Source organism: Amycolatopsis sp. NPDC104775 (assembly GCF_055583325.1).
The window spans coordinates 119981-176622 of record NZ_JBVJOE010000009.1 but is presented as its reverse complement, the minus strand read 5'-3'; the positions used below and the strand labels follow the sequence as shown (position 1 = coordinate 176622).

General features: G+C 68.0%; 54 protein-coding genes and 4 tRNA genes (1 of these 58 cut by a window edge). 38 read left to right on the top strand and 20 right to left on the bottom strand.

Features of this window, described 5'->3' with window-relative positions; genetic code table 11:
* Positions 1 to 319, bottom strand: partial view of a VOC family protein gene (locus ACZ63D_RS33500; RefSeq protein WP_465358321.1) — the 5' portion only. The gene continues 170 nt to the left of window position 1, outside the view; the window shows 319 of its 489 coding nt (coding positions 1-319); its start codon is at positions 317 to 319; its stop codon lies off the left edge, out of view.
* A 120-nt stretch (positions 320 to 439) separates the two neighbouring features.
* Positions 440 to 521 (bottom strand) — tRNA-Tyr (locus ACZ63D_RS33495).
* A 118-nt stretch (positions 522 to 639) separates the two neighbouring features.
* Here ACZ63D_RS33495 and ACZ63D_RS33490 point away from each other — a divergent pair.
* On the top strand, positions 640 to 1131 hold the full coding sequence (locus ACZ63D_RS33490; protein WP_009072171.1) for a YajQ family cyclic di-GMP-binding protein: 492 nt from the start codon (positions 640 to 642) through the stop codon (positions 1129 to 1131).
* A 32-nt stretch (positions 1132 to 1163) separates the two neighbouring features.
* On the opposite strand, the gene ACZ63D_RS33485 is transcribed toward ACZ63D_RS33490, so the two are convergent.
* Both ACZ63D_RS33485 and ACZ63D_RS33480 read right to left on the bottom strand, forming a co-directional pair.
* Positions 1164 to 1400 carry a tyrosine-type recombinase/integrase gene (locus tag ACZ63D_RS33485; RefSeq protein ID WP_465358320.1) on the bottom strand — a complete coding sequence of 79 codons (237 nt, stop codon included), beginning with the start codon at positions 1398 to 1400 and terminating at the stop codon, positions 1164 to 1166.
* A gap of 25 nt (positions 1401 to 1425) precedes the next feature.
* Positions 1426 to 1677 carry a hypothetical protein gene (locus ACZ63D_RS33480; protein ID WP_465358319.1) on the bottom strand — a complete coding sequence of 84 codons (252 nt, stop codon included), beginning with the start codon at positions 1675 to 1677 and terminating at the stop codon, positions 1426 to 1428.
* 165 nt (positions 1678 to 1842) lie between these two features.
* On the opposite strand from ACZ63D_RS33480, the gene ACZ63D_RS33475 reads away from it, so the two are divergent.
* Complete coding sequence (locus ACZ63D_RS33475; RefSeq protein WP_465358318.1) at positions 1843 to 2310, top strand: GntR family transcriptional regulator; 468 nt, start codon at positions 1843 to 1845, stop codon at positions 2308 to 2310.
* A gap of 126 nt (positions 2311 to 2436) precedes the next feature.
* Here ACZ63D_RS33475 and ACZ63D_RS33470 read toward each other — a convergent pair whose 3' ends face one another.
* Together ACZ63D_RS33470 and ACZ63D_RS33465 are read right to left on the bottom strand one after the other, a co-directional pair.
* Positions 2437 to 3429 carry an SDH family Clp fold serine proteinase gene (locus tag ACZ63D_RS33470; protein WP_465358317.1) on the bottom strand — a complete coding sequence of 331 codons (993 nt, stop codon included), beginning with the start codon at positions 3427 to 3429 and terminating at the stop codon, positions 2437 to 2439.
* Between the two features lie 544 nt (positions 3430 to 3973).
* Entirely contained in the window at positions 3974 to 4672 is a 699-nt protein-coding gene (locus ACZ63D_RS33465; RefSeq protein ID WP_465358316.1) for a hypothetical protein, read from the bottom strand.
* A gap of 199 nt (positions 4673 to 4871) precedes the next feature.
* Between ACZ63D_RS33465 and ACZ63D_RS33460 the strand changes: the two genes are divergently transcribed.
* Positions 4872 to 6020, top strand: coding sequence for a sialidase family protein (locus ACZ63D_RS33460; protein ID WP_465358315.1), 1149 nt, complete (start codon positions 4872 to 4874; stop codon positions 6018 to 6020).
* A 75-nt stretch (positions 6021 to 6095) separates the two neighbouring features.
* Positions 6096 to 6977, top strand: a complete 882-nt coding sequence (gene rfbA / locus ACZ63D_RS33455) for a glucose-1-phosphate thymidylyltransferase RfbA (RefSeq protein WP_465358314.1) — start codon at positions 6096 to 6098, stop codon at positions 6975 to 6977.
* 65 nt (positions 6978 to 7042) lie between these two features.
* On the opposite strand, the gene lon is transcribed toward rfbA, so the two are convergent.
* The 4 genes from lon to ACZ63D_RS33435 all read right to left on the bottom strand — a co-directional run bounded on the left by lon (position 7043) and on the right by ACZ63D_RS33435 (position 12178).
* Entirely contained in the window at positions 7043 to 9445 is a 2403-nt protein-coding gene (gene lon, locus ACZ63D_RS33450) for an endopeptidase La (RefSeq protein ID WP_465358313.1), read from the bottom strand.
* An 86-nt stretch (positions 9446 to 9531) separates the two neighbouring features.
* On the bottom strand, positions 9532 to 10356 hold the full coding sequence (locus tag ACZ63D_RS33445) for an SAM-dependent methyltransferase (protein WP_465358312.1): 825 nt from the start codon (positions 10354 to 10356) through the stop codon (positions 9532 to 9534).
* On the bottom strand, positions 10353 to 11201 hold the full coding sequence (locus tag ACZ63D_RS33440; RefSeq protein WP_465358311.1) for an SAM-dependent methyltransferase: 849 nt from the start codon (positions 11199 to 11201) through the stop codon (positions 10353 to 10355). The genes ACZ63D_RS33445 and ACZ63D_RS33440 overlap by 4 nt, the downstream gene beginning before the upstream one ends.
* A gap of 35 nt (positions 11202 to 11236) precedes the next feature.
* Positions 11237 to 12178, bottom strand: coding sequence for a GNAT family N-acetyltransferase (locus ACZ63D_RS33435; protein ID WP_465358310.1), 942 nt, complete (start codon positions 12176 to 12178; stop codon positions 11237 to 11239).
* A gap of 249 nt (positions 12179 to 12427) precedes the next feature.
* Between ACZ63D_RS33435 and ACZ63D_RS33430 the strand changes: the two genes are divergently transcribed.
* From ACZ63D_RS33430 to ACZ63D_RS33405, 6 genes are all read left to right on the top strand, one after another.
* On the top strand, positions 12428 to 15049 hold the full coding sequence (locus ACZ63D_RS33430; protein ID WP_465358309.1) for a putative bifunctional diguanylate cyclase/phosphodiesterase: 2622 nt from the start codon (positions 12428 to 12430) through the stop codon (positions 15047 to 15049).
* Positions 15050 to 15129: 80 nt separating this feature from the next.
* Positions 15130 to 15202, top strand: a tRNA-Thr gene (locus ACZ63D_RS33425).
* Positions 15203 to 15352: 150 nt separating this feature from the next.
* A tRNA-Met gene (locus ACZ63D_RS33420) sits at positions 15353 to 15425 on the top strand.
* Between the two features lie 49 nt (positions 15426 to 15474).
* Positions 15475 to 15639 carry a 50S ribosomal protein L33 gene (gene rpmG, locus ACZ63D_RS33415; RefSeq protein WP_005152047.1) on the top strand — a complete coding sequence of 55 codons (165 nt, stop codon included), beginning with the start codon at positions 15475 to 15477 and terminating at the stop codon, positions 15637 to 15639.
* A 134-nt stretch (positions 15640 to 15773) separates the two neighbouring features.
* A complete protein-coding gene (locus ACZ63D_RS33410; RefSeq protein WP_409183520.1) occupies positions 15774 to 16223 on the top strand; it encodes a MaoC family dehydratase N-terminal domain-containing protein in 450 nt (149 codons plus the stop codon).
* Positions 16220 to 16618 (top strand): MaoC family dehydratase, encoded by a 399-nt coding sequence (locus ACZ63D_RS33405; RefSeq protein ID WP_465358308.1) that lies wholly within the window; start codon positions 16220 to 16222, stop codon positions 16616 to 16618. Before ACZ63D_RS33410 ends, ACZ63D_RS33405 begins: the two co-directional genes overlap by 4 nt.
* 112 nt (positions 16619 to 16730) lie before the next feature.
* On the opposite strand, the gene ACZ63D_RS33400 is transcribed toward ACZ63D_RS33405, so the two are convergent.
* Together ACZ63D_RS33400 and ACZ63D_RS33395 are read right to left on the bottom strand one after the other, a co-directional pair.
* On the bottom strand, positions 16731 to 17609 hold the full coding sequence (locus ACZ63D_RS33400) for an SGNH/GDSL hydrolase family protein (RefSeq protein WP_465358307.1): 879 nt from the start codon (positions 17607 to 17609) through the stop codon (positions 16731 to 16733).
* An 80-nt stretch (positions 17610 to 17689) separates the two neighbouring features.
* Complete coding sequence (locus ACZ63D_RS33395) at positions 17690 to 18592, bottom strand: TIGR03619 family F420-dependent LLM class oxidoreductase (RefSeq protein ID WP_465358306.1); 903 nt, start codon at positions 18590 to 18592, stop codon at positions 17690 to 17692.
* Between the two features lie 435 nt (positions 18593 to 19027).
* Between ACZ63D_RS33395 and ACZ63D_RS33390 the strand changes: the two genes are divergently transcribed.
* The 6 genes from ACZ63D_RS33390 to ACZ63D_RS33365 all read left to right on the top strand — a co-directional run bounded on the left by ACZ63D_RS33390 (position 19028) and on the right by ACZ63D_RS33365 (position 22685).
* Positions 19028 to 19100, top strand: a tRNA-Trp gene (locus ACZ63D_RS33390).
* A gap of 32 nt (positions 19101 to 19132) precedes the next feature.
* A complete protein-coding gene (secE, locus tag ACZ63D_RS33385; RefSeq protein ID WP_465358305.1) occupies positions 19133 to 19567 on the top strand; it encodes a preprotein translocase subunit SecE in 435 nt (144 codons plus the stop codon).
* A 74-nt stretch (positions 19568 to 19641) separates the two neighbouring features.
* Positions 19642 to 20472, top strand: a complete 831-nt coding sequence (gene nusG / locus ACZ63D_RS33380) for a transcription termination/antitermination protein NusG (protein ID WP_465358304.1) — start codon at positions 19642 to 19644, stop codon at positions 20470 to 20472.
* Between the two features lie 82 nt (positions 20473 to 20554).
* Entirely contained in the window at positions 20555 to 20986 is a 432-nt protein-coding gene (gene rplK, locus ACZ63D_RS33375; RefSeq protein ID WP_037360170.1) for a 50S ribosomal protein L11, read from the top strand.
* Between the two features lie 100 nt (positions 20987 to 21086).
* On the top strand, positions 21087 to 21806 hold the full coding sequence (rplA, locus tag ACZ63D_RS33370; protein ID WP_465358303.1) for a 50S ribosomal protein L1: 720 nt from the start codon (positions 21087 to 21089) through the stop codon (positions 21804 to 21806).
* A gap of 69 nt (positions 21807 to 21875) precedes the next feature.
* Positions 21876 to 22685, top strand: coding sequence for an alpha/beta fold hydrolase (locus ACZ63D_RS33365; protein WP_465358302.1), 810 nt, complete (start codon positions 21876 to 21878; stop codon positions 22683 to 22685).
* Positions 22686 to 22688: 3 nt separating this feature from the next.
* On the opposite strand, the gene ACZ63D_RS33360 is transcribed toward ACZ63D_RS33365, so the two are convergent.
* Entirely contained in the window at positions 22689 to 23687 is a 999-nt protein-coding gene (locus ACZ63D_RS33360; protein WP_465358301.1) for a hypothetical protein, read from the bottom strand.
* Between the two features lie 320 nt (positions 23688 to 24007).
* On the opposite strand from ACZ63D_RS33360, the gene rplJ reads away from it, so the two are divergent.
* The 13 genes from rplJ (at position 24008) to ACZ63D_RS33295 (ending at position 37013) form a co-directional block, all read left to right on the top strand.
* Complete coding sequence (gene rplJ, locus ACZ63D_RS33355; protein ID WP_465358300.1) at positions 24008 to 24562, top strand: 50S ribosomal protein L10; 555 nt, start codon at positions 24008 to 24010, stop codon at positions 24560 to 24562.
* Positions 24563 to 24610: 48 nt separating this feature from the next.
* On the top strand, positions 24611 to 24997 hold the full coding sequence (gene rplL, locus ACZ63D_RS33350; RefSeq protein ID WP_465358299.1) for a 50S ribosomal protein L7/L12: 387 nt from the start codon (positions 24611 to 24613) through the stop codon (positions 24995 to 24997).
* Between the two features lie 455 nt (positions 24998 to 25452).
* On the top strand, positions 25453 to 26631 hold the full coding sequence (locus ACZ63D_RS33345) for an ABC transporter ATP-binding protein (RefSeq protein WP_465358298.1): 1179 nt from the start codon (positions 25453 to 25455) through the stop codon (positions 26629 to 26631).
* A 32-nt stretch (positions 26632 to 26663) separates the two neighbouring features.
* Positions 26664 to 27416: an MlaE family ABC transporter permease gene (locus tag ACZ63D_RS33340; protein WP_051165981.1), complete on the top strand. Its 753-nt coding sequence runs from the start codon at positions 26664 to 26666 to the stop codon at positions 27414 to 27416.
* 2 nt (positions 27417 to 27418) lie between these two features.
* Positions 27419 to 28255 (top strand): MlaE family ABC transporter permease, encoded by an 837-nt coding sequence (locus ACZ63D_RS33335; protein WP_465358297.1) that lies wholly within the window; start codon positions 27419 to 27421, stop codon positions 28253 to 28255.
* Positions 28252 to 29583 (top strand): MCE family protein, encoded by a 1332-nt coding sequence (locus tag ACZ63D_RS33330; protein ID WP_465358296.1) that lies wholly within the window; start codon positions 28252 to 28254, stop codon positions 29581 to 29583. The genes ACZ63D_RS33335 and ACZ63D_RS33330 overlap by 4 nt, the downstream gene beginning before the upstream one ends.
* The gene (locus tag ACZ63D_RS33325) at positions 29580 to 30608 is read left to right on the top strand and encodes an MCE family protein (RefSeq protein ID WP_465358295.1); all 1029 of its coding nucleotides are present in this window, start codon (positions 29580 to 29582) and stop codon (positions 30606 to 30608) included. Before ACZ63D_RS33330 ends, ACZ63D_RS33325 begins: the two co-directional genes overlap by 4 nt.
* Positions 30605 to 31591, top strand: coding sequence for an MCE family protein (locus ACZ63D_RS33320; protein WP_465358294.1), 987 nt, complete (start codon positions 30605 to 30607; stop codon positions 31589 to 31591). The genes ACZ63D_RS33325 and ACZ63D_RS33320 overlap by 4 nt, the downstream gene beginning before the upstream one ends.
* On the top strand, positions 31588 to 32769 hold the full coding sequence (locus ACZ63D_RS33315) for an MCE family protein (RefSeq protein ID WP_465358293.1): 1182 nt from the start codon (positions 31588 to 31590) through the stop codon (positions 32767 to 32769). Before ACZ63D_RS33320 ends, ACZ63D_RS33315 begins: the two co-directional genes overlap by 4 nt.
* Before the next feature lie 10 nt (positions 32770 to 32779).
* Positions 32780 to 34006 (top strand): MCE family protein, encoded by a 1227-nt coding sequence (locus ACZ63D_RS33310; protein ID WP_465358476.1) that lies wholly within the window; start codon positions 32780 to 32782, stop codon positions 34004 to 34006.
* Positions 34006 to 35268 carry an MCE family protein gene (locus ACZ63D_RS33305; protein ID WP_465358292.1) on the top strand — a complete coding sequence of 421 codons (1263 nt, stop codon included), beginning with the start codon at positions 34006 to 34008 and terminating at the stop codon, positions 35266 to 35268. Before ACZ63D_RS33310 ends, ACZ63D_RS33305 begins: the two co-directional genes overlap by 1 nt.
* Before the next feature lie 36 nt (positions 35269 to 35304).
* The gene (locus tag ACZ63D_RS33300) at positions 35305 to 35913 is read left to right on the top strand and encodes a hypothetical protein (protein ID WP_465358291.1); all 609 of its coding nucleotides are present in this window, start codon (positions 35305 to 35307) and stop codon (positions 35911 to 35913) included.
* A gap of 26 nt (positions 35914 to 35939) precedes the next feature.
* Positions 35940 to 37013, top strand: coding sequence for a hypothetical protein (locus ACZ63D_RS33295; protein ID WP_465358290.1), 1074 nt, complete (start codon positions 35940 to 35942; stop codon positions 37011 to 37013).
* A gap of 19 nt (positions 37014 to 37032) precedes the next feature.
* On the opposite strand, the gene aroQ is transcribed toward ACZ63D_RS33295, so the two are convergent.
* Both aroQ and ACZ63D_RS33285 read right to left on the bottom strand, forming a co-directional pair.
* Positions 37033 to 37506: a gamma subclass chorismate mutase AroQ gene (aroQ, locus tag ACZ63D_RS33290; RefSeq protein ID WP_465358289.1), complete on the bottom strand. Its 474-nt coding sequence runs from the start codon at positions 37504 to 37506 to the stop codon at positions 37033 to 37035.
* Between the two features lie 111 nt (positions 37507 to 37617).
* Positions 37618 to 37857, bottom strand: a complete 240-nt coding sequence (locus tag ACZ63D_RS33285; protein WP_465358288.1) for a hypothetical protein — start codon at positions 37855 to 37857, stop codon at positions 37618 to 37620.
* Positions 37858 to 38204: 347 nt separating this feature from the next.
* On the opposite strand from ACZ63D_RS33285, the gene rpoB reads away from it, so the two are divergent.
* The 3 genes from rpoB to ACZ63D_RS33270 all read left to right on the top strand — a co-directional run bounded on the left by rpoB (position 38205) and on the right by ACZ63D_RS33270 (position 46477).
* The gene (gene rpoB, locus ACZ63D_RS33280; protein WP_465358287.1) at positions 38205 to 41708 is read left to right on the top strand and encodes a DNA-directed RNA polymerase subunit beta; all 3504 of its coding nucleotides are present in this window, start codon (positions 38205 to 38207) and stop codon (positions 41706 to 41708) included.
* A gap of 89 nt (positions 41709 to 41797) precedes the next feature.
* Positions 41798 to 45709, top strand: a complete 3912-nt coding sequence (locus ACZ63D_RS33275; RefSeq protein WP_465358286.1) for a DNA-directed RNA polymerase subunit beta' — start codon at positions 41798 to 41800, stop codon at positions 45707 to 45709.
* 129 nt (positions 45710 to 45838) lie between these two features.
* Complete coding sequence (locus ACZ63D_RS33270) at positions 45839 to 46477, top strand: zinc ribbon domain-containing protein (RefSeq protein ID WP_465358285.1); 639 nt, start codon at positions 45839 to 45841, stop codon at positions 46475 to 46477.
* A 180-nt stretch (positions 46478 to 46657) separates the two neighbouring features.
* On the opposite strand, the gene ACZ63D_RS33265 is transcribed toward ACZ63D_RS33270, so the two are convergent.
* From ACZ63D_RS33265 to ACZ63D_RS33250, 4 genes are read right to left on the bottom strand one after another with little or no spacing between them, the layout of a single operon-like run.
* Positions 46658 to 48163: a hypothetical protein gene (locus tag ACZ63D_RS33265; RefSeq protein WP_465358284.1), complete on the bottom strand. Its 1506-nt coding sequence runs from the start codon at positions 48161 to 48163 to the stop codon at positions 46658 to 46660.
* Between the two features lie 4 nt (positions 48164 to 48167).
* Complete coding sequence (locus ACZ63D_RS33260) at positions 48168 to 49325, bottom strand: hypothetical protein (protein ID WP_465358283.1); 1158 nt, start codon at positions 49323 to 49325, stop codon at positions 48168 to 48170.
* A 13-nt stretch (positions 49326 to 49338) separates the two neighbouring features.
* A complete protein-coding gene (locus ACZ63D_RS33255) occupies positions 49339 to 49674 on the bottom strand; it encodes a type VII secretion target (RefSeq protein WP_344270069.1) in 336 nt (111 codons plus the stop codon).
* On the bottom strand, positions 49671 to 50252 hold the full coding sequence (locus ACZ63D_RS33250; RefSeq protein WP_465358282.1) for a YbaB/EbfC family nucleoid-associated protein: 582 nt from the start codon (positions 50250 to 50252) through the stop codon (positions 49671 to 49673). Before ACZ63D_RS33250 ends, ACZ63D_RS33255 begins: the two co-directional genes overlap by 4 nt.
* Before the next feature lie 618 nt (positions 50253 to 50870).
* On the opposite strand from ACZ63D_RS33250, the gene ACZ63D_RS33245 reads away from it, so the two are divergent.
* The 5 genes from ACZ63D_RS33245 to ACZ63D_RS33225 all read left to right on the top strand — a co-directional run bounded on the left by ACZ63D_RS33245 (position 50871) and on the right by ACZ63D_RS33225 (position 55785).
* Positions 50871 to 52733, top strand: a complete 1863-nt coding sequence (locus ACZ63D_RS33245) for a hypothetical protein (RefSeq protein WP_465358281.1) — start codon at positions 50871 to 50873, stop codon at positions 52731 to 52733.
* Between the two features lie 60 nt (positions 52734 to 52793).
* The gene (locus ACZ63D_RS33240) at positions 52794 to 54554 is read left to right on the top strand and encodes a hypothetical protein (protein WP_465358280.1); all 1761 of its coding nucleotides are present in this window, start codon (positions 52794 to 52796) and stop codon (positions 54552 to 54554) included.
* A 42-nt stretch (positions 54555 to 54596) separates the two neighbouring features.
* Complete coding sequence (locus ACZ63D_RS33235) at positions 54597 to 54983, top strand: hypothetical protein (protein WP_465358279.1); 387 nt, start codon at positions 54597 to 54599, stop codon at positions 54981 to 54983.
* A gap of 18 nt (positions 54984 to 55001) precedes the next feature.
* A complete protein-coding gene (locus ACZ63D_RS33230) occupies positions 55002 to 55235 on the top strand; it encodes a hypothetical protein (RefSeq protein WP_182894656.1) in 234 nt (77 codons plus the stop codon).
* 64 nt (positions 55236 to 55299) lie between these two features.
* Complete coding sequence (locus ACZ63D_RS33225; RefSeq protein ID WP_465358278.1) at positions 55300 to 55785, top strand: MmpS family transport accessory protein; 486 nt, start codon at positions 55300 to 55302, stop codon at positions 55783 to 55785.
* Here the strand turns inward: ACZ63D_RS33225 and ACZ63D_RS33220 are convergent.
* On the bottom strand, positions 55778 to 56257 hold the full coding sequence (locus ACZ63D_RS33220) for a GNAT family N-acetyltransferase (protein WP_465358277.1): 480 nt from the start codon (positions 56255 to 56257) through the stop codon (positions 55778 to 55780). The two genes, ACZ63D_RS33225 and ACZ63D_RS33220, sit on opposite strands and share 8 nt — an antisense overlap.
* A gap of 83 nt (positions 56258 to 56340) precedes the next feature.
* Here ACZ63D_RS33220 and ACZ63D_RS33215 point away from each other — a divergent pair, with 83 nt between their 5' ends.
* Positions 56341 to 56493, top strand: a complete 153-nt coding sequence (locus tag ACZ63D_RS33215; RefSeq protein ID WP_100266685.1) for a hypothetical protein — start codon at positions 56341 to 56343, stop codon at positions 56491 to 56493.
* The last annotated feature ends 149 nt before the right edge of the window (positions 56494 to 56642 follow it).

Below are 56642 nucleotides of genomic sequence, written 5' to 3'. Positions count from 1 at the left end.
TGATCTCCTCGCACCGCTTGGCGATCTCGTCGAGTTCACTGAGCACACACGAGAAACTGATGCTGACCTCACTCGGCCCCGCTGGGGTGCCGGCCTTGAGCAGCACATCCTGAAACGCCCAGCGCCGCAGGTGCACGAGCTGGCCGGGGAGGGTGAACAGGTTGTCGAAGCCGAGCCCGCGAAGCCAGAAGTCAGTGGAAACGTCGAGGTCGGCGGTGGGCACGTTGGGAAACATCGGCATCCCGTAGAAGCCGAGGTAGTTGCCCGGAGAAACCGCGTCGTAGGCGGGCATCGGAACCGGGCTGCGGAATTCGTTCATGAGGGAGAGCGTGCAGCCTCCTGCCGCAGGAGGGTCAAGCCCGAACGGCGGTCGCCGCGCCGTGAGTCACAGGGGCACGAAAACGGCCCCGCGACTGAGTCACGGGGCCGTTCTGCGGGGTGGCAGGTGAGGGATTCGAACCCCCGAAGGCTGAGCCGTCTGATTTACAGTCAGATCCCTTTGGCCGCTTGGGTAACCTGCCATGGCCGGGCGAACCGGCCGGGAAGAAGGATACCCAACGGTCCGGACGGCCGGTCAACCGGGATCCCCCGGCGCTACGCTGGGGGTCCCTGACGAGCTGAGACAAGGTGTGAGGACACGTGGCGGATCCCTCTTTCGACGTGGTGAGCAAGGTCGACCGCCAGGAGGTGGACAACGCGCTCAACCAGGCCAGCAAGGAACTGGGCACGCGGTTCGACTTCCGCGGCACCGGAACCGGCATCAGCTGGTCCGGCGAGGAAGCCATCGCGATCGAGTCGGAGACCGAAGAGCGCGCCCTCGCGGCGGTGGAGGTCTTCAAGGAGAAGCTGATCAAGCGGAACATCTCGCTCAAGGCCTTCGAGGCAGGCGAGCCCGCGATCTCCGGCAAAATCTACAAGATCAGCGGCAAGATCCTGCAGGGCATCGCGTCGGACAAGGCCAAGCAGATCGCGAAGTTCATCCGCGACGAAGGCCCGAAGGGCGTCCAGGCCCAGATCCAGGGCGACCAGCTGCGGGTGTCGGGCAAGAAGAAGGACCAGCTGCAGGAGGTGATCTCGTTGCTGAAGGGCAAGGACTTCGAGATCGCTCTGCAGTTCACCAACTACCGGTGACTTAACCCTCGTTGACCTGCGGGTATCTGTTTTCAGGTGCCCGTGGGTACAACGTCGGTACAACAGAGCGCGGAGTCCACGAGCGTCCGCGTCTGGTCCACGGCGTCCGGCCAGTAGCCGACGTAGGTGTTGAGCGCCATCGTGGGCGTGGTGTGGCCCATGGCGAGCTGGACGGTCTTGACGTTCGCTCCGCCGAAGATCAGCACCGTGGCGAAGTAGTGCCGGAGGTCACGCAGGCCGAAGCCGTCCGGCAGGTCAGCGGCCTTCACGGCCGGACGCCAGATGTACGACCAGTCAGCCGGTGGATCGGGCGCCGTCGCCTCGGGTGAACACCAGGTTGGCGGGCCGCCGGATCGGCCGGCGGGGGTCGGTCTCGTCGTCGATCTCCTCCGGCAGTGTCCGGAAGGTCTCCAGGTGCCCACGCAGCGAGTTCGCGACCAGCGTCGGCAGCTCGTTGGTCCGGCGGCTGGTTTTAGTCTTCGGCGGCGCGAGGTAGGGCGTCCGGCCGGACACCACGGTGTGCTGGTGCCGGACCTCGACCTCCATCGTGTCGAATTCGATCGCGTCGCGCTCCAGGCCGAAGATCTCGCCGCCACGCCAGCCGCAGCCAGCCGCGAGGTAGACGATCGGCCGGTAGCACCCCGGCAGTGCGTCGTGAAGCGCGTGGACCTCTTCGGGCCGCGTGATCAGGGCTAACTCGCTCCGGGTGCTGTGCTCCCGTCCGAGCGGCAGCTCATCGCTCAGTACGGCACGACGAAGGCGACGGCCGGCAAGGCGATTGCCTTCCTGGTATCCGAGGGCCTGGTGACGACCGAGTTCGGACGCGGCACCTTCGTTCGACGCCGCCCGCCCCTCCGTCGCGTCTCGGCAGCACGACGCCACGCAGCTGAGCCACTGGCCGTGAGGCGGAGGCTTGGTGAGAACTTTCTCTACAGGATCAAGGCGGCCCCCCGGGGCCGCTCGGCCCCAGCTATTTGCCCCGGCCGACGACCACGGCAGGCCGGATCCGCAGAACCGGTGTCCTCGCCGGACAGGCAGGTCACCGACATGGCCGGCGGGAGAGCATCCATCGCGTCCACAGGCAACCGCGGTTCCGTCTGTACTCCCCCGTCCCGCTCATCGCAGGCTCAAATACGCATCCGGCCCCCGTCAAGGCTGAAATGTACCTGCGGGCCTTGACGGGGCCGGATACGAGCTCGGGCAGCTTAGGATCGGGAAGGGGTAGGTTTGGCAGGTGCTCGCTGCCCTGTGCTGCGAGGTGATCGGACTGCGCCAAGTCAACGAGATGCCGAGAGGCCACCCACTCTATTCACCAAGATTTGATTGAACGACGGGTTCGAGCACCCTTGCACCCTTTTCAATCAACATTCGATCTTCGGGTGACAGCCACGACTTTAGCCAGCTTTGCCCAGTGCTCGCCCACATTACCTTCGTGTGCGGCGTCGCATCGAACACAATAGTCATTATGTGATAAGCAGTCAAAACCGCTTCCTGAAGAGCCTGGTCGTCCTCCAGGAGCTCAATCTTCACTTCCCATTGTGCCGCTTCTGCCGCGTTTATACGTCGACCGTGACTCATATGAGTGCCAGCATCATTGAAGTGATGAGCGACCTTGATGCCAATTTCAGACGCGTCCGCCCGATCCTTGAACATATTATCGCGAAGCCATCCGGCAACCATGCGCTCGGAGTAAGCGAGCGCGTGATCCGCTTCCTGCAGAAGCGCGGGGCCTAGACTCTGGAGAATCGGTGCCCACAAGTGGGCCAGACGTACATCTCCCTCGATGTCCTCGCGAGCACGCGCAAACTGGGCGACGATGGCTTGCGCTGAGACCATTCGACCCATCACTGGCATCTGCGGATCGATTGGGCCCAACTGACTCTGACGACCCATCAGAATACGGTCAGCAGCAAGGCTAATCATTGTGCCAGCCGACATCGCGAGAGCAGGAACGATTACTTCGATATCTGAAAACTTCGAACGAAGGTAATCGACGATAGACTCAGCCGCATTCGTGACACCTCCAGGAGTATGAAGGACGAGGGTAAGTCCCTTACTCCAGTCCATCCCATAGATGACACTCATGAATCCATTCAGATCTTCATGCGTGATCTGACTGAACTCCCCAGGAACTTGCGGCTTCTGCAGAAAGCATGAGCTATACAGGACAACATTGCGACCAGAGCGAACTTCGGATAGCTCCTTTAACGCCTTTGCTGATCCCTGCGCGAACCAAGCACCTTTTTCCTGGTCATTGAGTTTTGAAAACTCAGAAACCAGGCTGCTCCATGAAGGCATTTACCTTACCCAGATTGAAAGGGCCGGTCCGGGCTCGTGTGTGTAGATAGCACTAACCCCGTCGGCACGCTGACCACCAGCGGCAACCTGCGCCGTTTCGACGACACGACTGAGATCGACATACGGCTCGTAGGACTTGCCCGCTTCCGTCAGGGCGTCGACGTAGGCGGGGTGCTCGGTCCTCGACTCCATCGTTGACCCTCCGTGGTCGCATAAGAACAAAAGGTAATCTCTGTTGAGACTACCAAGCTGCCTGTGCAGTGACCAGGCTCCCAACAGCGTCACATGTGCCCCTCAAGGGATGCATTAGCTAGTCGCAGTGTGGTCAGCACCTGTTACTGACCCCGTCCTAGCGAACAGGAGTTGGGTACAAATCCGGTACAGACGACACCAACCAGCGACGACCGACGACGACAACCGACGGGCACAAACCCGCAGCTCAGAGCCCCGCACCACGCCCTCACCCCAGGCCGGACGCAGTTCACCAACTACCGGTGACCGCCCGGCGCTGCGGGCAGCCGAACGCCCGCAGCGCCCAGCGGGGTCACGAGGCCGTGAAAGTCCAGTCCCCGTCGTAGGCCTCCACCGCCACGAACGCCTGTCCGTGCAGCGGGAACTCCCCTTCGTGCGGGATGACCTGGTTCACCACCAGGTCGCGCTTTCCGTCGCACAAAGTCCACACCCCCGTGTGGCCGCGCGAGTTCGTGGTGAACTTCCCGCGCGTCATGCCCGCCGGGATCGCCAGTACCGCGTCTCCGTGCGCGCTGTGCGGTTTGCCTGGTTCGACGCTCGGCAGGCCGCGGTAGTCGGTGATCGTCGCGGTCCAGGCGGCGTCCGCGGTGATGTCCAGTTTGTGCACCCACTGGCCGCCCAAGGACACGTTGAACCAGGCCGTTCCGTGGTACGGATCGCTGGCGTTGACCAGCAGGCTTTCCGTCCCGTCGGTCTTCACGGCGATGTGCCCGTCGCACTTCGGGCAGTCGAACTCGAGGAAGCCCGCGACCCCGGCTGGCCAGGTCAGCGGCACTGTCGCGTTGCCCTTGCCCTGGTGGGTTTCGGTGGGAGCCTCGACGAACCGGGGCTCTTCCAGCTCCGGCGGCGGACGCAGGGGCGCCGGCGCGTGGCTGGGTTCCTCCGGCAGCTGACGCACGATCGCCCCGACCCCGGTCGGCTGCAGCGAGCACGACGCGGTGAGCGCCACCGCCGCACAGGCAGCGGCTAGACGCCCGGCAGTGCGGCGCATGATCCCCCCTAGCGTGCCCCGGCGGGGCCTCCGGATGATCTTTCGTCACACTCCGCCCGGTCGTTACGAAACGGACCCCCTGAACAGCCCAGCGATCTCCTCGAAGGAGTGGACTCACGCGGGTGACCAGGCGAAATCGATGGTGACAGGGCGACCACGTGGTGTAATCGCGCGTCCGGTCGTGAGAGGAGTTTTCTGGATGCGCCGCTGGACTCCCGTGCTTGCCTTCCTCACCTCGCTGGCGGTCCTCGTGACCGCGCTCGCGCCCGTCGCGGAAGCCGCCGACAAGAAGCTGCTCGTGCCCGGCTTCGGCTCGTACCCTCGGCTGATCCGGCTGGAGCACTCGCTGTTCGGCCGGGGGAACATCATCGCGTCGCTGACCAGCGAGGACGGCAACGGTCGCTTCGCGCCGATCCTCGAGAGCACCGACGAGGGCGCGAGCTTCCACCAGATCGGCGAGATCCGCGACCCCGACGCGAAGTTCGGCCAATGCTGCGGAACCATTTACGAACTGCCGCAGCGGGTCGGCCGGATGCGCGCGGGCACGTTGCTGTGGGCGGCGACCTACCGGCAGGACTCGGGTCCGCAGCGGCGGATGGGAATCAAGGTGTGGGCCAGCCGCGACGGCGGCCGCACTTGGCGGTACCTGTCCGAGGCCGCGCTCTCGCACAACCACGACGGCATCTGGGAGCCGGAGTTCACTGTGGACGCCGGCGGCACGCTCTGGCTGCACTACGCCGACGAGACCCAGGCGCCGCAGTACGGGCAGGTGCTCAACCGCGTCGCCTCGACCGACGGGACCACCTGGGGCACCAAGCAGCTCACGATGGCCATCGGGCCGTCCCGGGTACGCCCTGGCATGCCGATCATCCGCAGGCTGCCCGACGGCCGGTACTGGTTCGGCTACGAAATCTGCAACTACCGCGAACGCTACTGCGATCCGTATTACAAAATCTCCGCCGACGGGGCGAACTGGGGCGATCCGGCCGACCCCGGCACCCGCGTGAACACCGCGAGCGGCAACTACTTCCAGCATGCTCAAACCACGACGCTGTTCCCCGGCGGGCCGAACGGCGTACGGCTGGTGATGGTCGGCCAGATCTACACGACCGCTGACGGCACCCCGGTGTCCGGAAACGGGCAGACGCTGCTGGCCAACGACAACTTCGGCGCGGGGAACTGGTACGAACTCCCCGCGCCCGTGCACATCACCGGCATCTACAACAACTACTGCCCCAACTATTCGTCCGCCATCCTGCCGGTCGACGGCGGGAAAAATGTGCTGGAGATCGCCACCGAGTACGCGAACGGCTGCCAGGCGTACTTCGGCAAAGGCCCGGCCTTCTGAATTGAGGGAAGCTCAAGCATGCCTCCGCACTCACTCGGTACGGTGAACGAACACCACCGCACGCGAGGAGGGGCTGTGAAGGGCATCGTGCTCGCCGGAGGCAGCGGAACCCGGCTGCATCCGATCACGCAGGCCGTGTCGAAGCAGCTGCTGCCGGTCTACGACAAACCGATGATCTACTACCCGATCTCGGTGCTCATGCTGGCCGGGATCCGGGAGATCCTGATCATTTCGACGCCGGCCGACCTGCCGAACTTCCGCCGCCTGCTCGGTGACGGCAGCCAGTTCGGGCTGTCCTTCTCGTTCGCGGAACAGCCGAGCCCGAACGGTCTCGCCGAGGCGTTCGTGATCGGCGCGGACTTCGTCGGCGACGATTCGGTCGCACTGGTCCTGGGCGACAACATCTTCTACGGCCAGGGCTTCTCCACGACGCTGCGCACCGCCGCGAGCGACCTCGACGGCTGCGTCCTGTTCGGCTACCAGGTGAAAGACCCCGAGCGCTACGGCGTCGGCGAGATCGACGAGAACGGCAATCTGCTGTCCATTGAGGAAAAGCCCGACAAACCGCGGTCGAACAACGCGATCACCGGGCTGTACTTCTACGACAACGAGGTCGTCGAGATCTCCCGCAACCTGAAACCCTCCGCGCGCGGCGAGCTGGAGATCACCGACGTCAACCTCTCCTATCTGCGCCGCGACCGCGCCAAGCTGATCGAGCTGAGCCGCGGTTTCGCCTGGCTCGACACCGGCACGCACGATTCGCTGCTGGAGGCCGGTCAGTTCGTGCAGGTGCTGGAACACCGGACCGGCGTGCGGATCGCGTGTCTGGAAGAGGTCGCGCTGAAAATGGGCTTCATCAGCGCGGACGAATGCTACGCATTGGGCAGGAAACTGGCCAAGTCCGGGTACGGCGAATACGTGATGAACGTGGCGTTGCTCGCGGGCGCGCAAGGCTGATTTTCCGCACCGCACAAGGGGTCCTCACCGAAAACCCGATGAGGACCCCTTTTCGCTGCGCGCGCTCAGGCCGCCTGCCGAACCTCCGAAGAAGCAGGCGTCAAAGCCAGTTCCAGCACTTCCCGCACATTCGCCACCGGGTGCACTTCCAGCTGCGACAGCACCTCCGCGGGCACATCGTCCAGATCCGGCTCGTTCCGCTGCGGGATGATCACCGTCTTCATCCCCGCCCGGTGCGCGGCCAGCAGCTTCTGCTTGACCCCGCCGATCGGCAGCACCCGTCCGGTCAGGGAAACCTCGCCGGTCATCGCCACATCGGCCCGGACCACCCGGCCGGACAGCAGCGAAGCCAGCGCGGTCGTCATCGTGATGCCCGCCGACGGACCGTCCTTCGGCACCGCGCCAGCCGGGACGTGCACGTGGATTCCCCGCTCTCGCAGGTCTCCCACCGGCAGTTCCAGCTCGGCGCCGTGCGAGCGCAGGTACGACAGCGCGATCTGCACCGACTCCTTCATCACGTCACCCAACTGCCCGGTCAGCTGCAGGCCCGAAGCCCCGCTTTCCGGATCCGCCAGCGACGCTTCGATGTACAGCACGTCGCCGCCAGCGCCGGTAACCGCCAAACCCGTTGCCACGCCTGGCAAAGACGTCCGCTGAGTCGCCGTCGGCAGCGAAGATTCCGGCACGTGCCGCGGCCGGCCCAGGTAGGTCTCCAAGTCCGAAGCGGACACCGAGAGCGGCAGTGAGACCGTGCCCAGAGCCACCTTCGTGGCGATCTTCCGCAGCACCTTCGCGATAGTCCGGTTCGCGTCGCGTACCCCGGCCTCGCGGGTGTACTCGGCGGCGATCCGGCTGAACGCGTCGTCGGTCAGCACCACGTCGCCGGACGCCAGACCGGCCCGCTCGAGTTCGCGGGGGAGCAGGTGATCCCGCGCGATGGTGACCTTTTCGTGCTCGGTGTAGCCGTCCAGCGTCACCAGTTCCATCCGGTCCAGCAGCGGGCCGGGAATGGTCTCCAGCGCGTTGGCCGTCGCGAGGAAGACCACATCGGACAGATCCAGTTCCACCTCGAGGTAGTGGTCGCGGAACGTGTGGTTCTGTTCCGGGTCCAGCACTTCGAGCAGCGCGGCCGTCGGGTCGCCGCGGTAGTCGGCCCCGACCTTGTCGATCTCGTCGAGCAGCACGACCGGGTTCATCGAACCGGCTTCCTTGATGGCCCGCACGATCCGGCCCGGCAGCGCGCCGACGTACGTGCGCCGGTGGCCGCGGATTTCCGCCTCGTCGCGGATGCCGCCCAGCGCGACGCGCACGAACTTGCGTCCCATCGCCTTCGCGACGGATTCGCCCAGCGACGTCTTGCCGACCCCGGGAGGACCGGCGAGCGCGAGCACCGCGCCGGAACGCCGTCCGCCGACCGGGCCGAGACCGGATTCCGCACGACGCTTGCGCACGGCCAAGTACTCGATGATCCGTTCCTTGACGTCGTCCAGGCCGGCGTGGTCCGCGTCGAGCACGGCCCGCGCGGCGGCGATGTCGTAGACGTCCTCGGTCCGCTCATTCCACGGCAGCTCCAGCACCGTGTCGAGCCAGGTCCGGATCCAGCCGCCTTCCGGCGACTGCTCGGACGTCCGCTCCAGCTTGTCGACCTCGGCCAGCGCGGCCTTGCGCACCTCGTCCGGCAGGTCGGCGGCTTCGACCCGGGCGCGGTAGTCGTCGTCGGCCGCGGTGCCGTCGAGTTCGCCCAGTTCCTTGCGGATCGCTTCGAGCTGGCGGCGCAGCAGGAATTCCTTCTGCTGCTTCTCCATCCCGTCCGCGACGTCCTTGCGGATGGTCTCGGTGACCTCCAGTTCGGCCAGGTACTCCCGGCTCCACTCGAGGGCCTTCTCCAGCCGGACGCTGACGTCGAGCGCGCTCAGCAGCTCCAGCTTCTGGTCCGTGGACAGGTACGGCGCGTTGCCGGCCAGATCGGCGATCGCGGACGGCTCCTCGACCTGCTGGACGGCGTCGATCATCTGCCAGCCGCCGCGTTGCTGCAGCACGGAGATGACCACGGCCTTGTACTCCGCGGCGAGCTGGGCGGTGCGGTCGTCGGAAGTCTCGTCCGCGGCGTCGGCGTGCACCCAGCGGGCCGCGCCGGGACCGTCGGCGATCCGGCCGACGACGGCGCGCGCGGTGCCGCGCAACAGCACGGCGGACTTGCCGCCGGGAACGCGGCCGATCCGTTCGACGGTCGCGACGGTGCCCAGTTCGGCGTACTCGCCGTGCACGCGCGGGACGATCAGGACCTCGGCCTTGCTCGCCGCACCGGAGCGGATCCCGGGAAACGACGCGGTCGCGGGGGTCTTGGCTTGGGCGGACTCCACTGCGGCCCTGGTCTCCGCGTCGCCGAGGTCGAGCGGGACCACCATGCCCGGCAGCACGACGTCGTCATCGAGCGGGAGGACGGGCAGGAGGCGGGGGTCAGTCATGTGCACTCCTCGAATAGTTGAGTCTGAGGTGCTCAACTCTCCGAAGGGCGGGTTTGTTTCCCAGGGAGTGTTCGCTGGGAGAGAAGTCAGGGTTTCACCGCGACGGCGCCCCAGCCGAACGGCCGGACCTCCGCGGCGAACTCCGACACCGGCCCGTCCGGCCGCCAGTCCGGCAGCGCGCTCATCCCCGGCTCCAGCAGCGGCCAGCCGCCGAAGAACGGCAGGATCTCCTCGGCCGAGCGCAGATACGCCGGGTTCGAGGTGTCCCGGTACGCGTCGACGAACCGGCGGACCTCGGCGGCCCGCTCCGGCGGCGCGTCGTCCCGGCAGGTGCCGTGCGTGACGGCCAGCCACGACCCGGGCGCGAGCTGGTCGCGATAGGCGGCGACCAGCTCTTCCGGCCGGTCGCCGGGGCCGAGGAAGTGCAGCACGGTGATCATCAGCAGGCACACCGGCCGCGACCAGTCGATCAGTTCCTGGGTGACCTCGTCGGCGAAGATCGCCGCCGGATCGCGGATGTCGCGTTCCACGATCCCGGCCCATTCGGTCGCGTCCTCGTTTTCGAGGATCACTCGCGAATGGGCCGCCGCCACCGGCTCGTAGTCGACGTACACGACCGTCGCGGGCAGCCGATCGCGGACGATCTCGTGCACGTTGCCCGCCGTCGGCACGCCCGAGCCGAGGTCGACGAACTGCCGGATCCCGGCGTCGAGCGCGGCCCGCACGACGCGGTTCATGAACGCGCGGTTCTCCCGCGACATCGGCCGGATCAGCGGCCACAGCTTCTCGACGCGACGGCCGAATTCCCGGTCCACCGCCCAGTTCTGGGTGCCGCCGAGGTACCAGTCGTAAACCCGGGCCGCGGACGGCTTGTCGACGTCCACGCCCTTCGGCGCGTCAGGTGCGGTCATGGCTTGCGCGCGACCCCGCACCAGGCGAACGGGCGGGCCTCCGCCTCGACGGCGTTCAGCTCGCGCTCCGGCCGCCAGTCCGGCAGATGCGTGATCCCCGGCTCCAGCAGCGGCCAGCCACCGAAGAACGGCTCGATCTCCTCGCGGTCGCGCAGCCACATCGGATTGCTCGTCTTGCGGTACTGCTCGACGAACCAGCGCAGACCCTCCAGCGCCGGACCGCTGCCGTCGCCCTCGCTCATCTGCGAGATCGCCAGCCAGCTGCCGGACACGAGCTTGTCGCGATAGGCACGCACGATGGCGTCCGGATCGTCGTCCGGGCCGACGAAGTGCAGCACCGCCATCAGCATCACGCACACCGGCTGGTCGAAATCGATCAGCTCGCGGGTGCGCGGGTCGTTCAGCACCGCACGGGGGTCGCGCATGTCCGCCTGGACGATCCCGGCCCAGTCCGTGGCCGCTTCGTCCTCGAGGATCAGCGTCGCGTGCGCCACGGCGACCGGCTCGTAGTCGACGTAAACCACGGTGGCCTGGTCGTCGTCGCCGAGCGCGGCCTCGACCACCTCGTGCACGTTGCCCGCGGTCGGCACGCCGGAACCCAGGTCGAGGAACTGGCGGATGCCCGCGTCGAGAGCCGCCCGCACCACGCGATTCATGAACTCGCGGTTCTGCTTCGCGCCCGGCCGGGCGAGCGACCACATCTTCTCGACCTTGCGGCCGAATTCCCGGTCCACCGCCCAGTTCTGCTTGCCGCCCAGGTACCAGTCGTAGACCCGCGCGGCCGAGGGTTTCTCGACGTCGACGCCTTCCGGCGCTTTCGGTGCTGCGTCGGGTTTTTCGGTCACTGGGACTCCCCTCGAATGGCCTGGCAGACGCCAGACTAGCGAGAGCGCACCGCGGGGCGGCGCTGCCAGCCGGTCCACAGCGGCCGATAGCCCTGCGCGTACCAGAACGGCGTCGACCGAGGGTTCGCTACGGCGTGGTGCAGCAGCACGACATCCGCGCCCGCTTCGTCGAAGACCTGGTGCGCGTGCGCGGCCAGCGCGGTACCGACGCCGGACGACCGGGCCGCCTCGGAAACCGCCAGCGACGACAGGTAACCGACCCGGGAAGCGGCCACCCGGTGCCGGATCCAGCCGGTCTCGTCGGGCATCTGCAGCACCACCATGCCGAGCGGCTGGCCGTACAGCTCCGCGATCCACACCTGCGGTTCGGGCCGTTCCAGGTGGTGCAGCAGCTCCTTGGTGATCAGTTCCTCGACACCGGGGCGGAGCGTGACCCGGCCGAACTGCGCGTCGTAACGCTGCAATTCGAGCTGCAGCGCGACCGCGGTGGAGAGGTCGTCCGGCGTCGCGTGCCGGATGCAGACGCCCGGCGTCGCGTCGGGTCCGGCCGCCATCCGCTGTGCCGGGCGGACCGCGAGCACGCCCACCGGAGCGAAGCCGTGCCGCAGGAGTTCGGTGGCCCCGACCGTGTCCCGGCTGGGGCGGGAGAGCACCGCGGCGCACTCCGTATCCCCCACTCGGGCGAGGGACCGCAGGTGTTCATCCCATCGAGTGAGCAACGCGTCGAGCGCGGCGGCCGGATCGGGTCCGGAGACCTGAACCTCCAGCCGGTGTTCGACGAGGGCCCGCCACATCGATCGCGGGCTGTCCGGGCCGAGTCCGGTGCAGGTGCTCAACCCGGCCGCGGCGGTGTCGCCGACCTCGGCGGAAAGCAGCGTGGAATCCCCTCCGACCTCGAAGGGGAGTGGCGCGGGAAGCAGCGCGTCCACCGTGGCGATGCGCGCCGCATGGCCGGTGGCTGTCACGTCGTTGTGCATGCCGCCATTGTCCGCCGAACCGGCCGGAAAAGAGCCCCAGAACACTCCCTAGGCCGGGGGTTCCGGGGGCAACCGGGAGTTTCACTCCTTGGTCCACGCAGGTCAGAGAAGAACGCCCATTGTTAACCCTGGGGTGATCTCCTACTGTCTCGAAAGGGACGTCGGTACGCCCTACGGGGTAAGGTGGCGCCCTCGCCCACACCTGACGTCACGGACGAGCGCGACCGGGCAGCCGGGAAGGAAGGTCGGATGCCGGACAGCAACGCCCATCCCGGTACCGCTCCGGAGGCGATGGGCCCGGGAGGTGCTGGCTCCGCACCGGCCGAAGGCCGCACGGACGAGAGCCGCTTCCGCGTCTACACCTTCTTCGTACTGGGTCTCGGCCTGCTCGCGGCCCTCGCGGTCGGCGCCTGGCTGCCGTTCCACGGCTCGGCGAAGCTCTGGTGGATCGGCCCGGTGCTCGCGGTCGCGTTCCTGCTCGCCGAACAGCTCGGCATCAACGTCGACGTCCGCAGCGGGATTTCGTGGACCATCTCATTCACCGAGATTCCGCTGGTAATCGGTTTCTTCGTCGCTCCGTTCGAAGTGGTGCTCGCCGCGCATCTCGTGGCGGGCATCGGCACGCTGCTGGCCCGCAAGGTCGCCGGCCGCGTCCTCTACAACGCGGGCGCGTTCCTGCTCGAAATCACCGGCGCGTTCGCCGTCGCCGGGCTCGTGCACCTGGCCATGGGCGGCGGGCCGACCATGCCGTGGGTCGCCGCGCTCGCCGGCACGCTCACCGCTCCGCTGGTCAGCACGCTGCTCGCACTGGCCGCCGTGCGCGTGCTGCGCCGCCGGATGCGCGTGAGCACCGCGATCCGGCTGACCGGCCGCATCCTCGTGGTCGGCTTCGTCAACGCCTCGGTCGGCCTCACCGGCTACCTCGTCATCGCGAGCACCCCGCAGGCCTGGCCGCTGGTGCTGGCGGTGTTCCTCGGCCTGACCGCGCTGTACTGGGCGTATTCCGACCTGCTTCGCGAACAGCGGGACATGGAAGCGCTGTCCGACGTCAGCCTGATGGTCGCCCGGTCCGGCCAGCAGGCCGCCGCTCGCCCAGCGAGCCGCGGCGAGGAACTGGTGGGCGGCGTCGACGTGCGCGAATGGGCCACGATCGCCGAGCGGATCAAGGACCAGCTGTCCGCCGGACGCGTCGTGCTCCGGCTGCGGCTAGAGGCCGACGACCCGATGCGCGTCGTGGTCGCGGGCAACGAACTGCCGCCCGCCGACCCGGCGCACGACGACCCGCTGCTGCGGCTGCCCGGCGCGCACGTCCGGCATTTCCGCATCACCGAGGCCAACCCGGACGTCCGCGCGGCGCTGCTGGAACGCAGCGCGCAGGAGGCGCTCGTCGTGCCGCTGCGCAGTGCGAACCAGCTGCTCGGCGTCGTCGAAGCGCACGACCGGCTGTCGCGCTGGCGAGGCTTCGGCAAGTACGACGTCCAGCTGCTCGGCACGATGGCCAGCCACCTCGCGACGTCCCTGGACAACCGGCGGCTGCTCGCCACGCTCCGCCACGACGCCTACCACGACCCGCTCACCGGGCACCTGAACCGGCCGGGATTCCAGCAGGTCTCGCGGGATCCGCTGCGCGAATCGGCGGAGGTCGTGGTGCTGCGGATCGACCTCGACGTCTTCTCGACGGTCAGCGACGCGCTCGGCTACTCGTGGGCGGACCGGATGGTCGTCGCCGCGGGCACCCGCATCCGCGGCGCACTCGGCCCGGACGTACCACTCGCCCGGCTCGAAGGCGCGTCCTTCGCCGCGCTGCTCGTGGACTGCACGGTCGAGGAGGCCCATCGCGCCGCCGAACGGCTTCGCGTGCAACTGTCCGAGCCGTACCCGGTGGACCGGCTTTCCGTCGAAGCCAACGCGATGATCGGCTACGCCAGCTCCGTGGACGACGCCGGCGAGGTCGATGTCGACGGCCTGCTGCAGCGTGCCGACGTCGCCGTCCGCGCCACCCGCGGCGGCGAGGAAGTGCGCGGCTACGTGCCGAGCATGGGACAGATCTTCCTGCGCCGGTTCCAGATGGTCACGCAGTTCCGGCAATCGCTGGAAGACGGTCACGTCTCCGTGCACTACCAGCCGAAGGTGACGCTGCCGAACCGGCAGGTGCAAGGCGTCGAGGCGCTCGTGCGCTGGGTGCACCCGGAGTTCGGCAGGCTCGGTCCGGACGAGTTCGTGCCCGCGATCGAAGCGGCCGGCCTGATCGGCGTCCTGACGTCGTTCGTGCTGGAGGAATCGCTCAAACGCGTGCGCAAGTGGCTCGACGAGGGCCTGCGGATCTCCGCGGCGGTGAACCTGTCGGTGCGGAACCTGTCCGATGACGACTTCCCGGCGAAGGTCCAGCGCGAACTGGAACGCTTCGACGTGCCGCCGGAACTGCTGACCTTCGAGCTGACCGAGTCCGGCGTGATGTCCGACCCGCAGAAGGCGCTGCCGATCCTGCGCGAGCTGCATTCGCTGGGCATCGTGCTCGCGGTCGACGACTTCGGCACCGGCTACTCGTCGCTCGCGTACCTGCGGCAGTTGCCGGTGGACCAGGTCAAGATCGACAAGAGCTTCGTGCTCGGCATGGGCACGGATCTCGGCGACCTCGCGGTGGTGCGGTCGATCGTCGAGCTCGGGCACTCGCTGGGCCTGACGGTCGTGGCGGAAGGCGTCGAGGAGGACGTGGCGCGCGATCAGCTCGAGGCGATGGGATGTGACGTCGCCCAGGGCTACCTGATCTCGCGGCCGCTGCCGGAGGACCGGCTGGAGGCGTGGCTGCAGGCCCGCACGGCGCGGTCGCCGGGGCGGCACTCGGAGACCGTGCTGACCCTGCTGACCTGAGGTTTTGCGGTTAACCGACCCCGGTTGCACGGGTACTCCGGACGGGTTGCTAATCTTTCCAAGTCCTCGCGAGAGGCAAGGCCCCTTTAGCTCAGTCGGCAGAGCGTCTCCATGGTAAGGAGAAGGTCTACGGTTCGATTCCGTAAAGGGGCTCGCGAGTAGGCGAGCTATGTCTGCGGAAAACGCAGACGTGGCTCGCTTCGCGGCGTCCATCTGGGGGTCGAACCCCCAGACCCCCGCCAGGGGGCTAGCCCCCTGGACCCCCGGAGCGTTTCGGCCGGGTTGGGGTTGGCCGTCACGTAGGGCGGTGTAGCTCAGTTGGCAGAGCAAGCGGCTCATAATCGCTGTGTCGCCGGTTCAAGTCCGGCCACCGCTACGCGGTAACGACGGGGCTGGCCCCCGGATCTGAGAGAGAAGGAAACGCTGTGGCTGCCACCGACGTGCGACCCAAGATCACGCTGGCGTGCGAGGAGTGCAAGCACCGCAACTACATCACCAAGAAGAACCGGCGCAACAACCCGGATCGCCTGGAGATGAAGAAGTTCTGCCCGAACTGCGGTACGCACCGGACTCACAAAGAGACCCGCTGACGCAGGCGGTCTTTTACCAGCTTCGCAAAAGCCGTCCCGGCACTCGCCGGGGCGGCTTTTTCGCTTCTCTTTCAGCTACTGGCCAGTTCTGGCACCCGCGCGGGACGGCGCCGGTGTTCAGTTAGCCTCTTCGCGTGCCTTTGGACCAGTCGTTCACCGGGCGGGAGTACCCGTCGGACAGCAAGTACTTCGTGAGCCGGGAGAAGATCCGCGAGTTCGCCGACGCGATCGAGGACCCGAACCCGGTGTACCGGGACCCGGAGGCGGCCCGCGCGGCCGGCCACCCGGACGTGCTCGCGCCGCCCACCTTCCTCACCATCCTGAACCTGCCGAAGATCAACGGCATCGTGTCCGACCCCGCGCTCGGGCTCGACTACTCCCGGATGGTCCACGGCGACCAGGGATTCCGCTACGAACGCCCGGTCCACGCCGGCGACGAGCTGGAAATCTCGGCCACCATCGAGTCGATCATGGCGAGGGCGGGCAACGACTTCATCAACCTCCGCGCGGAAATCACCGACGCGGACGGCAAACTCGTGTGCACGACGCGGGCGCAGCTCGTGGTTCGGGGGGCGGAAGCGTGAACGTCGGCGACGAACTGCCTCCGCTGGAGGTCCGCATCACCCGCGCGCAGCTGGTCCGCTACGCCGGGGCCTCGCTCGATTTCAACCCGATCCACTGGAACGAGCACTTCGCGACCAAGGTCGGACTCCCCGACGTGATCGCGCACGGCATGCTCACGATGGCCCTGTCCGGCCGCATCGTCACCGACTGGCTCGGCGACCCGGCCCGCCTCGTGGACTTCAGCACGCGCTTCACCCGCCCGGTCGTGGTCCCGGACAACGACGAGGGCGCGCTGGTCGAGGTGACCGGCAAGGTCGGGGCACTGACCGACGAGGGACTCGCCCGGATCGACCTGACGGTGAAGTTCGAAGGCAAAACCGTGCTGGGCAAACCGCAGGCTCTCGTCCGCCCGTGAGCGACCGGCCTCGCTGAGCCGCAGAGCGCCCCAATGTGGCGTTGGGTGCATGCGACGCACCGACCGCCACATTGGATGCGTGCGGCGTACCCAATGCCGCATGGAGGCCGTCTCAGTGCACCCCCAGCACCGACTCCACCACGCCAGCCATCCCGGCCTCGCCCCGAGCGTTCGGATGCAGGGCCGCGGCCGACGACGTCGGCACCACGCCCTCGACCCACTTGACGTCCGAATTCGCGCACACGTCGTGGCCTTTGCTCGGCTCAGCGGTATCCGCGAACCCGGCGTCGTGCGATTTGGCCTGATCGGACAGGGCGTCGTTGAGCTTGCCGAGCGAGTCCCGCAGATACGCCACGTCGCCAGCGCCCAGCGGCAGGACCGGCCAGCAGCCGTTGCCGTCCGGGAGGACCGTGGGATAGCCGACGACCACCACCCGCGCCTTCGGGGCCTTCTTGTGGATCTGGTCGAGCGCGGTGCCGACCTTCTTCGCGGTCTCGCTGATCCGGTCGGCCAGTTCGTCCTTGCCGCCCGCGGTGAGCCGGTCCTTGCACGGCGAGGCGCTCTCGTGGGCGGTCACGCAGGTCTGCGCCAGTGAGATGAAGCCCACATCGTTGCCGCCGATGCCCAGGGTGACGAGCGTCGTGTCCGCGGTGACCGAGTCGAACTGCGGCGGATTCTCGCCGTTGCGAGTCGACTGGGCGTCGGTCAAATCCTCCGTCGTCGCGCCGCTGCAGCTGACGTCGACGAACTTCGCGGGCTTCAGCTTCGCCGACACCAAGTGCGGATAGTTATTGGCCGAGCGCGCGCACCCAGCCGGTGTTCCCGCCTGTTTTCCCGTGCGCGGAGCCGACGTGTACGAGTCGCCGAGCGCGACGTACCGGCCGCTTCCGCCGCCGGTGTCCGCTCCGGACGGCGGCGCGGACGACGAGTCGTGCTTCGACTTGTAGTAACCCACGCCCAGCAGCGCCCCCACGACAACGAGGACGAGCAACCCGCATCCACCGCTTTTGTTTGCCCCCACGGGACCGTTCTACCGGTCCGGACCCTCGCGGACGACCCGCTTACGGGTGATCACGCGAAGACAGCGGCGTGCAGTTCGCCGGCCAGTTCCAGCGCGTGCGGGACGGTTTCGGCCACATAGTGCAAATCGACCAGCGCTTCGGTGATGCCGTCGGCCTCGGCGGCCGCCAGCAGAGCCGCGACGTCCCCGATGGTCGCCGTGCCCGACCCCGGCGTCGGATTGATCCGCAGCACCCGGCGCAGCGACTCCGGATCCCGGCCCGCCTTCTCCGCGGATTCGACGACCACCGCCCACTTCTGCCGCAGCATCGGGATCGGGAGACCGGCGGGCAGCCAGCCGTCGGCGATCCGGCCGACGCGCCGCAGCGCCGCGTCCGACGCCCCGCCCAGCAGCACCGGCGGGCCGGGCCGCTGCAGCGGACGCAGGCCGATCAGGGAGTCCGGGATGTCCCAGCGCTCGCTTCGGTGCCCGGCCGGGTCCGCGGTCCAGAGCGTCCGCAGCACCGTGACCAGTTCGGCCAGCCGCGCGCCGCGGTGCTCCCACGGCACGCCCGCGGCGGTGTACTCGTCGCGCAGCCAGCTGAGCCCGAGGCCGACGTCGAGCCGTCCGCCGGACAGCAGGTCCAGCGAGGTCAGGGAGCGAGCCAGCAGCACCGGGGAGTAGAGCGGGCCGCTGAGGGTGCTCGACCCCAGCCGCGCGGTCTCCGTCGAGTTCGCGGCGATGGTGAGCGCCAGCAGCGGATCGACGAAGCGGACGAACTCCGGCGGGTACGGCCGTTCGGGCGTACCCGCCGGGTAATAGGTTTTCGGGGCGACCGGGGTCAGCACCCGGTCGCCGACCCACAGCGAAGCGAAGCCCATCCGCTCGGCTTCGGTGGCGAACCCGGCGATGGCGGAGGGGTCGGCGAGCTTGCCGTACTGCGGCAGAGCGAGCCCTAGTTGTAACGCGGTCACCGAGTCTCCTTGAGCATAGTTTCGCTTGTGGATCAACGAAGATCATCTTCCGCCACGGCGGTCTTGGCTGCCTGGCGGGAAAATCCGCGCGAGCGAATGTGATTTCGCTTGCCGTGCCGGGAATTCGGAGCGGTCGCGAAGCCGGGCGAGGCGGCGGTCGCCGACGGCTTTGCGATTAATCGGATTTCGGAGCACGAGCCTATATTGGCACGATCGGGTGATCTTCGCCGCGTGTTCCGGGGGTGCGGTCCGAAGGGGCCGGAACGCTCCTCCGCGGGCTTCGCGGAGGCGTCCCGGAGCCGTCGAGGGGGCTGGGTTGCAAGGCAACATCCGGCTTGCCGTAGACTTCGGAACTCGGAACGCACTACGGTCATCCCCGCCGGATGGTGGGGATGATGGAATGCGTCCTCCGGAGCCAGGGTGACCCGGCTCCACAGGGGTGTAGCTCAATTGGCAGAGCAGCGGTCTCCAAAACCGCAGGTTGCAGGTTCAAGTCCTGTCACCCCTGCGTACGGGAACTGGTGGAGCGGAGGAGTGGTCGTGAGCGACAGCGACGCCAGCGGCGAGCACGAGCAGGACGATTCGGGCAAGCAGCCCGGAGTCGAATCCCGCCCGGTGTCCGCCGCGGCTCGGCGCGAACGCCGCGCTTCCGCTCGGCCGGCAGGCAAGTCCGAGGCACGGCCGGGCTCGACCCGTCCGTCCGGCAAGGCGGGCGACAAGGTCGCGAAGCCCGCCGACGCCAAGGGCGCGCCTACCCCCAAACGGGACCGGAAGCCCAAGAAGGCCTCGGTGTTCGCCCGGTTCACGCGGTTCATCCGCGAGGTCTGGGCCGAACTGCGCAAGGTCATCTGGCCCAACCGCAAGCAGATGGTCACCTACACCGCGGTCGTGCTGGTGTTCGTGGTGTTCATGGTGGCCCTCGTGAGCGGCCTCGATCTCGGCTTCAAGGAGCTGGTCGGGCTGGTCTTCGGCTGACGCCCGCAGGGCGCGCCACCGCGCTGGCCGGGCCCCGGTCCGGCCTGGCAAGCGATCAACTGAGAGGACGGAACGTGACCTCCGACAACGGCACCGAAGCCGGTCGCGACCTGACCGAGCTTTCCGACGAGCAGGCGCTGGCGGCGCCCGGCGACGAGGAATCCGCCGAGCCCGTCGAGGTGCCCGTCGCCGAGGACGAGGTCGCCGCCGAAGAAGCCTCCGCCGACGCTGACGCCGACGACGCTGGCGAAGACGCCGACGTGACCGAGCCCGCCCCCGAGGCGGACGACCCGGTCGCCGCGCTGCGCGCCGAGCTCAAGGCCGCGCCGGGCGAGTGGTACGTCGTGCACTCGTACGCCGGTTACGAGAACAAGGTCAAGACCAACCTCGAGACGCGTACCCAGACTCTGGACGTCGAGGACTACATCTTCCAGATCGAGGTCCCGACCGAAGAGGTCACCGAGATCAAGAACGGCCAGCGCAAGCAGGTGCAGCGCAAGGTGCTGCCCGGCTACATCCTGGTCCGGATGGACCTCAACGACCAGTCGTGGAGCGCGGTGCGCAACACCCCCGGCGTCACCGGGTTCGTGGGAGCCACCTCGCGGCCGTCGCCGCTGACCGTGGACGAGGTGCTGAAATTCCTCGCCCCGCAGGTCGAGAAGGAAGCCCCGGCCAAGGCAGCCAAGGGCGGCGAGTCCGCCGCGGCCGCCACGTCCGGCGCGCCCACCGTCGAGGTCGACTTCGAGGTCGGCGAGTCGGTCACCGTCATGGACGGCCCGTTCGCCACGCTGCCCGCCACGATCTCCGAGGTCAACGTCGACGGGCAGAAGCTCAAGGTCCTGGTGTCGATCTTCGGCCGGGAGACCCCGGTCGAGCTCTCGTTCAGCCAGGTCTCCAAGATCTGACGGCCGGGCCATCCCGGTCGGCAGTCCCCGCGTACTGGCAGGTGTGCGGGGGACTCACGTCAGTTAAGAAGGACACAAGGTAATGCCACCCAAGAAGAAGAAGCTTGCGGCGATCATCAAGCTGCAGATCAAGGCGGGTGCGGCCAACCCCGCGCCGCCGGTCGGCCCGGCGCTGGGTCAGCACGGCGTCAACATCATGGAGTTCTGCAAGGCCTACAACGCCGCGACCGAGTCGCAGCGCGGGGACGTCGTCCCGGTCGAGATCTCCGTGTACGAAGACCGGTCGTTCGACTTCAAGCTGAAGACGCCGCCGGCCGCCAAGCTGCTGCTCAAGGCCGCGGGCGTGGAGAAGGGCTCCGGCGAGCCGCACAAGACCAAGGTCGCCAAGGTCACCTGGGACCAGGTCCGCGAGATCGCGAAGACCAAGGAGACCGACCTCAACGCGCACGACATCGACCAGGCCGCGAAGATCATCGCCGGCACTGCCCGTTCGATGGGCATCACGGTCGAGTAATGCCGCCGCGACGCGGTCGCGGCAGTTGAGCACGAGTGGGAGAGCCAGGTGCTGGCTCTGCAACACCACACTGATCCATTGACTTACTAAGGACAGAAGCATGACCAAGCACAGCAAGGCCTACCGCCAGGCCGCGGAGCTGATCGACAAGGCGCGGCTGTACGCGCCGCTCGAGGCCGCGAAGCTGGCGAAGGAGACCTCCAAGACGAAGATGGACGCGACCGTCGAGGTCGCGATGCGTCTCGGGGTCGACCCGCGCAAGGCCGACCAGATGGTCCGCGGCACCGTGAACCTGCCGCACGGCACCGGTAAGACCGCCCGCGTCATCGTTTTCGCCGTCGGCGACAAGGCCGCTGAGGCCGAAGCCGCCGGCGCGGACGCGGTCGGCACCGACGAACTGATCGAGCGCATCCAGGGTGGCTGGCTCGACTTCGACGCCGCGATCGCGACGCCGGACCAGATGGCCAAGGTGGGCCGCATCGCCCGCATCCTCGGCCCGCGCGGCCTCATGCCGAACCCGAAGACCGGCACGGTGACCCCCGCGGTCGAGAAGGCCGTGAAGGACATCAAGGGCGGCAAGATCAACTTCCGCGTCGACAAGCAGGCGAACCTGCACTTGGTGATCGGCAAGGCGTCGTTCGACACCGAGAAGCTGGTGGAGAACTACGCGGCCGCGCTGGACGAGATCCTGCGCGCCAAGCCGTCGTCGGCGAAGGGCCGCTACGTCAAGAAGGTCACCTTCACCACGACGATGGGCCCGGGCATCCCGGTCGACCCGGCGCGGACCCGCAACCTCCTTTCCGAGGAAGCGGCGGTCTGAGTCGCACATCACGCGAAAGGGTGGTCACGCTTCGTGCGTGACCACCCTTTTTTCGTGTCTCATGGACGTATGCCAACGACGTTCCTCGCCCCCGATGGGCTCCAGCTGAGCTACACGGTCTGGGAGGGCGACGGACGGCACCGGCGGCCCGTCGTGCTGCACCACGGTTTCGCCGCCGATTCCCAGGTGAACTGGGTGAATCCCGGAGTGGTGGACGCGCTGGTCAAGGCCGGGTTCACGGTAATCGCGCTGGACGCGCGCGGACACGGCGCGTCAGAGAAACCGCACGACCCGGCGGCCTACGGCGAGGACATCATGGCCGCCGACCTGACCGCGCTGTTCGACGAACTCGGCCTGGACGAGGTCTGCCTGGCGGGCTACTCGATGGGCGCGATCGTGTCTCTGCTGGTGGCTACGCGTGACCGACGAGTCCGCTGCCTCGCGGTCGGTGGGGTCGGCGCCGGGATCGTGGACTTCGGCGGGGTGGACGCCCGGGTGATCAACCGGAGCCAGATCGCGGACGGCCTGCTGGCCGAAGACCGGTCGCAGGTGCCCCCGGCGGCCCGCCCGTTCCGCAGGCTGGCCCGCCGCGCGGGCGCGGACGTCGAAGCACTGGCCGCGGTCATGCACGCGACCCCGCACGGGCCGATGCGGCTGACGAACCTTTCGGCGGCGACGCTGATCCTGGCCGGGGAGTCGGACGAGCTGGCCACCCAGCCGGAACGTCTCGCCGCGGGGATCGCCGGCGCGCGGCTGGTGCGGGTGCCGGGGAACCACATGGAAGCGGTGGCACACCCGGCGTTCGCGGCGGCTTTGGTGGACTTCTTCGCGTATTCGGACACGGGGGAGACCCGGTTGCCGATCAGCTCGCCTGCGTGACGGTCAGCCCGGGGTGGAGGTCGCCGTCGGCGGCGGGCACTTCTCCGGACCGCGTTGGTGGCCGGAGATCAGCCACTGTCCTTTTTCGACCTGCTTGACGGTGAAGTCGCCGAGCGCGGGGCCTCCGGTGATGGCGAAGTCGCACGACTTGATCACCACGTCCTCGCCCGGCGGCCATCCGGAACGCTTCGAGATCGACTCGGCGTAGGCGTCGACCGAGCCGGGCGCGCGGTCGAGCCGGTCGTGCAGGCCTTGTACCGCGGCGGCGCAGTCGGTGAAGCCGAGGTCCGTCGCGAATTTCAGTTGCGTGGCCTGGTCGAAGAGCCCGCAGACGTGGTCGACCATGCTCTTCTGCCCGGGGCCGTGCTGCGCGATCCCGTCGTAGACGCGGCGGACCGATTCGTACGGCGAGGCCGTCGTGAGGATCTGGTTCGTGTGATAGGTCCCGCCGCCCTCGGCGGCGATCTCGGCTGAGGTTTTGCCGTCGTTGCTGGGGAAGATCTGGTGATAGCCCCAGTTGATCAGGATGCCGAGGATGACCAGGGCGATCACCCAGCCCAGGATTTTCCCGCCGAGGCGCTTCACCCAGCGCGGCACCGGGCGGCGGTCGCGCGGTGGTTCCTCGTACGCGGTCAGCGCGCCCGGCTGGTTCGGCGGGGCTGGCGGTTGCCCACCGGCGAGCGGTTGCGGCTGGCGGTTGCCCGCCGGGACCAAGCCCGCGTCCGGAGGGGGTGCCGGTTCGGCGCCCTGCTGGGACTGGGTGAACCGCAGGTACTCCTGGAACCGCTGGAATTCCTGGAACTGGCGCAGCTGCTCGGGATCCAGCTGCGGCTCCGCTGATGCGTTCGGCTGCGGGAGATTCGGAGGTGTGCGCGGAGCGACCTCGGCCCCGCCGGGCTGCGGCAGTGCGGGCGGCTGTTCCGAAGACCCACCCGGGCTCGGAGTGGTCGAGCCGGGAGAGGGGGTTTCTTCCGGCTTTCCGTGATCACGCTGTTCCGCCACGTCACCAATGATGCCCGCTCCACCGCGATTTCCCGAGACTGACCCGGTTCTCGCAGCTCAGCCAGGGGGCGCCCGCGAAGGCCGGGAAACCCTCCCGTATGCTGGTCGACGGTTCTACCAAAGACCGCTGGTTCTCTCCGGATCTCCGGGGAGCGAAGGTTCCGCAGTACGGCGGACGGCCTGCGCAGGAGGAACGAGGCCTTAGCCCCAGTCTTCACGGCTGGGCAACGCCCCGCGTCTGCCTGCGCGTGGGCGTTTTTGTCGTTCAGGGGCGCCTCCGCCGAAGCCAGTGGTGACACTAGCCAAGAGAGGAGGCGACCATGGCGAAGCCCGACAAGGTGGCGGCCGTCGCCGAGATCGCGGAGAGTTTCCGCAGCAGCTCGGCCACCGTCGTTACCGAGTACACCGGCCTCTCCGTGACTCAGCTGTCCCAGCTGCGCCGCGCTCTCGGCACCAGTGCCAAGTACCGGGTCGCGAAGAACACCCTCGTCAAGCGTGCCGCTGAGGACGCTGGCCTCCAGGGGATCGAGGACCTGTTCGTCGGTCCGACCGCGATCGCCTTCGTGCAGGGCGAGGCAGTCGACGCCGCGAAGGCGCTTCGCGACTTCGCGAAGGAAAACAACGCGCTTGTCATCAAGGGCGGCTACATGGACGGCAAAGCGCTGTCCGTGGACGAGATCACCAAGATCGCCGATCTCGACAGCCGCGAGGTGCTGCTCTCCAAGGCGGCGGGCGCGTTCAAGGCGAAGCTTTCCCAGGCCGCCGCGCTGTTCCAGGCGCCGGCGTCTCAGGTTGCCCGCCTGGCCGCCGCGCTGGAGGAGAAGCAGCGCAACGCCACCGGTACCGAAGCAGCCGAAGCACCCGCCGAGAGCTGAACCACCCCACCCCGAACGTCTCGTTCGTTTTTCTGAGAGGAAGCCATCATGGCGAAGCTGAGCACCGCCGAGCTGATCGACGCCTTCAAGGAGCTGACCCTTCTTGAGCTGTCCGAGTTCGTGAAGGAATTCGAAGAGGTCTTCGACGTCACCGCCGCCGCCCCGGCCGCCGTCGTCGCCGCTGCCCCGGGCGCCGCGCCCGCCGAGGCCGCCGCGGAGCAGGACGAGTTCGACGTCATCCTCGACTCGGCCGGCGACAAGAAGATCCAGGTCATCAAGGTCGTCCGCGAGGTCGTCTCCGGTCTGGGCCTGAAGGAGGCCAAGGAGCTGGTCGAGGCCGCTCCGAAGGCGCTGCTGGAGAAGGTCGACAAGGAGGCCGCCGAGGCCGCCAAGGAGAAGCTCGAGGCCGCTGGCGCCAAGATCACCATCAAGTGATCCCGGGCGCGTGAGCGCCTGCACCACCCTCGAAAGGGGCGGACACCCGGCACGGGTGCCCGCCCCTTTTGCTGTCCGGAACAAAAAACGCACAGTCGCCGGAGCGGCTCGTGAGAGCTCTCGTTCAGGCGGACAAACTGGTCGTCCACCGGGGCCGGGTCACCCCCTGTTTGCCGCGTTTCCGCCGGTTAACCCGTCAGGGTGAGCGGCGGTGGGCCATCTGGATCTGCGCCCGAACGTGACGTGCACTACCGTGCTGCCAGCGGTCGCCGTACTGGATGCCCGGTGCGTCAGGCGGGCACGGGGGCTGGCCAGAGAACAAAACTGGTGAGTAACCTGTTCGCGCTCAGCTCGTTGCACCTGGTTGAAGCGGAGTTCGCCGCGCGAGCTCCGCCGTCGCCGGCGGGTAACGGGGCGGCGGTGCGCGACGACGCGGAACAGCTCCTGGAGGTGCGATGGGTGCCGAGGTGGTCATCGAAGGTCTGACGAAGTCCTTCGGAAAGCAGACCATCTGGCGGGACGTGACGCTGACCCTGCCTCCCGGCGAGGTCTCGGCGATGCTCGGCCCGTCCGGAACCGGCAAGTCCGTGTTCCTGAAGTCGATGATCGGCCTGCTCAAGCCGGACCGCGGACGCTGCGTCATCAACGGCGTCGACATCGTCACCTGCTCCGAGCACAAGCTGTACGAGATCCGGAAGCTCTTCGGCGTCCTGTTCCAGGACGGCGCGCTGTTCGGCTCGATGAACCTCTTCGACAACGTGGCCTTCCCGCTGCGGGAGCACACGAAGAAGTCGGAGACCGAGATCCGCCGGATCGTGCTCGAGAAGCTCGAGATCACCGGTCTGGCCGGTGCGGACAAGAAGCTCCCCGGCGAGATCTCCGGCGGTATGCGCAAGCGCGCCGGTCTCGCCCGCGCCCTCGTGCTCGACCCGGAGATCATCCTGGTCGACGAGCCGGACTCCGGTCTCGACCCGGTCCGCACGACCTACATCTCGCAGCTCTTCCTGGACGTCAACGCCCAGATCGACGCGACGTTCCTGATCGTGTCGCACAACATCAACCTCGCCCGCACGGTGCCGGACAACCTCGGCATGCTGTTCCGCAAGGAACTCGTCATGTTCGGCCCGCGCGAGGTGCTGCTGACCAGCGACGAGCCGGTCGTCGAGCAGTTCCTCAACGGCCGCAAGCTCGGCCCGATCGGCATGTCCGAGGAAAAGGACAGCGCCCAGATGGCCCGCGAGCAGGCCGAGGCCGCCGCCGGGCACGGCGACGTGCTCAACGAGGACGTGCGCGGCGTCGTGCCGCAGATGCAGGTCAGCCCGGGCGTTCCGGAGCGGGCCGGGGCGAAGCGGCGGATGGACCGCGTCATGCGGATCCTGCACACGCTCCCGCCGAGCGCGCAGGAGGGGATCATCGAATCCCTGACGCCGGAGCAGCAGCGGTACTACAACGTGCGGCCCAACCCCGGCGCGTTCCACCACCAGCACGGCCCCGAGGCCACCCAGCAGCTGCCCCCGGTCAGCGGCCCGGGCCCGGTGCCCAGCCAGCACCAGGGACAGCTTCCCGCCGACCAGGTCGCGCGCATTCCGGGCGCGGACCGCCGGTCGCCCCGGCACGGGCAGGGTGGCGCGTGACCACCAGCACGGCCAAGATCCCCGGCTACGGAATGCTGCGGGAGACCGGGAACCTGTTCGCGCTCGGCCTCGACATCATCCGCGGCATCTTCCAGCGCCCGTTCCAGTTCCGCGAGTTCATCCAGCAGGCCTGGTTCGTCGCGAGCGTGACGATCCTGCCGACCGCGCTCGTCGCGATCCCGTTCGGCGCGGTCATCTCGCTGCAGTTCGGCGCGCTCGCCCGCCAGCTCGGCGCGCAGTCCTACACCGGTGCCGGTTCGGTGCTGGCGACCGTGCAGCAGGCCAGCCCCCTGGTCACCGCGCTGCTGGTGGCCGGTGCGGGCGGAAGCGCGGTCTGTGCCGATATCGGCGCGCGGACCATCCGCGAGGAGATCGACGCGATGGAGGTGCTGGGCGTCTCCGCGGTCCAGCGCCTGATCGTGCCCCGCACGCTCGCCATGATGCTCGTCGCGCTCCTGCTCAACGGCATGGTCAGCGTCATCGGCGTGCTCGGCGGCTACTTCTTCAACGTCGTGCTCCAGGGCGGCACCCCGGGTGCGTACCTGTCCAGCTTCTCCGCGCTCGCGCAGCTGCCCGACCTCTGGGTCGGCGAGATCAAGGCGCTGATCTTCGGCTTCATCGCCGCGGTCGTGGCGGCTTATCGCGGCCTGCACCCGAGCGGCGGCCCGAAGGGCGTCGGCGACGCGGTGAACCAGTCGGTGGTCATCACGTTCCTGCTGCTGTTCGTGGTGAACTTCGTGATCACGCTGATCTACCTGCAGCTCGTGCCCGGAAAGCTGGACTGACCATGACGTTCCTCTCGGGCGCGAAGCGGATCGCCCACCGGCCGCTGGACACCCTGGACACGCTCGGCGACCAGATGTCGTTCTACGGCCGGGCCCTGCTGTGGACGCCGCGCACGCTGCGCCGCTACACCAAGGAAGTGCTGCGGCTGCTGGCCGAGGTGAGCTTCGGCTCCGGCTCGCTCGCGGTCATCGGCGGCACGGTCGGCGTGATGGTCGGCCTGACGCTGTTCACCGGTGTCCTCGTCGGCCTCCAGGGCTACTCGGCGCTGAACTCGATCGGCACCTCGGCGTTCACCGGCTTCCTCACCGCGTTCTTCAACACCCGCGAGATCGCGCCGCTGGTGGCGGGGCTCGCGCTGTCGGCGACGGTCGGCGCGGGCTTCACCGCGCAGCTCGGCGCGATGCGGATCTCCGAGGAGATCGACGCGCTCGAAGTGATGGGCGTGCCGAGCCTTCCGTACCTGGTGACCACGCGGATCATCGCCGGATTCGTGGCCGTGATCCCGCTGTACGTGATCGGCCTGCTGAGCTCGTACCTCGCCTCGCGGCTGGTCGTTATCTATATCTACGGACAATCCGCGGGTACCTACGACCATTACTTCGACCTGTTCCTACCACCGCAAGACGTGCTCTATTCGTTCATCAAGGTGCTGATCTTCAGTGTTTTGATCATTCTTTCGCACTGCTACTTCGGGTACCGGGCCAGCGGCGGGCCCGCCGGGGTGGGCGTGGCCGTCGGCCGCGCGGTGCGGCTTTCCATCGTCACGGTTTCGGTCGTGAATTTCTTCATCGGTTTCGCGATTTGGGGAACCGACGTCACGGTGAGGATTGCGGGATGACCACACTACGGCGCAGGTTGCTCGGCCTGCTGCTGGTGGCGGTGCTCGTCGGCGGGATCGCGCTCAGCATCGCGATGTACGACAAGGCGTTCAGCAAGTTCGTCACGGTGAAGCTCGACGCGGGCCACATCGGCAACCAATTGCTCAAGCAGTCCGACGTGAAGGTCCGCGGCTTGATCGTCGGTTCGGTGGAGGACATCAAGGCCACCGAAAACGGCGCGGAACTGACGCTGGCGATGGACCCGGAGTCGGTGAAGCTGATTCCGCAGAACGTGTCCGCGCGATTCCTGCCCAAGACGTTGTTCGGCGAACGCTACGTGTCGCTGGAGATTCCGAAGGACCCGTCGGCCAAGACGCTTTCCCAGGGCGACGTGATCACGCAGGACCGCACGTCGAGCGCGATCGAGCTGGAGCAGGCGCTCGAGCACCTGATGCCGGTGCTGCAGGCGGTGCAGCCGCAGAAGCTGTCCAGCACGCTCAGCGCGATCTCGACCGCGCTGCAGGGCCGCGGCAAACCGCTCGGCGAAACGCTGTCGCAGCTCGGCCAGTACATCGGCGACCTGAACCCGCACGAGCCGGAACTGCAGCACAACCTGAAGGCGCTCGCGGAGTTCTCCGGGCATCTGAGCAACGCGACCCCGGATCTGGTGCAGAGCTTGGACAACCTGAGCACGACCACGCGCACCGTGGTGGCCGAGCAGGCGAACCTGTCGAGCCTCTACGGCAACCTCACCACGGCGTCGCAAGACCTGCAGTCGTTCCTGGAAGCGAACTCGCAGAACCTGATCAGCCTCGCCAACACCGCGCGCCCGACCGCTGAACTGCTCGCCAAATACGCGCCGGAATACCCGTGCGTGATGAAGCAGATGGCGAAGGTCGTCCCGGCCGCGGACGCGGCGCTGGGCAAGTTCAACGGCAAGCCCGGCCTCAACGCCACCATCGAGATCGTGGTGAACCGCGGGCCGTACAAGCCGGGCGAGGAACCGCGGTTCGAGGACAAACGCGGTCCGCGCTGCTACGACCTCAACCCCGCGCCGGACCCGTTCCCGCAGCAGCCGCCGGACGGCCCGTTCAAGGACGGCACCAAACAGGGCGCGGCCCCGAAGACCGTCGGCGAGGGCCTGAACCCGGCCAACTTCAAGGCGGACGCGGCCGGGCTGAACGGCGGCGGCGCTTCGGGTGGCAACCCGGTCAACACCGCGGCCGAGAACAACTTCCTCGCCGCGCTGGTCAGCCCGGAGATGGGGATTTCGCAGAGCCAGTTCCCGGGCTGGGGCTCGCTGCTCGTCGGCCCGCTCTACCGGGGCACGGAGGTGACGGTCAAGTGAGGGGACTCGCCGCACCGCTGATCAAGCTGTCGATCTTCGTGGTCGTCACGGTGCTGTTCACGACGGTGCTGGGCATCAGCATCGCGAACATCAACACCACCAGCACCAGCGCCTACTCCGCGCGGTTCACCGACGCCACGCTCCTGCTGCCGAACGACGACGTGCGCATCGCGGGCGTTCGCGTCGGCCAGGTCAAGGACGTCAAGATCGTCGACAAGCGCCAGGCGCAGGTGGACTTCGAGGTCGACTCCGGGCGCAAGCTGCCGGCCGGGGTCACCGCGCAGATCAAGTTCCGCAACCTGGTCGGCCAGCGCTACGTCTCGCTCGGCGAGGGCGACGACACCAGCGGCGCGACGCTCAAACCGGGCGACACCATCCCGCTCGAGCGCACCACGCCCGCACTGGACCTGACCGAGCTGTTCAACGGCTTCAAGCCGCTGTTCACCGCGCTGAACCCGGCCGACGTGAACAAGCTGTCGTACGAGGTCATCCAGGTGCTGCAGGGCGAGGGCGGCACGGTGGAAAGCCTGCTGTCGCACACCGCCTCGCTGGCGACCACGATCGCCAACAAGGACCAGGTGATCGGCCAGGTCATCGACAACCTCAACTCGGTCCTCGACACGGTCAACCAGCACACCCCGCAGCTCAACGACCTGATCGTGAAGCTGCAGCAGCTGGTCTCCGGCCTCGCCGCGGACCGCAAGCCGATCGGCGACGCGATCGAGGGGCTGGGCAACCTGGCCAACACGACCGCGGGCCTGCTGACCGACGCGCGGCAGCCGTTGAAGGACGACATCGCCGCTCTTGGCAAGCTCACCACGAACCTGAACCAGAACGAACCGCTCGTCGAGCACTTCATCCAGTTCATGCCGAAGAAGGTCAGCGCGCTCACCCGCACCGCCGACTACGGCTCGTGGTTCAACTTCTACGCGTGCGAGATGACGGGGACGGTCGGCGCGCCGCCGCTGCTGCCGAACACGAACTTCACGCTCTTGCCGACGAACCGGGACAGGTGCAAGGGATGAAGTCCTTCCAGAAACGCAACCCGATCCCGATCGCGCTGGTCGGCATCGCGGTCATGGCGCTCGGCCTCGTCGCCGCGATGAACTCCGAGGACCTGCCGGTGATCGGCGGCGGCACCACCTACAGCGCGGACTTCTCCGAAGCGGCCGGGCTGCAGAAGGACAACGACGTGCGGATCGCCGGCGTGAAGGTCGGCAAGGTGTCCGACATCAAGCTGGACGGCGCGAGCGTCAAGGTGTCGTTCAAGGTCAAGGACGCCTGGATGGGCGACAAGACCACGGCGGCGATCAAGATCAAGACGCTGCTGGGCCAGAAGTACCTCGCGCTCGACCCGCAGGGCAACGGCACGCTCGACCCCGGTTCGCCGATTCCGCGCGACCGCACGATGTCGCCGTACGACGTGCTCGACGCGTTCCGCGGCCTCTCGCAGACGGTCGACGCGATCGACACGAACCAGCTGTCGAAGAGCTTCGAGGCGATCACCCAGACGTTCTCGAACACCCCGCAGGACGTGAAGGGCGCGCTGTCCGGGCTTTCGAAGCTGTCGGACACGATCGCCAAGCGCGATTCGCAGCTGGCGAACCTGCTGGCCAACACGCGCCAGGTGTCGCAGACCCTCGTCGACCGCGACGCCGAGGTGCAGAAATTGATCACCGACGGCAACCAGCTGCTGGACGAGATCGGCAAGCGCGAGCAGGCGATCAAGACACTGCTCGACGGTTCGAAGCAGCTTTCGGCACAGCTGCAGGGCTTGGTCGACGACAACGACGGCCAGCTGAACCCGGTGCTCACCCAGCTCGACCAGCTCACCTCGATGCTGCAGCGCAACCAGGACTCGCTGGCACAGGGGATCCAGAAGTTCGCGCCGTTCATCCGGGTCTTCAACAACACGATCGGCACCGGGCACTGGTTCGACAACTACATCTGCGGCCTGGTGCTTCCCTCGGTCGGCCCGCTCAATCCGGAGGGGTGCAACTCCAAATGACCGACACCCGCTTCGGCCAGTCGCTCATGCGCGGCATGACGGTCGCGATCGTGCTCGCGCTCGTGGTCGCGGGCGCGCTCTGGTGGACCCTCAAGGACGCCGGCCGCAACCATCTGACCGCGTACTTCTCCGGCGCCGTCGGCCTTTACGAGGGCAACAGCGTCCGGATGCTCGGCGTGGACATGGGCACGGTGACCAAGATCCAGCCGATGGGCAACCAGGTCCGGGTCGACCTCGAATACGACCGCTCGGTCGCGGTGCCCGCCGACGCGAAGGCGCTGATCGTGGCCCCGTCGCTGGTCAGCGACCGCTACATCCAGCTCGCCCCGGCATACACCGGCGGCCCGCGGATCTCCGACGGCGCGACGATCGGTCTCGACCGCACCGAGGTGCCGCTGGAGGTCGACCAGCTCGCGGCCAGCCTGGCGAAGGTCAGCGAGACGCTGGGGCCGAACGGGGCCAACAAGAACGGCTCGCTGTCGGACCTGCTGAACACCGCCGCGAACAACCTCGACGGCAACGGCAAGGCGCTGCACGACACGATCACCAAGCTCGGGCAGGCGTCCGGAACGCTGGCGGGCAACAAGGACGACCTCTTCCAGACGGTGCAGAACCTCGGCAAGTTCTCCCAGTCGCTCGCCAACAGCGACGGCCAGGTGCGCCAGTTCGAGAGCCAGCTCGCCGACGTGAGCGGATTCCTGGCCGGGGAGAAGGACAATCTCGCCCAGACCGTGCAGCAGCTCGGCACCACGCTGCAGTCGGTGCAGGGCTTCATCGAACGCAACCGCGGCCGGTTGAAGTCCAATGTGGACAAACTGGCCAGCGTGACCAAGGTGCTGGTGGACCAGCGCAGCTCGCTCGCCGAGATCCTCGACGTCGCGCCGGTCGCGCTGTCCAACATCGTCGGCGTCTACAACGGCTCGTCCGGCACGCTCGACGCGCGGCCGAACCTCAACGAGCTGACCGCCCCGCCGCTGGTGATGGTCTGCAGCCTGCTCAAGCAGACCTCGGTGACCAAACAGCTGCTCGGCAACGCCTGCGACGGCATCGCCAAGGTGGTCGACGGCGTGGTTCCGCTGCCGTCCACCGCGCAGGTCCTCCAGGCGATGCAGAACGGCCAGCTGCCGCCGCTGCCGCTCCCGCTGCAGGGCCAGGTCTACGGGACGCAGGGGAGCTGACGTGAAGCGACTGACGAAGTTCGCCGCGGGCGGGGCGCTCGCCACGGTGACCGCGCTCGTGCTGAGCGGCTGCGCGTTCAACGGCGTCTACGACGTCCCGCTGCCCGGCGGGGCCGACCTCGGCAGCCACCCGTACACGCTCAAGATCCAGTTCAAGGACGTGCTCGACCTCGTCCCGCAGTCCGGGGTGAAGGTCAACGAGGTGCCGGTCGGGCAGGTCAAGTCGATCGGGCTGACGCCGGACGGCTGGCACGCCGAGGTGACCGTCGAGGTCAACGGCGACGTCAAGCTTCCGGCCAACGCGATGGCCAACGTGAAGCAGTCGAGCCTGCTCGGCGAGAAGTACGTCGAACTGGCTTCGCCGGGCGGAACCGAGGCGACCGGGCAGCTGGCGAACGGGGCGACCATCCCGCTCGCGCGCACCGGCCGCGACGTCCAGGTCGAGGAGGTGCTCGGCGCGCTGTCCCTGCTGCTCAACGGCGGCGGCGTCGACCAGCTCAACACGATCACCAAGGAGCTCAACAACGCCACCGCCGGCCGCGAGCCGGACATCAAGGCGCTGCTGAACAACGCGAACGAGCTGGTCACCAACCTCGACAACCAGTCGGCCAACATCACCCGTGCGCTCGACGGCCTCAACCGGCTGTCGATGACCCTGCGGGACCAGAAGGACAAGCTGGTCGGCGCGGTCGACAACCTCGGGCCCGGGCTCGGGGTGCTGGAGCAGCAGCGCGGCCAGCTGGTGACCATGCTGAACGCGCTCAACAACCTTTCCGGCGTCGCGACCGACACGGTGAACAAGAGCAAGGCGGACCTGGTGGCCGACCTCAAGGCGCTCACGCCGACGCTGCAGAAGCTCGGCGAGGCGGGCAGCGACCTGCCGAAGGCGCTGGAGATCCTGCTGACCTATCCGTTCACCGACCAGGCCTACAACGACGTCAAGGGCGATTACTTCAACCTGTTCGCCAAGGTCGACCTGAACCTCAAGGACGTCATCGACAACCTCGGCCGCAGCAGGCAGAACGGGCTCAACGGACTCATTCCCGCGCCAGGGCTGACCGGCGGCGTCGAGGGCACGCCGGCGAACCAGCCGCCGCCGTTGTCGTTCCCGGGCAGCCAGCCGGCGCAGCAGCAACAGCAGCAGGCTCCGTCCTCGACCGGCGGCCAGGGCGGCGGACAGCCGTCGCAGAGCGGGTTGTCCGGCCTGTTCGGAGTGCTTTCCGGAGGTGCTGGCTGATGTTGCTGCGCAGGACGAAAATCCAGCTGGTGGTCTTCGCGATCATCTCGGTCGTGGCCATCGTGTACGCGCTGATCCGGTTCGCCGGCCTCGGCACGGTGTTCGGCAGCAGCGGCTACACGGTCAAGCTGCAGCTCAACGAATCCGGCGGGATCTTCACCAACGCCGAGGTGACCTACCGCGGCTTCAACGTCGGCCGGGTCGGGCAGCTGCGGCTGACCCAGACCGGGCTCGAAGCGGACCTGAACATCGACCCGTCGGCCCCGCGCGTGCCCGCCGACCTCGACGCGGTCGTCGCCAACCGGTCCGCGGTCGGCGAGCAGTACGTCGACCTGCGGCCGAAAAACGACCAGGGCCCGTACCTGGCGAGCGGTTCGGTGATCCCGGCCGCGCGCACGACCACCCCGGTCAGCACCGATCGGCTCCTCGGCGACCTCGACTCGCTGTCGGCCTCGGTGCCGACCGACGCGCTGCGGAAGGTCGTCGACGAGTCCTACGACGCGTTCCGCGGCACCGGCGGCGACCTGCAACAGCTGATGGACACCGCGCGCAGCTTCACCACCACCGCACAGCAATACCTGCCACAGACCGTGCAGCTGTTGCAGGCCGGCGGCAAGGTGCTGGACACGCAGAACGACGAGGCGTCGAACTTCGCGTCCTTCTCCAAGAGCCTCAACCAGCTCAGCGGGACGCTCAAGAACTCCGACGGCGACCTGCGCAAGCTGATCGGCGTCACCCCGCAGGTGGCGACCCAGATCAGCCAGGTCGTCCGGGAGACCGGGCCCGGACTCGGCGCGCTGACCGCGAACCTGCTGACCACGGCCAACCTGACCGTGACCCGGCTGGACGGCATTGAACAGGGCTTGGTGACCTATCCGGCGCTGGCGGCCGCCGCGCCGTCGGTGGCTCCCGGCGACGGCACCGCGCACCTCGGCCTCGTGCTCAACCTGTTCAACCCGCCGTCGTGCACGAAGGGCTACCTGCCCTACAGCCAGTACCGGCCGGGTTCGGACACCTCGGTCCGGCCCGCGGACGACAAGGCCTACTGCGCCGAGCCGAAGGGCAGCCCGATCAACGTCCGGGGTTCCCAGAACGCGCCCTACAACGGCGTGCCGGTGCAGCCGTCGCAGCAGGACATCGCGGCCAACCAGAACCGGCCCGCGCAGGAGTTGCAGGAGATGCGCGACGCGCAGGTGCCCGGCGTCGTCGGCAGCCCCGGGGTCTCGCTGAACAGCCTCGGCGCGCTGCTCGGGGTCGGCTGACCGGGATTTGATGACTGTTACCTACTCTGGAGTGTTATGAGTGCCGAGCACGCGGTCGCCGAGGAAGAGGCGACCGCTGATACGCCCGAACCGGCGACGGCGGGGGTGGCGAAGGAAAAGTGGACGCTTCCCGGATCGCCGCGCGCCTGGCTGTTCGGGTCCGGGGCGTTCGCTCTCGCCGCGCTGGTGGTGGCGATCGTGTTCGGGATCATGTGGCTGGTCGCGGAGCTGGACGGCGACCGGGACCTGGCCTCGGCGCGCGACGACGTGCTCAAGGACGGCACCGCCGCGGTGCTGGCCTACACCCAGGTCGACTACCAGAACCTCGACGCGTACTTCCAGAAGCAGAAGGAAGTCTCCAGCGACGACATGGCCAAGCAGATCGCGCAGGCCCAGCCGAACTACTCGAAGGCGCTGACCGACCAGAAGGTCAAGGTCACCACCACGATCCAGGACATCGCGGTCGAGGAGCTCAACGACCACGACGGCAAGGCCAGCTTCCTGGCCGCGATCAGCACGGACACCTCGGCCGGCGGCAAGCAGGCCACCAAGGCGCTGCGGCTCGAAGTCCAGATGACGCGGGTCGACGGCTCGTGGAAGCTGTCTGGGATCGACCAAGTGCCGCTCGTCGCCGCCGGCCAGTAGCTTCACCCGCAGATCGGAGTTCCGCAGTGCCCCCCTCCCGTCGCCAGCCACCGCGCAGCAGCACGCCACCGGCCCGCCGGCCGAAGGTCGCCGGGCTGCGCAAGCCGTCGGACCCGGCGGCGCCGGCGGCCTCGCCCAAGCCGCGCCCCCGGCCGCGGCCGCTCCCCGACGCGGATCCGGCCGAGGTGACCCAGGAGCTGCGGATTCCCCGCGGCGGGCTGGCGCGCCCGGCCGAACCCGAGCCATCCGAGCCTGAGCCCGTCGAGGTCGCGGAGACCGCGGCCGAAGTGGACACCGTCGAGGCCGCGGAGCCGGAAGCCGAGGTTTCCGAGGCCGCCAAGGAAGCTCCGGCCGACGAGGTCGACGCGCTCACCGGCGAGACGGTCGAGGAGGCACCGGCCAAGCCGAGCCCGCGGCGAAAGAAGCGCGACACCGGCGCGGAGAAGCCCTCGGACGTCGAGGAAGCCGAGACCAAGGCGCGGACGCAAGACGACGAGGTCGCCGCGGTTCCGGCGCAGCGATCCGTGGTCAGCCGCAACACTGTGCGGGTCGCACTGCTGCTGGTGGTCGGACTGGCGCTGGTGGCCGCGGCGGTCATCTTCCAGGTGAAGGGCTCGGACGCGGCCGATTCGACGAGCAACCGCGCGGTGCTCGACGTGGCGAAGACCGCGCAGGTCAAGGACCAGGTCTCGAAGGCCGTCGAGACGCTGTTCTCCTACGACTTCAACAACATCAAGAAGACCGAGGACGCGGCCAATCAGCTGCTCGCGACCGACCAGGTCAAGACGAGCTACAACGCGCTGATGGGCCAGGTCAAGAAGCTCGCGCCGCAGCAGAAGGTGGTCGTGACCTGCAAGGTCACCCGCAGCGCGGTGATCCGGCTGAACGGCGATCTGGCCCGGGTGATGCTGTTCATCGACCAGACGTCGACGCGCGCGGACACCAAGCAGACCGCCGCCGGCACGGCGCAGATGCACGTGGACGCTCAGCTGCAGGGCAACACCTGGAAGATCATCGACATGGACACCTACAAGGCCGCCGCACCGGCCGCGGGCGCGCCCGCGCCGTCCGCGCCCGCCTCGGCTACGCCGTCGAAGTAAGCGCTGTCCGCAGCGGACGTCACGGCCCGTTCCCGGAAGCTCCGGGGGCGGGCCGTCGCCGTATCAGCGTCCGAAAGGCGATGCGGAGCGGCTCCTGCTTCCGCTCGTCCGCGATTTCCGGCGGCTGGAGGGGTCCGGACCCGGCCGCGGCCAGCCGATCCAGCAGAGCGACCGTGAGACCGTCCAATTCCGCGCGCAGCACCGACAGATCGGGGCCGCCGACGGGCCGGTCGCCAGGACGCGCGGTCCACTGGGCGAAGAGCCGGTGCTGCACCTGCTTGCCCGCCGCGATCTGGTCGTTGAGAAACCCGGCGGCGAGATCCGGGTCGAGGCCGATCTCCCGGGCCAGAACCCGGACCCGGGCCAGCTCCCGCTGCTCGCGGACGGGATCGTCGACCGGCCGTCCGGCCCCGAACTTCGCGGCGGCGACCTGTTCGCTGATCGCCAGCCTGCGCAGGACCAGTTCCGGAAGCGACGCGTCGGGTTCCGGCATCGTGCGCACCTCCGGGAGTTCGGCCCCGCCCAGTTGATCACCGGGACCCGGCCGCTGCCAACCGCCGCCCCCGAGCGTCCGGAATCGGGGGCCGAACTGCCCGAAGTCCCCCTAAATCCAGCCTGACGCTCGGCGCGCGACCGCTCGCGGAATGTGATCCATCCCGCGCCCGCCGCGCCGGGCCGGAACCGCCGCCGAAACCGCGTCCGGGCCGCCCACCTGCACCGCCGCCCGGCCGACCTGCGCGGTGTTCCCCTGGTACCCGGGGGTAACCGGGATGCGCGCCGGATCGGTCACCCTGCGCTGTTCGGCTTCGACGCTGCGCCAACCGGCGGGACCGCCGCGCGGCATCTTGACTCCAAAGCCGCGTGGGTTCACGCTTACTGCCAACGGTCACGGCCGGGGAACGCGAACCTTGCGGGAGGGGCGCGAAAACCCGGGCGAACCGGGGAGCCGAAGGACGCAGTGAGGCTCAGGGAGACGCACTGCCCGAAGGTGACGCGATGCAGGCTGGGCCCCGTCTGGAGTGCCCCCTGGACAGACCGCGCCATCCGGGCTAGACTGCCTCTTTGCGCTGCCCTCTTTCAGGCTGCCCGGAGCCGGTAGTTAGGATAGTGGGCACACGGCACCCCTGACAGTCCGCGACAGCTGTTGCCATCGCGGCTGCTCACCGCTCATTGTCCCCGGAAGGACGCATCTTGGCAGTCTCTCCCGCGAACCAGGCCACTGCTGCGACCACCTCGGCTGAATCCCGCGCGCAGGCCACGGGAATCCCCGGAGCGCCCAAGCGGGTCTCCTTCGCGAAGATCCGCGAGCCACTCTCCACCCCGAACCTGCTTGACGTCCAGATCCAGTCGTTCCAGTGGTTCACCGGCCACGAGGCGTGGTTCGAGCGCCGCGTCAACGAAGGCGAAGAAAACCCGGTCGGCGGTCTGGAAGAGGTCCTCAACGAGATCTCTCCGATCGAGGACTTCTCGGGCTCGATGTCCCTGTCCTTCTCCGCTCCGCGCTTCGACGAGGTCAAGGCCTCGATCGAGGAGTGCAAGGACAAGGACATGACGTACGCGGCCCCGCTGTTCGTCACCGCCGAGTTCGTCAACAACAACACCGGCGAGATCAAGAGCCAGACGGTCTTCCTGGGCGACTTCCCGGTGATGACCGACAAGGGCACCTTCATCATCAACGGCACCGAGCGGGTCGTCGTGTCCCAGCTGGTGCGTTCTCCGGGCGTGTACTTCGACAGCAGTGTCGACAAGACGACCGACAAGGACGTCTTCAGCGTGCGCGTGATCCCGAGCCGCGGCGCGTGGCTCGAGTTCGACGTGGACAAGCGCGACACCGTCGGCGTCCGCATCGACCGCAAGCGCCGCCAGCCGGTCACCGTGCTGCTGAAGGCGCTGGGCTGGTCCACCGAGGCGATCCGCGAGCGCTTCTCGTTCTCCGAGACGCTGCTGGCCACCCTCGAGAAGGACCACACCGCGGGCACCGACGAGGCGCTGCTCGACATCTACCGCAAGCTGCGCCCGGGCGAACCGCCCACGAAGGAGAGCGCGCAGACGCTGCTGGAGAACCTGTTCTTCAAGCCGAAGCGCTACGACCTGGCCAAGGTCGGCCGCTACAAGGTCAACAAGAAGCTCGGCCTCGACACCCCGTACGAGACCGGCACGCTGACCGAAGAGGACATCGTCTCGGCCATCGAGTACCTGGTCCGGCTGCACGCCGGCGAGGACAAGATGACGAGCTCCGCCGGCGTCGAGGTGCCGGTCGAGACCGACGACATCGACCACTTCGGCAACCGCCGCCTGCGCACCGTCGGCGAGCTGATCCAGAACCAGATCCGGGTCGGCCTCTCCCGCACCGAGCGCGTCGTGCGCGAGCGCATGACCACCCAAGACGTCGAGGCGATCACGCCGCAGACCCTGATCAACATCCGCCCGATCGGCGCGGCGATCAAGGAGTTCTTCGGCACCTCGCAGCTGTCGCAGTTCATGGACCAGAACAACCCGCTGTCGGGTCTGACCCACAAGCGCCGCCTGTCGGCGCTGGGCCCGGGCGGTCTGTCCCGTGAGCGCGCCGGCATGGAGGTCCGGGACGTCCACCCGTCGCACTACGGCCGGATGTGCCCGATCGAGACGCCGGAAGGCCCGAACATCGGCCTGATCGGCTCGCTGTGCTCCTACGCGCGGGTCAACCCGTTCGGCTTCATCGAGACGCCGTACCGCAAGGTCGTCGAGGGCCAGGTCACCGACCAGGTCGACTACCTGACCGCGGACGAGGAAGACCGTTACGTCAAGGCGCAGGCCAACGCGCCGCTGACCGACGACGGGCACTTCGTCGAGTCCAAGGTCCTCGGCCGCCGCAAGGGCGGCGAGGTCGAGCTGATCGACCCGCTCGAGATCGACTACATGGACGTGTCGCCGCGGCAGATGGTCTCCGTCGCCACCGCGATGATCCCGTTCCTGGAGCACGACGACGCGAACCGCGCGCTGATGGGCGCGAACATGCAGCGGCAGGCTGTTCCGCTGCTGCGCAACCAGGCTCCGTACGTGGGCACCGGCGTGGAGCTGCGCGCCGCGGTCGACGCCGGGGACGTGCTGGTCGCCGAGCAGGCCGGCGTGGTCGAGGAGCTGTCCGCGGACATCATCACGATCATGCACGACGACGGCACGCGGAAGAGCTACGGACTGTACAAGTTCCGCCGCTCCAACCACGGCACGTGCTTCAACCACCGGCCGATCGTCAACGAGGGCGACCGGGTCGAGCAGGGCCAGGTCATCGCCGACGGCCCGTCCACCGAGAACGGTGAGATGGCGCTCGGCAAGAACCTCCTCGTCGCGGTCATGCCGTGGGAGGGCCACAACTACGAGGACGCGATCATCCTCTCCGAGCGCCTGGTGCAGGACGACGTGCTGACGTCGATCCACATCGAGGAGCACGAGATCGACGCCCGCGACACCAAGCTGGGCGCCGAGGAGATCACCCGGGACATCCCGAACGTCTCCGAAGAGGTGCTGGCCGACCTCGACGAGCGCGGCATCATCCGCATCGGCGCCGAGGTCCGCGACGGCGACATCCTGGTCGGCAAGGTCACGCCGAAGGGCGAGACCGAGCTGACCCCGGAGGAGCGCCTGCTCCGCGCGATCTTCGGCGAGAAGGCGCGCGAGGTCCGCGACACCTCGCTCAAGGTGCCGCACGGCGAGACCGGCAAGGTCATCGGCATCCGGGTGTTCTCCCGCGAGGACGACGACGAGCTGCCCCCGGGCGTCAACGAGCTGGTCCGCGTCTACGTGGCCCAGAAGCGCAAGATCCAGCCGGGCGACAAGCTCGCCGGACGGCACGGCAACAAGGGTGTCATCGGCAAGATCCTGCCGGTCGAGGACATGCCGTTCATGGAGGACGGCACCCCGGTCGACATCATCCTGAACACCCACGGTGTGCCGCGACGGATGAACATCGGCCAGATCCTCGAACTGCACCTCGGCTGGCTGGCCTCGCAGGGCTGGACGATCGAGGGCAACCCGGACTGGGCGAAGAACCTTTCGCCGGAGCTCTACGACGTCGCGCCCGGCACGAACACCGCCACCCCGGTGTTCGACGGCGCGAAGGAAGAGGAGCTCACTGGTCTGCTCGGGGCGACCAAGCCGAACCGCGACGGCGAGCGCATGGTCAAGGAGAACGGCAAGGCCACGCTGTTCGACGGCCGCTCCGGCGAGCCGTACCCGTACCCGGTGTCGGTCGGCTACATGTACATCCTGAAACTGCACCACCTGGTCGACGACAAGATCCACGCCCGCTCCACCGGCCCGTACTCGATGATCACCCAGCAGCCGCTGGGCGGTAAGGCGCAGTTCGGCGGCCAGCGCTTCGGCGAGATGGAGTGCTGGGCGATGCAGGCCTACGGCGCGGCTTACACGCTGCAGGAACTGCTCACGATCAAGTCGGACGACGTGGTCGGCCGCGTCAAGGTGTACGAGGCGATCGTGAAGGGGGAGAACATCCCCGAGCCGGGCATCCCGGAGTCGTTCAAGGTGCTCCTCAAGGAGCTCCAGTCGCTGTGCCTCAACGTCGAGGTGCTCTCCAGCGACGGCGCGGCGATCGAGATGCGCGACTCCGACGACGAGGACCTCGAGCGCGCGGCGGCGAACCTCGGCATCAACCTGTCCCGCAACGAGTCGCCCTCGGTGGACGACGTCGTGCACTGATTCGGTGTCGAGCCGGGATCTGCCTCCCGCGGATCCCGGCTCCACCGCCGACCCCTCTCTAGCCGAAACAACCCCAAGGGGACTTAGACGTGCTGGACGTCAACTTCTTCGATGAGCTCCGCATTGGCCTGGCCACTGCTGACGACATCCGTCAGTGGTCCTTCGGCGAGGTCAAGAAGCCGGAGACCATCAACTACCGGACCCTCAAGCCGGAGAAGGACGGGCTCTTCTGCGAGAAGATCTTCGGCCCGACCCGGGACTGGGAGTGCTACTGCGGCAAGTACAAGCGCGTCCGGTTCAAGGGCATCATCTGCGAGCGCTGCGGCGTCGAGGTCACTCGCGCCAAGGTGCGCCGTGAGCGGATGGGCCACATCGAGCTGGCCGCGCCGGTCACCCACATCTGGTACTTCAAGGGCGTTCCGTCGCGCCTGGGCTACCTGCTGGACCTGGCGCCCAAGGACCTCGAGAAGATCATCTACTTCGCGGCCTACGTGATCACCGGCGTGAACACCGAGCTGCGGCACAACGACCTGCCGACCCTCGAGAACGAGATCGGCGTCGAGCGCAAGAACCTCGAGACCAAGCGCGACGCGGACATCGAGGCCCGTGCGCAGAAGCTGGAAGCCGACCTGGCCGAGCTGGAGGCGGAGGGCGCGAAGTCCGACGTGCGCCGCAAGGTCAAGGAGGGCGGCGAGCGCGAGATGCGCCAGATCCGCGACCGCGCCGGTCGCGAGCTGGACCGTCTCGAGGAGGTCTGGACGACCTTCACCAAGCTCGAGCCGCGTCAGCTGATCGCCGACGAGCTGCTCTACCGCGAGCTGATCGACCGGTACGGCGAGTACTTCACCGGCGGCATGGGCGCGGAGGCGATCCAGAAGCTGGCGACCGAGTTCGACGTCGCCGCGGAGGCCGAGAACCTGCGCGACACCATCCGCAACGGCAAGGGGCAGAAGAAGCTCCGCGCGCTCAAGCGGCTCAAGGTCGTCGCCGCGTTCCAGGCGACCGGCAACGACCCGCGCGGCATGGTGCTCGACGCCGTCCCGGTCATCCCGCCGGACCTGCGCCCGATGGTGCAGCTCGACGGTGGCCGCTTCGCCACGTCGGACCTGAACGACCTGTACCGCCGCGTGATCAACCGGAACAACCGGCTCAAGCGGCTGATCGACCTCGGCGCGCCCGAGATCATCGTCAACAACGAGAAGCGGATGCTGCAGGAGGCCGTCGACGCGCTGTTCGACAACGGCCGCCGCGGTCGTCCGGTCACCGGCCCGGGCAACCGGCCGTTGAAGTCGCTGTCCGACCTGTTGAAGGGCAAGCAGGGCCGGTTCCGCCAGAACCTGCTCGGCAAGCGCGTCGACTACTCGGGCCGTTCGGTCATCATCGTCGGCCCGCAGCTCAAGCTGCACCAGTGCGGTCTGCCGAAGGACATGGCGCTCGAGCTGTTCAAGCCGTTCGTCATGAAGCGGCTGGTCGACCTGAACCACGCGCAGAACATCAAGTCCGCCAAGCGGATGGTGGAGCGGTCGCGGCCGCAGGTGTGGGACGTGCTCGAAGAGGTCATCACCGGCCACCCGGTGATGCTGAACCGTGCGCCGACCCTGCACCGGCTGGGCATCCAGGCCTTCGAACCGCAGCTGGTCGAGGGCAAGGCGATCCAGCTGCACCCGCTGGTCTGTGAAGCGTTCAACGCGGACTTCGACGGCGACCAGATGGCGGTGCACCTGCCGCTGTCGGCCGAGGCGCAGGCCGAGGCCCGGATCCTGATGCTGTCGGCGAACAACATCCTGTCGCCGGCGTCGGGCCGTCCGCTCGCCATGCCGCGTCTGGACATGGTCACCGGTCTGTTCCACCTGACCCGGCTGAACGAGAACGCCGAGGGCGCGGGCAACGCGTACTCCTCGCCCGCCGAGGCGATCATGGCGTTCGACCGCAAGGCGCTGAGCCTGCACGCGCCGGTCAAGATCCGCGTCACCGACCGCCAGCCGGCGAAGGCCGACGAGGCGGCGCTCGCGGAAAAGGGCTGGGAGCCGGGCAAGCCGTGGCTGGCCGAGACGACGCTGGGCCGCGTGCTGTTCAACGACCTGCTGCCGGCGGACTACCCGTTCATCAACGAGCCGATGCCGAAGAAGCGGCAGGCGGCCATCGTGAACGACCTCGCCGAGCGGTACTCGATGACGCAGGTCGCGCAGACGCTGGACAAGCTCAAGGACGCCGGTTTCTACTGGGCGACCCGCTCGGGCGTCACGGTCGCGATCTCGGACGTGCTGACCCCGGTCGGCAAGAAGGCCATTCTCGACGAGTACGAGGGCAAGGCCGACCAGGTCGAGAAGCGCTACCAGCGCGGTCAGCTGTCCCACGCCGAGCGCAACAACGAGCTCGTCAAGGTGTGGACGCAGGCGACCGAAGAGGTCCACAAGATCATGGAGACGGCGCTGCCGGACGACAACCCGATCGCCATGATCGTGAAGTCGGGCGCCGCCGGCAACATGACGCAGGTCCGTTCGCTGGCCGGTATGCGTGGTCTGGTGTCGAACCCGAAGGGCGAGTACATCCCGCGTCCGATCAAGGCGAACTTCCGTGAAGGCCTGTCGGTGGCGGAGTACTTCATCGCCACGCACGGCGCCCGGAAGGGTCTGGCGGACACGGCGCTGCGTACCGCCGACTCGGGTTACCTGACCCGTCGTCTGGTGGACGTCTCGCAGGACGTCATCGTCCGCGAGATCGACTGCGGCACCACGCGCGGCATCATGATGCCGATCGGCGAGGACCTCGGCGACGGCAAGATCGTGCGCGACCAGCACGTCGAGACCTCGGTGTACGCGCGGAACCTCGCGACGGACGCGGTGGACCCCAAGGGCAACGTCGTGCTGAACGCGGGCGACGACATCGGCGACCCGGCCATCGAGAAGCTGCTCTCCAGCGGCATCTCGAAGGTCAAGGTCCGCTCGGTGCTGACCTGCGAGTCGGCGGTCGGGGTCTGCGCGACCTGCTACGGCCGTTCGATGGCGACGGGCCAGCTCGTCGACGTCGGCGAAGCGGTCGGCATCGTCGCCGCCCAGTCGATCGGTGAGCCGGGCACGCAGCTGACGATGCGTACGTTCCACCAGGGTGGTGTCGCCGGTGACGACATCACGACCGGTCTGCCCCGTGTCACCGAGCTTTTCGAGGCTCGGGTGCCGAAGGGCAAGGCTCCGATCGCGGACGTCGACGGCCGCGTGCGGATCGAGGAGAGCGAGCGGTTCTGGAAGATCACCCTGATCCCGGACGACGGGTCGGAGGAGATCGTCTTCGACAAGCTGTCCAAGCGGCAGCGGCTCGCGAACACCCCGAACGGTCCGCTGGGCGACGGCGACCACGTGCACGTCGGACAGCAGCTGCTCGAGGGCACGCCGGACCCGCACGAGGTCCTGCGCGTCATGGGCCCGCGCGAAGCGCAGATGCACCTCACGGACGAGGTCCAGAAGGTGTACCGGGCGCAGGGTGTGTCGATCCACGACAAGCACATCGAGGTCATCGTGCGGCAGATGCTGCGCCGCGTGACGATCATCGACTCCGGTGCCACGGACTTCCTGCCGGGCGAGCTGCCCGAGCGGACGAAGTTCGAGGCGACGAACCGGGCCGCGGTCGCCGAGGGCGGCGAGCCGGCTTCGGGACGTCCGGTGCTGATGGGCATCACGAAGGCGTCGCTGACCACGGACTCGTGGCTGTCGGCGGCCTCGTTCCAGGAGACCACGCGAGTCCTGACCGACGCGGCCATCAACGGCCGCAGCGACAAGCTCGTGGGCCTCAAGGAGAACGTCATCATCGGTAAGCTCATCCCGGCCGGTACGGGCATCAACAAGTACCGGAACATCCAGGTGCAGCCGACCGAGGAGGCGCGGGTCGCGGCGTACGCGATCCCGTCCTACGACGACGGTTACTACACCCCGGACGTGTTCGGTTCGGGCACCGGCGCCGCGGTTCCGCTGGACGACTACGACTTCGGTCGCGACTTCCGCTGAACCTCGCGCAGCTGAACGAAAAGCCCCCGGTCCTCGTGACCGGGGGCTTTTTCGTCGCGGTGCGTAGCGGGTCCGGAGACGGTACTTGTATCGTCCTGGCCGTCGCCGCGATGGCTTAAATTCGCGCGCGTGGCTGATGTCGTGCCGTTCACGGACAACTTCTCGGATCTCTCCAACGCCCAGGGCTACCAGTTCGAGTTCCGCTGCGAGCGCTGCGGGAACGGGTACCGCTCGGCGTTCCAGCGGGACGCGATGGAGACGGGGCGCAGCATGCTGCGCGCGGTGGGCTCGTTCTTCGGCGGGACGCTGCAGCAGTTGAGCAGCTCCGCGGACCAGTGGAAGTACGACCGAGCGACGAACTCGTCGGCGAAGGACCGCGCACTGACCGCGGCCGTCGAGGAGATCACCCCGCGCTTCCGGCAGTGCCGGGACTGCGGCGACTGGATGTGCGCGGACCAGTGCTGGAACGAGGAAATCGGCCAGTGCCTGCGGTGTTCGCCAAGCGTGGCGGAGGAAATCTCGCGAGCACAGGCGGCGGCGCAGAAGGACCAGATCTGGGACAAGGCGCGCGAGAAGAACTGGACCAAGGACTTGGATCTGGGCACTCGCGCGAAACTCACCTGCCCGGACTGCGGGTTGAAGGTGGACGGCGGGAAATTCTGCACCGGCTGCGGGAGTTCACTGGCCCCGACTGTCCATTGTGGAGAATGCGGCAAGGAGTCGAAGGCGGGCGCGGTGTTCTGCGCGGAGTGCGGGCACCGGCTCTGAGGCCAGATCCTGACGAGGGTTCCGCACCGGCTGCCGGTCGCGGCGTCGCGCCCGCGGTTCAATGGCGTGCGAAGGCGTTGCCGACCATGGACTCGTGGTTGTCGGCGGCCTCGTTCCAGGAGACGTAGCTGAGCGAAAAGCCCCTGCCGGAACTCCCGACGGGGGCTTTCGCCTTGGTGGCTAAACAGTCGCGAGAGTCTCGCGCATCTTGCGGATCCGCCGGGGCGGGCGGGGCAGGTACGTGCGCTTTGCGAGGTACAAACCCGGAATGAGCCAGACCAAGGCCATCAGCAAATCGGTCGAGGCGGACGACGGCCGGTCAGCCTGGTAGGCGATGTCTCCCCACAATGGTCCCAGCGAGACCTCGACTGTGTCGCCCCTCCGGGGCAGATCGCCGACCCAGCCGACGGTGATCTGACGAGTGGTGCCGTCCTGGTTGACCGTTCCCCGCACGCTGGGCTGGTCGGTGATGCAGCGGTAATCGCCGGCGGTGCTGAAGCAACGCTGGGTGCCGCCCTCGCTTATCGTGGTGACCGTGAGCTGGACGTGGGAAGCCAGCCCGGTCATCGCCGCTGATGCGTTGACCGCGGGGCCGATCCCGATGGCCAGCAGACCGAGCGCGAGCAACGATCGCATGGTCAGCGAAATCGACGTCACCGGCTGCCGGTCGGCGGCTTCGCGGCGGCGGTTCACCGGCGTGCGGATCAAGCCGCGGCGCTTGCCGAACCAGGCGTCGTAACTCGTGTCGGACCGGGTGACGACGTCGTGGAAATCCCGGTCCCCACCCCATACTTCCCATACTGGCGCCGGAACGGCGGCCGCCAGCATCGCGAGGCGGCGGGAGTTGCCGAACATCCGGTCCTCGGTGAGGCCGCCGGTGTCCGTGGTCCACAAAGCGTTTCCGCGGAACGCCACTTGATGGACGCGGAACCACAGGTCGTTCATGATCAGTTCGCGGCATTCGCCGGTGAGCACCGCCGCGGCGAACTCCGGGTCCGACGTAGAGACGGAGAACCGGCGGTCGAATTCGGGGTCGACGGTGAAACTGTGCAGCGTCGTATCCGGCCTCAGCCAGCCGAACTGGTTGCGGACGATCCGGGCGTCCTCCAGGGGGGTGAAGAAGTCTGGCTCGAACGCCCGCGTGTTCGGCGAGATCATGAGAGCGGGCACCTGAGGGACGCGCAGTTCGACAACCGCGTTGATCGAATCGAGCTCTTCGGACACTTTTCCGAGGTGTTCGAAGGTCTCGTTCCGGATGGGCGATTGGGTCGAGTACTCCATGCCGAGCAGCCGGTGGCCTTGGTGCGTGAACTCGACAGTGATTCGCCGAGGCCAGGGATCGGGATGGTCGAGCGCCACCGCGCGGCCGTTGTGCGGCAGGAAACCGAAGGTCGGTTCTCCGGCCGAATCGAGACGTTTGATCCAGCTTCGTTGATGCCAGCCCCGCCACGAGATCAACGCGGTGACGACGAGCGGGAAGGCGATCCACGCGAACAGCGGGACCGAACTGGCCGTGCCGGCTGACAGCCAGTAAAGGCTCGTGAGCGAAAACGCGATCCCGGAGAGCGCGTAGCAGACTGCGGCCCTGGTCGAACGGCGCACCTCGAGCCAGTTCGCGAGCCACAGCAGGCCGAAGGAGAGCGCGTAACCGCCGACGACGAGCCAGGGACCGAGCAGATCCGCCATCCGCTTACTGGCCCATGTCGAGATCTTCGCGGGTTTCCTCGGAGCTTTGGCCGTTCCCGGGATGCTCGCGCTTGAGATAGTCGATTGTTTTGTTCGTCCCCTTGTAGGCGGCCTTGCCGGTGTACGCCGAGCCCTTCGACAGGTCGCCAGGGGTGATCCCGGTCGTTTCTTTGACGGTTTCGTCGAAGACCTTGCGCGGCACGCTCGTGAACACGTCTTTCGCCGCCTGCCCGTACGCGGCGCCCTGTGCGTTCAGGTCCTTGGCCAGAGCGCCGGTGATCGCCTTCTCCTGGCCGGGAGTCATGCCGACCTTGCCCGCCTTCGTGAGCTTCGAACCCTGCTTGACCAGATCGTCGCTCCACTTCATCAGGAAGCCCATGAACTTGTCGAGCAGCTTGCCGAGCTTGCCGAGATGCTTGGTGATTTTGCCGAGTGCGCTCGCCGCCTTCGCGACCGATGCCGCCATCGCCCCCGCGACCGACGAGCCGAAGCTCACGATCGAAGCGGCCAGCGCCGGCAGCCAGATGTAGATGAGCCAGCTGACCAGCTCCGAAATGATGGCCTTGACGACCTCTTCGATGACGGTCATGACCATCGACCACATCTGCAGCGTGTCGGCGACCGCGCCGGCAGCGGAGCCGATGCCCTCGATGCCCTGTGCGAACTCGGCCAGCGCCTTCTTGGCCGCCCCGCCTCCTTCGCCTTCCCAATCCTTGAGCGCTTCGTCCCCGACCTGGACGAACTCCTCGGCCAGGGTGACGAAGCCCTTGCCGATCGTGACGAAGTTGCCGGAGGCCGTCTTGAGCGCGGGGCCGTCTCCGGTCACCATGTGCAGCCCGTCCTGGAGAGGCTGAACCAGCTCGAGGAGCATGTTGAGGCCGTTGCTGACCAGCCAGCCCACCGGGTCGAGCGCGAAGCTGGCCATGTCCAAGGTCGCGCCTGCCACGAAGCCTGCGCCGTCCTGCAGCAACTGCCCGCTCGCCGCGGCGACATCACCGACGTCCTTCGCGGAGCCGAACTTCTTGTAGGCGTTTTCGATGGTTTCGGCGCCCTTGCCGACGACCGGCGCCTTCTTGACGGTGTCGCCGACATTCTTCAAGAAGCTGTCGTCGTAGCCTTTGAGATTGTTCTTGACGCCGTCGGCGACGCTGTCCTGCCCCATGCTTCCCCCTTGCTCAGAGCGGTCCGTCGATGTCGGCCTTGAACTTGCCGAAGGTCATCACGGTGTCCTTTTCATGGCCGTCGTAGATGCTCGCGGCCTGATTGAGCTTGCCCTGGAACGCGCCGACCCCGGTCTTCATCAGCTCCAGCAACTGCTTGAGCTCGTCGAGTTTGCTCGTATAGGTCTGCTTGACCGCCAGCCCGATCAATCCCCACGACCGGTCGGTGACGTCGGCCTGGTTCACGAGGTCGCCGAACTTGGCCGCCTCTCCCGTGTAGTGATCGAGGCCGGTGGCGTACTTCGTGATCGCGGCGGTGTCGACCTTGTGGCCGCCGTTCGTCGGGCTCATCGGTACCCCTCTTCGTCGTCGAACAAGTTCTTGAGGAACTGGTCGCCCGCCGAAGCCGAAGGCGGCGCCGGCGGGGGTGCCGGAGTCGCCCGGTTGCCGTCGCGAAGCAGATCGTGGTTCGCGAAGTCCTCGTCGTCCCGGGCCGGTGCTGCTTGCTGCGGCTGCTCCTCCGGCAGATTGGACTTCAGTTCTTCGACAGTGGTTCCCAAACCAGCTGCCTGAGCTTCCAGAACCTGATCGGACACGTTCAGCCCGAAGGCTGTGCCTACGTGCTCGTCGACGATCCCGGCCTGCTTGCGAGCGGATTCGGCGACGGCCTTGTGCAGGGTCGCCAGGATCGAGGTCGCCAGCTGGTCGGGCTGCTGCCGGAGCGCGTCCGGGGTGAGCCGGAGGTCTTTGATGGATCCGCTCGGGCCCGCGACGACGGTGACCGCCCGGTCCGGCGACATCACTTCGGCCTCGAGCGCGTTCAGCTCCTCCTGCATGTCGCCGACTTTCGCGAACTGCGCTTCGGCCTGCTTGAGCTTCGTCTGGAACTTGTCGAACTCCGCGACGAGTCGTTCCATCTCTGCCGACACCGACGGTCACCCCTTCCCCTGGTCCCTCACGTGATGTGCGGATTATGCCGCTTCTGTCAGGTTCGCGCCGCAGGGTCGGCGAATCCGGCATGGGTGATTCATCGCGGGGCCAAGGCGAGAGTTCCCGAAGATTGGTCACGAAAAGGTAACGAACATAACGGGCGAACGGACCGGTCCTGGCGGCCGAAGCGGCGAACATAGTGTGGGCCGAACGGAGCATCGCAGGTCAGCGCCGCGGCTTTCGGCGGCCGGGTCGAGAGGCTCGGGCAAGTCGGCCCAGTTCGTGGGATATTCACCCCTTCGGTCGATGTTCTCACGATTGATCACCGCATTGACAGTGCGTGCGGTTCGCCAGAGTATTTCGCGCATGTCCTTTCCGGTTGCCCTGGTGTGGCGTCTGCACGTGGATCTGCGCCAGCAGGCCAGTGCGCTGTGTAGGGATTCCTGACCTTTTCTCCCGGCCGCATCCGGCTGGTTGATTTCTCTTGCCCCGCAACGGGTTTCTGCTGCCTCGCGGGATGAACGCTTTCCCGGTTCCGGGTGTTTTCGCGCTGCCCGAAGAACGGGGAAGGAAGTGCCTTCGCGGGCGCTTCACGGGAATACGAACAGGGAGACACAATGCCATTCAGCTCCTCCTCGGGCGCCCCGCCCCGATGGCGGAAAGCGCTGACCGTCGCCGGCGCGGCCGCGCTCGCGATCGGTGCGGTGACCTACACCGGGTCCAGCACTAGCGCTTACGCCGACGTCCAAGTGGTCACCGACGCCAAAACCGCGTCCGACGGCAAGCAGTACTGGGTGCAGAACCACCTGGTCAGCAAAGACCTCGCCGCCCAAGCGCGTTCCGCGGACGGCACGCCGAAGAAATGGCTGCTGGTCTGGGCGGGCGACGAGAACATCGCCGACACCGCGGTGAAGGACGTCAAAAATCTGCCGGGTTCGCTCGGCGGCGGTCTCGGCAAAATCAAGAACGCCTTGCCTGGCCCCGATTTCCTCGCGGTGATCGACGCGACGCAGGGTTCGCCGACGTACGGCAAGGTGGTGAACACCGCGACCGTCGGGCCGCTCGTCGAAAACGAGCCGCACCACATGCAATACGTGTGGCACAAGGGCGACACGATCTACGCCGGTGCGTTGTTCGCCGCGGCGACGTACGCATTCGACGTGAGTGCGTTGCCCCAGCTGAAACTCAAGGGCATCAGCTTGCCGACGCAGACGCTCGGCGGTTCTGTGCCTGACGCGTACTGGGTGTTGAAGGACGGCACCGCGTACGGCACGTACATGGGCGGCCCGGTCGTGCCCGGTCCGTACGCGTACCAGGACGGTTCTACCCAGATCGGCAACGGTTTCGCCGGCAGTCCGGGCGAGGTCGTGCACTTCGACCAGAACGCCCAAGTGCTGTCGCAGAATCCGGCGGCGACTCCGCAGGGCGACAACGCGAAGCTGTGCGACAACCTGCCTCAGCTGGGCAAACCGTCCTGCGCGAACCCGCACGGCGTCCAAGCGCGCGAGGACCTCAACACCCTCGTCACCAGTGACTACGCCGAACCGCGCAACATCATTCTCGACCCGGTAAAGCAGCCGTCGCCGTATCTGCGCCGTCCGACGATCCGCACCTGGGACATCTCCGACCGCAACCACCCGAAGCTGAAAGCGGTGTCCTACCTGCAGGACGGGCCTCGGGCGAACCCGGCGGACCCGCTGCATGCGGAAAGCCGCGCGGTCATGGAGACCACGGTGACGAACCTGCCCGGCCACAAGGGCGCTTTCGCCGAGACGATGCAGGGCGGCGCGATCTTCTACACGCCGGACATCACGGCGAAGGATCCGCACTGGATCGAGGTGTTCGACGACGGCACCGCGGGCAAGCCGATCTACTCGCAGAACGACTCCAACGGGGCGAGCTCCAACGGCGGCTGGCTGCAGACCAGCCCGGACGACCGGTTCCTGTACCACGCGGTGCAGGGCAGGCAGAAGGGTGCGCTCGGCCCCGACGACCCCGGCACCACCGGCGGCGTCTACGTGCTCGACATCCAGAAGCTGGTCGCGGCGGGCGACAAGGTCGAGGACATCAAGGGCCGCGTCGACACCAAGGAGAAGGCGCAGCAGGGCGGCGGGGGAGACCTGCCGACCGTCGTCGGCTCCGCGCCGATCAACCCGGGCGTGCCCGGGGCGGGCCCGCACTGGGGCGCGTACGACAACTTCGCGCTCGGCCAGGACGGTTTCTACCACGAAACCACGCAGCCGCAGCACATCGCGGTGTCGAACTACTTCGTCGCCCGGTCCGGTTTGGACGGTGACCACAAGGTCAACCTGCTGAACCTGTCGCCGGACGGGAAGGTCGCGGTCGATCAGAACTTCCGCGACGAGTTCACCGGCCAGGTGGGCATCAACTTCAACCGGAAGTCGTGGCCGCACGGGGACTTCGGCAACGCCAAGCCGCACTCCGAGCTGTTCGTGGTCGCCGACCAGAACGTGAAGTAACCCCTTCCCGGCGCGCGGACGCCCGTCCGCGCGCCGGGATCTTCTCCGAAGAAGGTCTCCATGGATCACCACGTCACTCCGGTCGCTACCGGATCGTCCGGTGTGGACAGTGCCGCGCTGGTGCTGCGGCTGATACTGCTGCTGGCGACGGCCTTCCTCGCCGGCACCGGGATTCTGCGTCCGCTGGTCGGTCCGCTGCCGCGCAAGCTGTGGCTCACCACTGGCGCGCTGGGCGTCGGGTCGGCGGTGCTGGCCGCGGTCTCGGCGGCGACGGTCGACGTCAACCTCGTCGCGCTGATCGTGCACGTCGTGCTCGCGTTGGCAGTGCCGGTGCTGCTGCGGTGGCCCTCGGCGGGCCGTTGGGCTTCGCTCGCGCTTGTCGTGCTCGTGGTGTTGGAAACCTCTGTCGACGGCACAGGGATCTCCTTCGCCATCGACACCGTGTACGTCGCTGCGGCCGCACTGTGGTTTGGCGTGACGCTGCTGTCGGCGTGGGTGCCGGTCGAAGAGTGGCGGTCGACGCCGTTGCGCGTCGGTCCGCTGTCGGTCAGTCTCGCCGGACTGTTGACGCTCGCGGGCGTCGTGCAGCTCGGCGTCTCCGGGGTCGCCTTCGACCGACGGCTGTACGAAACGCTCTTCGGTCTCGCGCTGATCGTGGTGGTCCTGCTGCCCGCGGCGGTCACCGTAGTGTCGGCAATCTTGTTGTCTCGCAACGCTTCCCTACGTGGATATCGCTACGGCGTCGCTGGTGTGGCGCTTGGTTTCGTTGCGTGGAGCGCGCTCGCCGCCGTGCCGCAGCCTGCACCGCTGCCCGTGCCCGGAGTGCCGCTGCTTTCGGACGCGACCGTTGGCGGTGCGACCGTGCCGGTACTGGTCAGCCCGCACCGGCCCGGACGCAACCTCGTGCACTTCCCGGCGAGCGCGGGCACGGACCTGTCCGCTGGCGTCGAAGGCGGGATCGTGACCACCGCGGCGGCCCGGGCCGGTGCGGAAGGCAGCTGGGCCGAGGTCGAACTTCCGCCCGGACGCAGCACTCTCGTCGTGCACAAGGGCGATGCGACCGCCACGGTCGACGTCGACGCGGGCACCGAGGCAGGCCCCGCGGTGTCGGACGCCGACGCGCCGGAATGCGCGGAAGCCGCACTCGGCGGTCTGGTGGCGGAGAAACGCGAGGTGCTGACTAGCTGCCCGGCGGAGGCGTTGTCCCCGGAAGATCGCGGTTCGCTGGTGAAGCTGGTCGAATTCCTCGCGTCACGGAAGCCGTCGGCGATCACGCTGGTCGAGGACCGGTCGCCGCGGGGCAGCCAAGCCGCGCGACTCGTGCGTGACACGGCCGCTCGCGTCGGCCTGCCGGTGCGCCCGGACGCCGCGGCGGACACCGCGCTAGTGGTCGTCTCCGGCTGGAGCGACGGATACCTCGCGATGAGCCGCGCCGCCGAATCGCAGCGGCTCAAGCCGACCCACCAGTTCGGCCTGTACCTCGCGCCGTGGCTGCTCAATGGGCCGATCGTGAACGCCGTGGCCAGCGCGGCCCTGCCACTGCGCTTCGACCCGCGCGACCAGCTCGCGGTCAGTTACGCGGTGGCCGTCGGCAACAGCTTCGGCGGAGAAAGCCCGTCGCTTGGCGGTTTCCGGACCTGGCTCGGTCCACAGTGGACAGCGGTGAACGGCGAGGTGCAGCTGTTCGCGGCCGCGCAGGTCAACGCGATGCCGATGTACCCGAACGAACCGCACGCGCCCGGCATGCAGGCCGCGCGCGACTACGCCGGGCAGTGGATCCCCGACGGAACCATCGTCCCGATCAGCGGCGCGCTCCGCTGAGCACCTAGTTCCCCGAAGAACCCCGAAGAAAGGAAGACCCTGATGAAACGCACTGCCGTCCGGATCCTGCTGCCGCTTGCCGCGGCCGGGGCGTTCGCCGGATTCGCCGGGGGAGTGGCCGATGCCGTCACCCCGTCCGCCGCAGGTCAGGCCGCTGGCCTGCCGACCGGTGGCCTGCCTTCTTTGCCGACGGGTGGGCTGCCGTCGCTGCCGACCGGTGGCCTGCCTTCTTTGCCGACCGGCGGCCTGCCCTCGCTGCCGTCCCTGCCCACCCCAGGCCTGCCTGGCCTCCCGGGCGCCTCGACCGGCGGCAGCCCGTCCGTCTGGGTCGTCCCCGGCCTCGACGCGGGCAGCCTGCTCGGCCCCACCACGCAAGCCCCGGCGCAAGTTCTCGCGCCGGTGTTCAACGCCATCACCGCCATTTCCTGAGTACCGAAGGAGAAGCCCGTGAAGAAGACAGTCGTCCGCGCGGTCGCCGCCACCGCGCTCGCCGGAGCCGCGGTGCTCGGCGCCGCCGCGCCCGCGCTGGCCGCCACGCAGGACCAGCCCGGGGTCACCGTCGTCGACGAACCGGACACTTCGAACCTGAACAACATCTGGACGTTCGCCCCGCTGGGCGTCCCCGTGCTGGGCCTGATCCAGTCGCTGAACGGCGTCCCCGGCCGGATCCTGCCCGGCTGACCCCGACCCCGCCGGTGGTTCCCCTCGTCCCCGGGAACCACCGGCGGTCCCGGAAAGAAGGACCATGGACAGACAGCTGATCGGCCGGCTCGCGATCGCCGGGATCGCGGTGGCCGCCGTCGCCGCGGCAGTAGTGATCCTCGGCGACGACCCGACGCCAGCCCCGGCCACCTTCTCCGCGCCGGCCACCTCGGTGCCGCAGCGCGCCCCAGACCGCACCGTGACCCGCACCCTGGCCCCGACGACGTCCACCGCGCCGGCCGCGCCCGCGCCGTCCAGCTGGCAGATCACCTACGAACTCGCCGGTTCCGGCACCGCCACCGTGGTTTACGACGACAACGGCCTCGGCCTGGTGCACCAGGAGCTCTCCGTGCCCTTGCCCTGGAGCAAGACCCTGACCTGGCCGAAGACGGCCGTCGCGCCGACCGTGCAGCTGATGGGCCAGTCGAGCGGCCCGGTCGAATGCCGGATCTCGGTGAACGGCGTGCTGGCGCGGTCCGCGAAAGCCGCGGACGGCGAGGTCGCCAGCTGCGCCGGACGGCTTAGCTGAGGTCTTTGGAGAACCAGTGCTCGGCGTACTGGTCGTCGTTGAACGCCTCGACCTCCGCGTAGCCCATCGACGCGTACAGCGCGCGTGCTTCGACCAGATCGTCCCGGGTGTCGAGCCGCATCCGGACCGAGCCCAGCCGCTTCGCCGCCTCTTCGGCCGCCGTGACGATCAGCTTGCCGCCGCCGTGCCCGCGATGTTCCGGCCGGATGTACACCTTCGTCAACGCGCTCAGGCCGGGCTCGACCATCCGGACTCCTACACAACCGGCTGGTTTCCCGTCCCGGTAGGCCAGCAGGAACGCCCCGGTCGGCGCGGAGAGGCCGTCGCTGGGCTCGTCGGCCAGCGCCGCGTCCACCTCGGCGCTCGTGGCCGGACGGCCGTAATACCGCGACGCCACCTCGTCCATGTACTCGCGCAGGATCGCCGCGGCTTCCGGGTGTTCGGCCGGGATTTCGCTGATCTTCCAGTCCACGTCCCTCATCTTGGGGAGCCCGTCCACCGATTTCCCCGGCAGGTACCGTGCAGAACGGCAGGGGAACCGAACGAGGAGGCGACATGGACGGCAGCCAGAACGTCGACCAGCCGGGGGACAAGAAGACCGGCGGCAGCCACGCCGCGCCGGAGGGGGCTGGAGTGCACCCGCTGATCGATCTGTCGCGCGACCCCAACCCGGGCAAGCCCGACCACGCGAAGCCGGACGAGGACTGACCCTCGGGCCGGGGGGGGGGGGGGGGGGGGGGGGGGGGGGGGGGGGGGGGGGGGGGCTGGGGGGGGGGGGGGGGGGGGGGGGGGGGGGCGGGGGGGGGGGTGGGGGGGGGGGGGGGGGGGGGGGGGGGGGGGGGGGGGGGGGGGTACGT

Excerpts from the sequence above, each read along its gene's own strand:
- ACZ63D_RS33480 (WP_465358319.1), bottom strand. The coding sequence starts at position 1,677 with ATGGAGGTCGAGGTCCGGCACCAGCACACCGTGGTGTCCGGCCGGACG.
- ACZ63D_RS33470 (WP_465358317.1), bottom strand. The coding sequence starts at position 3,429 with ATGCCTTCATGGAGCAGCCTGGTTTCTGAGTTTTCAAAACTCAATGAC.
- ACZ63D_RS33465 (WP_465358316.1), bottom strand. The coding sequence starts at position 4,672 with ATGCGCCGCACTGCCGGGCGTCTAGCCGCTGCCTGTGCGGCGGTGGCG.
- ACZ63D_RS33460 (WP_465358315.1), top strand. The coding sequence starts at position 4,872 with ATGCGCCGCTGGACTCCCGTGCTTGCCTTCCTCACCTCGCTGGCGGTC.
- lon (WP_465358313.1), bottom strand. The coding sequence starts at position 9,445 with ATGACTGACCCCCGCCTCCTGCCCGTCCTCCCGCTCGATGACGACGTC.
- ACZ63D_RS33445 (WP_465358312.1), bottom strand. The coding sequence starts at position 10,356 with ATGACCGCACCTGACGCGCCGAAGGGCGTGGACGTCGACAAGCCGTCC.
- ACZ63D_RS33435 (WP_465358310.1), bottom strand. The coding sequence starts at position 12,178 with ATGCACAACGACGTGACAGCCACCGGCCATGCGGCGCGCATCGCCACG.
- ACZ63D_RS33430 (WP_465358309.1), top strand. The coding sequence starts at position 12,428 with ATGCCGGACAGCAACGCCCATCCCGGTACCGCTCCGGAGGCGATGGGC.
- rplK (WP_037360170.1), top strand. The coding sequence starts at position 20,555 with ATGCCACCCAAGAAGAAGAAGCTTGCGGCGATCATCAAGCTGCAGATC.
- rplA (WP_465358303.1), top strand. The coding sequence starts at position 21,087 with ATGACCAAGCACAGCAAGGCCTACCGCCAGGCCGCGGAGCTGATCGAC.
- ACZ63D_RS33365 (WP_465358302.1), top strand. The coding sequence starts at position 21,876 with ATGCCAACGACGTTCCTCGCCCCCGATGGGCTCCAGCTGAGCTACACG.
- rplJ (WP_465358300.1), top strand. The coding sequence starts at position 24,008 with ATGGCGAAGCCCGACAAGGTGGCGGCCGTCGCCGAGATCGCGGAGAGT.
- rplL (WP_465358299.1), top strand. The coding sequence starts at position 24,611 with ATGGCGAAGCTGAGCACCGCCGAGCTGATCGACGCCTTCAAGGAGCTG.
- ACZ63D_RS33345 (WP_465358298.1), top strand. The coding sequence starts at position 25,453 with ATGGGTGCCGAGGTGGTCATCGAAGGTCTGACGAAGTCCTTCGGAAAG.
- ACZ63D_RS33340 (WP_051165981.1), top strand. The coding sequence starts at position 26,664 with ATGCTGCGGGAGACCGGGAACCTGTTCGCGCTCGGCCTCGACATCATC.
- ACZ63D_RS33335 (WP_465358297.1), top strand. The coding sequence starts at position 27,419 with ATGACGTTCCTCTCGGGCGCGAAGCGGATCGCCCACCGGCCGCTGGAC.
- ACZ63D_RS33330 (WP_465358296.1), top strand. The coding sequence starts at position 28,252 with ATGACCACACTACGGCGCAGGTTGCTCGGCCTGCTGCTGGTGGCGGTG.
- ACZ63D_RS33320 (WP_465358294.1), top strand. The coding sequence starts at position 30,605 with ATGAAGTCCTTCCAGAAACGCAACCCGATCCCGATCGCGCTGGTCGGC.
- ACZ63D_RS33315 (WP_465358293.1), top strand. The coding sequence starts at position 31,588 with ATGACCGACACCCGCTTCGGCCAGTCGCTCATGCGCGGCATGACGGTC.
- ACZ63D_RS33305 (WP_465358292.1), top strand. The coding sequence starts at position 34,006 with ATGTTGCTGCGCAGGACGAAAATCCAGCTGGTGGTCTTCGCGATCATC.
- ACZ63D_RS33300 (WP_465358291.1), top strand. The coding sequence starts at position 35,305 with ATGAGTGCCGAGCACGCGGTCGCCGAGGAAGAGGCGACCGCTGATACG.
- aroQ (WP_465358289.1), bottom strand. The coding sequence starts at position 37,506 with ATGCCGGAACCCGACGCGTCGCTTCCGGAACTGGTCCTGCGCAGGCTG.
- ACZ63D_RS33285 (WP_465358288.1), bottom strand. The coding sequence starts at position 37,857 with ATGCCGCGCGGCGGTCCCGCCGGTTGGCGCAGCGTCGAAGCCGAACAG.
- ACZ63D_RS33265 (WP_465358284.1), bottom strand. The coding sequence starts at position 48,163 with ATGGCGGATCTGCTCGGTCCCTGGCTCGTCGTCGGCGGTTACGCGCTC.
- ACZ63D_RS33260 (WP_465358283.1), bottom strand. The coding sequence starts at position 49,325 with ATGGGGCAGGACAGCGTCGCCGACGGCGTCAAGAACAATCTCAAAGGC.
- ACZ63D_RS33255 (WP_344270069.1), bottom strand. The coding sequence starts at position 49,674 with ATGAGCCCGACGAACGGCGGCCACAAGGTCGACACCGCCGCGATCACG.
- ACZ63D_RS33245 (WP_465358281.1), top strand. The coding sequence starts at position 50,871 with ATGCCATTCAGCTCCTCCTCGGGCGCCCCGCCCCGATGGCGGAAAGCG.
- ACZ63D_RS33240 (WP_465358280.1), top strand. The coding sequence starts at position 52,794 with ATGGATCACCACGTCACTCCGGTCGCTACCGGATCGTCCGGTGTGGAC.
- ACZ63D_RS33235 (WP_465358279.1), top strand. The coding sequence starts at position 54,597 with ATGAAACGCACTGCCGTCCGGATCCTGCTGCCGCTTGCCGCGGCCGGG.
- ACZ63D_RS33225 (WP_465358278.1), top strand. The coding sequence starts at position 55,300 with ATGGACAGACAGCTGATCGGCCGGCTCGCGATCGCCGGGATCGCGGTG.
- ACZ63D_RS33215 (WP_100266685.1), top strand. The coding sequence starts at position 56,341 with ATGGACGGCAGCCAGAACGTCGACCAGCCGGGGGACAAGAAGACCGGC.